This window comes from Microbacterium sp. NPDC055683 (assembly GCF_053617895.1).
Map to the genome: position 1 here is coordinate 1 of NZ_JBSHGQ010000025.1, position 56862 is coordinate 56862.

General features: G+C 72.5%; 50 protein-coding genes (1 of these 50 only partly in view). 19 read left to right on the forward strand and 31 right to left on the reverse strand.

All coding sequences use genetic code 11. From position 1 onward, the window contains the following. Window positions 1–33: 33 nt before the first annotated feature. From ACWGPF_RS10785 to coaE, 11 genes are all read right to left on the reverse strand, one after another. Complete coding sequence (locus ACWGPF_RS10785) at window positions 34–660, reverse strand: superoxide dismutase (protein WP_345435075.1); 627 nt, start codon at window positions 658–660, stop codon at window positions 34–36. Between the two features lie 123 nt (window positions 661–783). Then, window positions 784–1758 carry a DNA-binding protein WhiA gene (gene whiA, locus ACWGPF_RS10790; protein ID WP_452332828.1) on the reverse strand — a complete coding sequence of 325 codons (975 nt, stop codon included), beginning with the start codon at window positions 1756–1758 and terminating at the stop codon, window positions 784–786. Between the two features lie 120 nt (window positions 1759–1878). After that, window positions 1879–2748 carry an RNase adapter RapZ gene (gene rapZ / locus ACWGPF_RS10795; RefSeq protein WP_452332829.1) on the reverse strand — a complete coding sequence of 290 codons (870 nt, stop codon included), beginning with the start codon at window positions 2746–2748 and terminating at the stop codon, window positions 1879–1881. Window positions 2749–2758: 10 nt separating this feature from the next. Then, window positions 2759–4708: an excinuclease ABC subunit UvrC gene (uvrC, locus tag ACWGPF_RS10800; protein WP_452332830.1), complete on the reverse strand. Its 1950-nt coding sequence runs from the start codon at window positions 4706–4708 to the stop codon at window positions 2759–2761. Between the two features lies 1 nt (window position 4709). Then, window positions 4710–7598 carry an excinuclease ABC subunit UvrA gene (gene uvrA, locus ACWGPF_RS10805; RefSeq protein ID WP_452332831.1) on the reverse strand — a complete coding sequence of 963 codons (2889 nt, stop codon included), beginning with the start codon at window positions 7596–7598 and terminating at the stop codon, window positions 4710–4712. A gap of 125 nt (window positions 7599–7723) precedes the next feature. Continuing rightward, window positions 7724–9802 carry an excinuclease ABC subunit UvrB gene (gene uvrB, locus ACWGPF_RS10810; protein WP_452332832.1) on the reverse strand — a complete coding sequence of 693 codons (2079 nt, stop codon included), beginning with the start codon at window positions 9800–9802 and terminating at the stop codon, window positions 7724–7726. 10 nt (window positions 9803–9812) lie between these two features. Further along, window positions 9813–10082 (reverse strand): hypothetical protein, encoded by a 270-nt coding sequence (locus ACWGPF_RS10815; RefSeq protein WP_452332833.1) that lies wholly within the window; start codon window positions 10080–10082, stop codon window positions 9813–9815. A 42-nt stretch (window positions 10083–10124) separates the two neighbouring features. Next, on the reverse strand, window positions 10125–11918 hold the full coding sequence (locus tag ACWGPF_RS10820) for a histidine-type phosphatase (protein WP_452332834.1): 1794 nt from the start codon (window positions 11916–11918) through the stop codon (window positions 10125–10127). Window positions 11919–11976: 58 nt separating this feature from the next. Next, on the reverse strand, window positions 11977–13572 hold the full coding sequence (locus ACWGPF_RS10825) for a 5-oxoprolinase subunit B/C family protein (protein ID WP_452332835.1): 1596 nt from the start codon (window positions 13570–13572) through the stop codon (window positions 11977–11979). Continuing rightward, window positions 13569–14330 (reverse strand): LamB/YcsF family protein, encoded by a 762-nt coding sequence (locus ACWGPF_RS10830; protein WP_452332836.1) that lies wholly within the window; start codon window positions 14328–14330, stop codon window positions 13569–13571. The genes ACWGPF_RS10825 and ACWGPF_RS10830 overlap by 4 nt, the downstream gene beginning before the upstream one ends. After that, entirely contained in the window at window positions 14327–14926 is a 600-nt protein-coding gene (gene coaE / locus ACWGPF_RS10835) for a dephospho-CoA kinase (protein WP_452332837.1), read from the reverse strand. The genes ACWGPF_RS10830 and coaE overlap by 4 nt, the downstream gene beginning before the upstream one ends. Window positions 14927–14980: 54 nt before the next feature. Between coaE and ACWGPF_RS10840 the strand changes: the two genes are divergently transcribed. The 4 genes from ACWGPF_RS10840 (at window position 14981) to ACWGPF_RS10855 (ending at window position 18781) form a co-directional block, all read left to right on the forward strand. After that, window positions 14981–16966, forward strand: coding sequence for an FAD/NAD(P)-binding protein (locus ACWGPF_RS10840; RefSeq protein WP_452332838.1), 1986 nt, complete (start codon window positions 14981–14983; stop codon window positions 16964–16966). Continuing rightward, a complete protein-coding gene (locus ACWGPF_RS10845; protein ID WP_452332839.1) occupies window positions 16963–17658 on the forward strand; it encodes an SDR family oxidoreductase in 696 nt (231 codons plus the stop codon). Before ACWGPF_RS10840 ends, ACWGPF_RS10845 begins: the two co-directional genes overlap by 4 nt. 9 nt (window positions 17659–17667) lie before the next feature. Further along, entirely contained in the window at window positions 17668–18153 is a 486-nt protein-coding gene (locus tag ACWGPF_RS10850; RefSeq protein ID WP_452332840.1) for a tetratricopeptide repeat protein, read from the forward strand. 265 nt (window positions 18154–18418) lie between these two features. After that, window positions 18419–18781 (forward strand): VOC family protein, encoded by a 363-nt coding sequence (locus ACWGPF_RS10855; protein ID WP_452332841.1) that lies wholly within the window; start codon window positions 18419–18421, stop codon window positions 18779–18781. 36 nt (window positions 18782–18817) lie between these two features. Here ACWGPF_RS10855 and ACWGPF_RS10860 read toward each other — a convergent pair whose 3' ends face one another. The 7 genes from ACWGPF_RS10860 to rpsA form a co-directional block, all read right to left on the reverse strand. Next, a complete protein-coding gene (locus ACWGPF_RS10860) occupies window positions 18818–19393 on the reverse strand; it encodes a CoA-binding protein (RefSeq protein ID WP_452332842.1) in 576 nt (191 codons plus the stop codon). Next, entirely contained in the window at window positions 19390–20727 is a 1338-nt protein-coding gene (locus ACWGPF_RS10865) for an O-acetylhomoserine aminocarboxypropyltransferase/cysteine synthase family protein (RefSeq protein ID WP_452332843.1), read from the reverse strand. Before ACWGPF_RS10865 ends, ACWGPF_RS10860 begins: the two co-directional genes overlap by 4 nt. Before the next feature lie 7 nt (window positions 20728–20734). Next, window positions 20735–22753, reverse strand: a complete 2019-nt coding sequence (gene acs / locus ACWGPF_RS10870; protein ID WP_452332844.1) for an acetate--CoA ligase — start codon at window positions 22751–22753, stop codon at window positions 20735–20737. A 1-nt stretch (window position 22754) separates the two neighbouring features. After that, window positions 22755–23597 carry an ABC transporter permease gene (locus tag ACWGPF_RS10875; protein ID WP_452332845.1) on the reverse strand — a complete coding sequence of 281 codons (843 nt, stop codon included), beginning with the start codon at window positions 23595–23597 and terminating at the stop codon, window positions 22755–22757. Continuing rightward, the gene (locus ACWGPF_RS10880) at window positions 23594–24580 is read right to left on the reverse strand and encodes an aliphatic sulfonate ABC transporter substrate-binding protein (protein WP_452332873.1); all 987 of its coding nucleotides are present in this window, start codon (window positions 24578–24580) and stop codon (window positions 23594–23596) included. The genes ACWGPF_RS10875 and ACWGPF_RS10880 overlap by 4 nt, the downstream gene beginning before the upstream one ends. A gap of 47 nt (window positions 24581–24627) precedes the next feature. Further along, window positions 24628–25458, reverse strand: coding sequence for an ABC transporter ATP-binding protein (locus ACWGPF_RS10885; protein ID WP_452332846.1), 831 nt, complete (start codon window positions 25456–25458; stop codon window positions 24628–24630). 212 nt (window positions 25459–25670) lie between these two features. Then, complete coding sequence (rpsA, locus tag ACWGPF_RS10890; protein ID WP_345435030.1) at window positions 25671–27119, reverse strand: 30S ribosomal protein S1; 1449 nt, start codon at window positions 27117–27119, stop codon at window positions 25671–25673. A 255-nt stretch (window positions 27120–27374) separates the two neighbouring features. Here rpsA and rmuC point away from each other — a divergent pair, with 255 nt between their 5' ends. Next, complete coding sequence (gene rmuC, locus ACWGPF_RS10895; protein WP_452332847.1) at window positions 27375–28724, forward strand: DNA recombination protein RmuC; 1350 nt, start codon at window positions 27375–27377, stop codon at window positions 28722–28724. 59 nt (window positions 28725–28783) lie between these two features. Here the strand turns inward: rmuC and ACWGPF_RS10900 are convergent, their stop codons facing one another. Next, window positions 28784–29131 (reverse strand): TraR/DksA family transcriptional regulator, encoded by a 348-nt coding sequence (locus tag ACWGPF_RS10900; RefSeq protein ID WP_452332848.1) that lies wholly within the window; start codon window positions 29129–29131, stop codon window positions 28784–28786. Window positions 29132–29199: 68 nt separating this feature from the next. Here ACWGPF_RS10900 and ACWGPF_RS10905 point away from each other — a divergent pair, with 68 nt between their 5' ends. Then, window positions 29200–30177, forward strand: a complete 978-nt coding sequence (locus tag ACWGPF_RS10905; protein ID WP_452332849.1) for an adenosine deaminase — start codon at window positions 29200–29202, stop codon at window positions 30175–30177. A gap of 75 nt (window positions 30178–30252) precedes the next feature. Then, complete coding sequence (locus ACWGPF_RS10910) at window positions 30253–32052, forward strand: pyruvate kinase (RefSeq protein WP_452332850.1); 1800 nt, start codon at window positions 30253–30255, stop codon at window positions 32050–32052. 16 nt (window positions 32053–32068) lie between these two features. Here ACWGPF_RS10910 and ACWGPF_RS10915 read toward each other — a convergent pair whose 3' ends face one another. Both ACWGPF_RS10915 and ACWGPF_RS10920 read right to left on the reverse strand, forming a co-directional pair. Then, complete coding sequence (locus ACWGPF_RS10915; RefSeq protein ID WP_452332851.1) at window positions 32069–33385, reverse strand: LLM class flavin-dependent oxidoreductase; 1317 nt, start codon at window positions 33383–33385, stop codon at window positions 32069–32071. Then, window positions 33382–34701 carry an O-acetylhomoserine aminocarboxypropyltransferase/cysteine synthase family protein gene (locus ACWGPF_RS10920; RefSeq protein ID WP_452332852.1) on the reverse strand — a complete coding sequence of 440 codons (1320 nt, stop codon included), beginning with the start codon at window positions 34699–34701 and terminating at the stop codon, window positions 33382–33384. Before ACWGPF_RS10920 ends, ACWGPF_RS10915 begins: the two co-directional genes overlap by 4 nt. A gap of 149 nt (window positions 34702–34850) precedes the next feature. Here ACWGPF_RS10920 and ACWGPF_RS10925 point away from each other — a divergent pair, with 149 nt between their 5' ends. Next, complete coding sequence (locus tag ACWGPF_RS10925) at window positions 34851–35822, forward strand: hypothetical protein (RefSeq protein WP_452332853.1); 972 nt, start codon at window positions 34851–34853, stop codon at window positions 35820–35822. A 103-nt stretch (window positions 35823–35925) separates the two neighbouring features. Here ACWGPF_RS10925 and ilvC read toward each other — a convergent pair whose 3' ends face one another. The 6 genes from ilvC to otsA form a co-directional block, all read right to left on the reverse strand. After that, the gene (gene ilvC, locus ACWGPF_RS10930) at window positions 35926–36951 is read right to left on the reverse strand and encodes a ketol-acid reductoisomerase (protein WP_345435013.1); all 1026 of its coding nucleotides are present in this window, start codon (window positions 36949–36951) and stop codon (window positions 35926–35928) included. Between the two features lie 33 nt (window positions 36952–36984). Then, complete coding sequence (ilvN, locus tag ACWGPF_RS10935) at window positions 36985–37494, reverse strand: acetolactate synthase small subunit (RefSeq protein WP_345435011.1); 510 nt, start codon at window positions 37492–37494, stop codon at window positions 36985–36987. Between the two features lies 1 nt (window position 37495). Further along, window positions 37496–39301, reverse strand: a complete 1806-nt coding sequence (locus tag ACWGPF_RS10940; protein ID WP_452332854.1) for an acetolactate synthase large subunit — start codon at window positions 39299–39301, stop codon at window positions 37496–37498. A gap of 67 nt (window positions 39302–39368) precedes the next feature. Further along, window positions 39369–41072, reverse strand: a complete 1704-nt coding sequence (gene ilvD / locus ACWGPF_RS10945; RefSeq protein WP_452332855.1) for a dihydroxy-acid dehydratase — start codon at window positions 41070–41072, stop codon at window positions 39369–39371. A 9-nt stretch (window positions 41073–41081) separates the two neighbouring features. Further along, window positions 41082–41858, reverse strand: a complete 777-nt coding sequence (gene otsB / locus ACWGPF_RS10950; RefSeq protein WP_452332856.1) for a trehalose-phosphatase — start codon at window positions 41856–41858, stop codon at window positions 41082–41084. Continuing rightward, entirely contained in the window at window positions 41855–43282 is a 1428-nt protein-coding gene (gene otsA, locus ACWGPF_RS10955) for an alpha,alpha-trehalose-phosphate synthase (UDP-forming) (protein ID WP_452332857.1), read from the reverse strand. Before otsA ends, otsB begins: the two co-directional genes overlap by 4 nt. A gap of 188 nt (window positions 43283–43470) precedes the next feature. On the opposite strand from otsA, the gene ACWGPF_RS10960 reads away from it, so the two are divergent. The 7 genes from ACWGPF_RS10960 (at window position 43471) to ACWGPF_RS10990 (ending at window position 49660) form a co-directional block, all read left to right on the forward strand. Further along, window positions 43471–43746, forward strand: a complete 276-nt coding sequence (locus ACWGPF_RS10960) for a hypothetical protein (protein ID WP_452332858.1) — start codon at window positions 43471–43473, stop codon at window positions 43744–43746. 79 nt (window positions 43747–43825) lie between these two features. Next, the gene (locus ACWGPF_RS10965; RefSeq protein ID WP_452332859.1) at window positions 43826–44287 is read left to right on the forward strand and encodes a MarR family winged helix-turn-helix transcriptional regulator; all 462 of its coding nucleotides are present in this window, start codon (window positions 43826–43828) and stop codon (window positions 44285–44287) included. Further along, window positions 44284–45519 carry an MFS transporter gene (locus ACWGPF_RS10970; RefSeq protein ID WP_452332860.1) on the forward strand — a complete coding sequence of 412 codons (1236 nt, stop codon included), beginning with the start codon at window positions 44284–44286 and terminating at the stop codon, window positions 45517–45519. The genes ACWGPF_RS10965 and ACWGPF_RS10970 overlap by 4 nt, the downstream gene beginning before the upstream one ends. A gap of 98 nt (window positions 45520–45617) precedes the next feature. After that, on the forward strand, window positions 45618–46214 hold the full coding sequence (locus ACWGPF_RS10975; RefSeq protein WP_345434997.1) for a TetR/AcrR family transcriptional regulator: 597 nt from the start codon (window positions 45618–45620) through the stop codon (window positions 46212–46214). A 35-nt stretch (window positions 46215–46249) separates the two neighbouring features. Further along, window positions 46250–47674, forward strand: coding sequence for an MFS transporter (locus tag ACWGPF_RS10980; RefSeq protein ID WP_452332861.1), 1425 nt, complete (start codon window positions 46250–46252; stop codon window positions 47672–47674). A 27-nt stretch (window positions 47675–47701) separates the two neighbouring features. Then, complete coding sequence (locus ACWGPF_RS10985; RefSeq protein WP_452332862.1) at window positions 47702–48895, forward strand: M20 metallopeptidase family protein; 1194 nt, start codon at window positions 47702–47704, stop codon at window positions 48893–48895. Between the two features lie 111 nt (window positions 48896–49006). Beyond that, entirely contained in the window at window positions 49007–49660 is a 654-nt protein-coding gene (locus ACWGPF_RS10990; RefSeq protein WP_452332863.1) for a GntR family transcriptional regulator, read from the forward strand. Here the strand turns inward: ACWGPF_RS10990 and ACWGPF_RS10995 are convergent. Together ACWGPF_RS10995 and ACWGPF_RS11000 are read right to left on the reverse strand one after the other, a co-directional pair. Continuing rightward, entirely contained in the window at window positions 49642–51051 is a 1410-nt protein-coding gene (locus ACWGPF_RS10995) for an anthranilate synthase component I family protein (protein WP_452332864.1), read from the reverse strand. The genes ACWGPF_RS10990 and ACWGPF_RS10995 overlap by 19 nt on opposite strands. Further along, window positions 51044–51646: an anthranilate synthase component II gene (locus ACWGPF_RS11000; protein ID WP_452332865.1), complete on the reverse strand. Its 603-nt coding sequence runs from the start codon at window positions 51644–51646 to the stop codon at window positions 51044–51046. Before ACWGPF_RS11000 ends, ACWGPF_RS10995 begins: the two co-directional genes overlap by 8 nt. Window positions 51647–51695: 49 nt before the next feature. On the opposite strand from ACWGPF_RS11000, the gene ACWGPF_RS11005 reads away from it, so the two are divergent. Beyond that, window positions 51696–52460, forward strand: coding sequence for an aminotransferase class IV (locus ACWGPF_RS11005; RefSeq protein WP_452332866.1), 765 nt, complete (start codon window positions 51696–51698; stop codon window positions 52458–52460). On the opposite strand, the gene ACWGPF_RS11010 is transcribed toward ACWGPF_RS11005, so the two are convergent. Continuing rightward, a complete protein-coding gene (locus ACWGPF_RS11010) occupies window positions 52448–53500 on the reverse strand; it encodes an isopenicillin N synthase family dioxygenase (RefSeq protein WP_452332867.1) in 1053 nt (350 codons plus the stop codon). The two genes, ACWGPF_RS11005 and ACWGPF_RS11010, sit on opposite strands and share 13 nt — an antisense overlap. Window positions 53501–53554: 54 nt before the next feature. On the opposite strand from ACWGPF_RS11010, the gene ACWGPF_RS11015 reads away from it, so the two are divergent. Both ACWGPF_RS11015 and ACWGPF_RS11020 read left to right on the forward strand, forming a co-directional pair. Then, window positions 53555–54157 carry a helix-turn-helix domain-containing protein gene (locus ACWGPF_RS11015; protein ID WP_452332868.1) on the forward strand — a complete coding sequence of 201 codons (603 nt, stop codon included), beginning with the start codon at window positions 53555–53557 and terminating at the stop codon, window positions 54155–54157. A gap of 10 nt (window positions 54158–54167) precedes the next feature. Beyond that, entirely contained in the window at window positions 54168–54812 is a 645-nt protein-coding gene (locus ACWGPF_RS11020; RefSeq protein ID WP_452332869.1) for an SIMPL domain-containing protein, read from the forward strand. A gap of 6 nt (window positions 54813–54818) precedes the next feature. Here the strand turns inward: ACWGPF_RS11020 and ACWGPF_RS11025 are convergent, their stop codons facing one another. Beyond that, window positions 54819–56195, reverse strand: a complete 1377-nt coding sequence (locus ACWGPF_RS11025) for a glycoside hydrolase family 43 protein (protein WP_452332870.1) — start codon at window positions 56193–56195, stop codon at window positions 54819–54821. A 105-nt stretch (window positions 56196–56300) separates the two neighbouring features. On the opposite strand from ACWGPF_RS11025, the gene ACWGPF_RS11030 reads away from it, so the two are divergent. Further along, on the forward strand, window positions 56301–56862 hold the 5' end (the start) of the coding sequence (locus tag ACWGPF_RS11030) for a cryptochrome/photolyase family protein (RefSeq protein WP_452332871.1). Its footprint extends 782 nt past the window's final position; 562 of the gene's 1344 nt are visible here — the first part of the coding sequence; its start codon is at window positions 56301–56303; its stop codon lies beyond the right edge, outside the window.

The following is a 56862-nucleotide window of genomic DNA, read 5'->3' on the forward strand; positions in this document are numbered from 1 at the left end:
GGGCTCGCACCCCGCCGCGGACGACCGTGTCACTCAGGACGCTACCAGGAGACCGGCGGTCTTCTCGCGTGCCGTCGCGAAACGCGTCTGCACGTTGTCCCAGTTGACGATGTTCCAGAACGCCTTGACGTAGTCGGCCTTGACGTTCTGGTAGTCGAGGTAGAAGGCGTGCTCCCACATGTCGAGCAGCAGGACCGGAACCGTGCCCGCCGCGAACTGCGACTGCTGGTCGAAGAACTGCTGGATGATCAGCTGCTCGCCGATCGAGTCCCAGAAGACGCCGGCCCAGCCGGAGCCCTGGATGCCGAGCGCCGCGGCGGCGAACTGGCCCTGGAAGCCCTCGAAGCCGCCGAAGTACTCCTCGATCGCCGCGGCGATCTCGCCCTCGGGGCGCTCCTGGCCCTCGGGTGTGAGGTTGGTCCAGAAGATCGAGTGGTTGGTGTGCCCACCGAGGTTGAACGCGAGGTCCTTCTCGAGCTTGTTCACGTTCGCGAAGTTGCCGGTGGCACGAGCCTCGGCGAGCTGCTCGAGCGCCGTGTTGGCGCCGGCGACGTACGTCGCGTGGTGCTTCGAGTGGTGGAGCTCCATGATGCGAGCGCTGATGTGCGGCTCGAGTGCCGCGTAGTCGTAGGTGAGCTCGGGGAGCGTGTACTTCGCCATGCGTCGGTTCATCCCATCTCTCGGCGCCGCGCCGCGGCGCTGTCGGTGCCTCCGCGCTGCAGCGGACGGAGGGTTCCCCTCCATCCTAGTGACGGCGCGGCGGACGGGATCCGGTGTGTCGGACTACTCCGCGCCGACGGGCACGGCGGCCGCCGTGCCGGGGACGCCGTCCTGCTCTGCGCGCTTGTCGGCCATCGCGAGGAGGCGGCGGATGCGGCCGGCGACGGCGTCCTTCGTGAGCGGCGGGTCCGCGTGGTGGCCGAGCTCGTCGAGGCTGGCATCGCGGTGCGCGAGGCGCAGGTCGCCGGCCTGCTTGAGGTGGTCGGGCACGTCCTCGCCGAGGATCTCGAGCGCCCGCTCGACCCGCGCGCATGCGGCGACGGCCGCCTGGGCGGAGCGGCGCAGGTTCGCGTCGTCGAAGTTCACGAGCCGGTTGACGCCGGCGCGCACCTCGCGGCGCTGGCGCATCTGGTCCCACTCCGCGGCGACGCCCACGGCGCCGATCGCGTGCAGCATGGCGCGGATGCCCTCGGCCTCGCGGATCACGACGCGGGGGACCCCGCGCACCTCCCGCGACTTCGCCGAGATGCCGATGCGCCCCGCCGCGCCGACGATGGCCATCCCCGCCTCGCCCGTGGGGCAGGCGATCTCGAGCGACGCGGACCGGCCCGGCTCCGACAGGCTCCCCGCGCCGAGGAACGCGCCGCGCCAGATGGCGGCGAGGTCGTCGCGCGTGCCGGTCGTGAGCCGGTTGGGGAGGCCGCGCACCGGCCGACGGCGCTGGTCGAGGAGACCTGTCTGCCGGGCGAGCGTCTCGCCGCCGTCGACGACGCGCACGGCGAAGTGGTCGCCGCCCTGGGAGCCGGAGCCCTGCACGTGGGCGATCTCGGGCCGCACGCCGTAGATCTCGGCGATATCGCGCGCGACGCGACGAGCGAGATGCGGCGAGTCGACCTCGGCCTCGACGGCGACGCGCCCGGCGATCGAGTGCAGACCGCCCGAGAACCGCAGCAGGGCCGTCGTCTCAGCGATCCGAACCGAGGGACGCGGGTCCCGGACGGTGATCAGCTCTGCCTTGACATCGGCGGTCAGTGACACGGATTTCCCCACTCTCGAAGACGGTGATTCGCCTATTTTGGCGCAAGGATCGATCTTACCGACCGAGGTCTGCGGACGACCGGGTGCGAACTCCCAGCCGACGACGTTATGAGGGGATCGTCACTCGCGACCGAGGTCGCGATGCCGCACCCGGACGGCGACGCCGGGGAGGTCGGCGAGGCGCTCCGCGAGGGCTTGCGCCATGGCCACCGACCGGTGCTTCCCGCCCGTGCAGCCGACCGCCACCGTCGAGTGGCTCTTGTTCTCGCGCTGGTAGCCCGCGAGCACGGGAGCGAGCGCGGACGCATAGCCGTCCAGGAACTCCTCCGCACCCTCCTGGCCGCGCACGTACGCGGCGACGGCGGCGTCCTGCCCCGTGAGGTCGCGCAGCTCGTCGACCCAGAACGGGTTCGGCAGGAACCGCATGTCGGCCACGAGGTCGGCGTCGGGAGGAAGACCGTACTTGAAGCCGAAGCTCAGGACCGTGACGCGGTGCCGCGGCGCGCCGTCGTCCTGGAGCAGGTCGGTGACGTGGTTCGCGAGCTGGTGGATGTTGTAGCGCGACGTGTCGATGATCACGTCGGCGTTCTCGCGCACGGCCGCGAGCACCTCCCGCTCGCGTCGGATGCCGTCGAGCAGCGTACCGTCGCCCTGCAGGGGGTGAGGGCGCCGGACCGCCTCGAACCGGCGCACGAGAACCTCGTCGGAGGCGTCGAGGAAGATGACCCGGAGATCGCTGCGCTCGCGAACGGCCTGCGCCGCCGCGGGGAGCTCCGCGAAGAGGTCGCGTCCGCGCACGTCGACCACGGCCGCGACGCGCGGCAGCTGCTCCCCGAGGCGCCCGGACAGGTCCAGGAGAGGACGCAGCATCTGCGGCGGGAGGTTGTCGACGACGTACCAGTCGAGGTCCTCGAGGGCGTTGGCGACCGTCGAGCGGCCGGCGCCGCTCATACCCGTGACGATGAGGAACTCGCCCGCCGTGTCAGCCATCGCGGTCAGCCTACCGATCTTCCGCCTGCGCGGCGGCGCCGTCCTCCGCCCCGTCGTCGCGATGCAGGTGATCGAAGACCGTCGCCGCGAGCTTGGGGCCGATCCCCGGCAGTTCCTCGATCTGCGCGATCGTCCCCTCCCGCAGGGCGGCGACCGACCCGAAATGACGCAGGAGGGCGCGGATGCGAGCGTCGCCGAGGCCCGGCACCTCGCTCAGCACCGTGCGGATGTCGCGCTTGCGGCGCTTGCGCTGGTGGGTGATCGCGAACCGGTGCGCCTCGTCGCGCAGGCGCTGCACGAGATACAGCGCCTCCGACGTCCGCGGGAGGATGACGGGGTAGTCCTCCCCCGGCAGCCACAGCTCCTCGAGGCGCTTGGCGATCCCGCACAGCGCGATCTCGGTGTGCCCGCTCTCCTCGAGCGCCCGCGCGGCGGCGGCCACCTGCGGCTGGCCGCCGTCGACGATGAGGAGCTGCGGCGGGTAGGCGAAGCGCCGTCGCCGTGCAGGACCCGTGACGATCTCGCCCTCGTCGCTCGTGGCGAGCTCCGCGGCGTCGGGCTCCGCGTCCTCCGGGCGGTCGAGGTGGGCGAGCCGACGCGTGAGGACCTGGTGCATCGAGTCGGTGTCGTCGGTCGTCTCCGCGATGGAGAAGGAGCGGTACTGATCCTTGCGCGGCAGGCCGTCCTCGAAGACGACCATCGACGCCACGACGTTCGTGCCCTGGAGGTGCGAGATGTCGAAGCACTCGATCCGCAGCGGAGCCTCGGCCATCCCGAGCGCCTCCTGCAGGTCGGCGAGCGCTTCGGTCCGGGAGGCGTAGTCGCTCGTGCGGCGCGTCTTGTGACGCAGCAGCGCCTGCTGGGCGTTGAGCGTGGCGTTGCGCAGCAGCTCGGCGCGCTGCCCGCGCTGTGCGACGGCGATCTCCACCCGCCGGCCGCGCTTGGCCGCCAGCCACTCCTCGAGCTCCGCGACGTCGGGCGGGAGGACGGGGACGAGCACACGGCGGGGCACGTCGGCGGGCTCCGCATCGCCGTAGACGCGCTGGAGGATCTGGTCGACGAGCTCGGGGCCCGAGATGTCGAGCTCCTTGTCGATCGTCGTGGAGTGCACGCCGCGCACGCGTCCACCGCGGATCACGAAGTGGTGGACGGCGGCGGAGAGCTCGTCCTCGGCGATGCCGAACAGGTCGGCCTCCGCGTCATCCGGGAGGACGAGCGCGCTCTTGTTCAGGACCGCGTCGATCGACGCCAGCTTGTCGCGGTAGACCGCGGCCTGCTCGTAGTCCATCGCCGCCGCCGCCTCCTTCATGCGCGCGGTGAGCTCGCGCGTGAAGCGCTCGTCCCCGCCGTTCATGAAGGCGATGAAGTCGTCGACCACCGCGCGATGCTCCGCGATCGTCACCCTGTGGGAGCAGGGCCCCCCGCACTTGCCGATCTGGCCCGGGAAGCAGGGCCGGCCGGTCTGCATCGCACGCTTGTACGACGCGTCGCTGCAGGTTCGGATGGGGAACACCTTGATCATGAGGTCGATCGTGTCGCGCACGGCCCAGATCTTGGGGTAGGGCCCGAAGTACTTCGCTCCCGCGATGCGCCGGTTGCGCGTCACCATGACCCGCGGCGCCTCGTCGCCGAGCGTGACGGCGAGGAACGGATAGGACTTGTCGTCCTTGTACCGGACGTTGAACGGCGGGTCGAACTCCTTGATCCACTGGTACTCGAGCTGGAGCGAGTCGACGTCGGTGGGCACGACCGTCCACTCCACGGAGGAGGCGGTCGTGACCATCCGACGGGTGCGCTCGTGCAGCGTGTGGAGCGGCGCGAAGTAGTTCGACAGCCGCTGGCGCAGGTTCTTCGCCTTTCCGACGTAGAGGACGCGCCCGCCCGCATCCCGGAACCGGTACACCCCCGGATTCGTCGGGATCTCGCCGGCGCGCGGCTTGTAGGGCAGCTGGTCGGCCACGTCAGCCGGCCTTGCGCTGCCGTTCGGCCATCCCGAGAGCCTCCGCGAGGAACGCGCCGGTGTGGCTGCCGTCCGTCCGCGCCACCTGCTCCGGGGTCCCCGTGGCCACGATCGTGCCCCCGCCGGAGCCGCCCTCGGGTCCGAGGTCGACGATCCAGTCCGCCGACTTCACGACGTCGAGGTTGTGCTCGATGACGATGACGCTGTTGCCCTTGTCGACGAGGCCGTTGAGCACCTCGAGGAGCTTGCGCACGTCCTCGAAGTGGAGGCCGGTGGTCGGCTCGTCGAGCACGTAGATCGATCGGCCGTTGCTGCGCTTCTGCAGCTCGGTCGCGAGCTTGACGCGCTGCGCCTCGCCGCCGGACAGCGTCGTGGCCGCCTGGCCCAGGCGGACGTAGCCGAGGCCGACGTCGACGAGCGTCTTCATGTAGCGGTGGATGGCCTGGATCGGCTCGAAGAAGCGCTCCGCCTCCGCGATCGACATCTCGAGCACCTCGGCGATGTTCTTGCCCTTGTAGTGCACCTGCAGGGTATCGCGGTTGTACCGCTTGCCGTGGCAGACCTCGCAGTCGACGTACACGTCGGGGAGGAAGTTCATCTCGATCTTCAGCGTGCCGTCGCCCGAGCACGCCTCGCAGCGACCGCCCTTGACGTTGAAGCTGAAGCGCCCCGCCTTGTAGCCGCGGACCTTCGCCTCCGGCGTCTCCGCGAACAGGTTGCGGATGCGGTCGAACACGCCCGTGTAGGTGGCGGGGTTCGATCGCGGCGTCCGGCCGATCGGGGCCTGGTCGACGTGCACGACCTTGTCGAGGTGCTCGAGCCCCGTGACGCGGGTGTGCTTGCCCGGAACGGTGCGCGCTCCGTTGAGGCGCTGCGCGAGCACCTCGTACAGGATGTCGTTCACGAGCGTCGACTTGCCCGAGCCGCTCACGCCCGTCACGGCCGTGAGCACGCCGAGCGGGAACTCCGCGGTGACGTTCTTCAGGTTGTTCGCGCGGGCGCCGACGACGCCGAGCGTGCGCTTGCGGTCGATCTTCCTCCGCTTCTTCGGCACGGCGATCTCGCGACGGCCCGAGAGGTAGTCGCCCGTGAGCGAGCGCTCGTCGCCGACGAGCGCCTCGAACGGCCCGGAGTGGATGACCTCCCCGCCCTCGACGCCCGCGCGCGGCCCGATGTCGACGACCCAGTCGGAGGCCTCGATGGTCTCCTCGTCGTGCTCGACGACGACGAGCGTGTTGCCGAGGTCGCGGAGCGTCACGAGGGTCTCGATCAGCCGGCGGTTGTCGCGCTGGTGCAGGCCGATCGACGGCTCGTCGAGCACGTAGAGCACGCCCGTCAGACCCGTTCCGATCTGCGTGGCGAGGCGGATGCGCTGCGCCTCGCCGCCCGAGAGCGAGCCGGCGGCGCGACTGAGCGTGAGGTAGTTGAGCCCGACCTGGATGAGGAACTCGAGCCGTACGCGGATCTCGCGCAGGATCTGCGCCGCGATCTGCTTCTCGCGGTCGGTGAGCACGACGCCGTCCATCATGGCGAGGGCGTCCTCGAGGCTGAGGTCCGCCGTCTCGGCGATCGAGCGGCCGTCGACCTTCACCGCGAGCACCTCGGGCTTGAGGCGCGCGCCGTCGCACACGGGGCACGGCACCTCGCGGAGATACTCCGCCCAGCGGGCGCGCGTCGTGTCGGTCTCGGCCTGCGCGTACTGGCGCTCGATGTACGGCACGACGCCCTCGAACCCGCTCGCATAGCGCACCTCGCGCCCCCAGCGATTCTTGAAGCGCACGTTGACCTTGTAGTCCTGACCGTGCAGCACGGAATCGCGCACGATCTGCGGCAGCGCGCGCCAGGGGGTGTCGAGCGAGAACGCGAGCTCGTCGGAGAGCCCCTCGAGGAGGCGCTCGTAGTACTGGAAAAGCCCCTTGCCCTGGGTCGTCCACGGGACGATCACGCCCTCGCGGATGGAGAGCTCCTCGTCGCCCAGCATCAGCTCGACGTCGACCGACATGCGCGTGCCGAGCCCCGAGCAGGCGGGGCAGGCGCCGAACGGCGCGTTGAACGAGAACGTGCGCGGCTCGATCTCGGTGAGCTGAAGCGGGTGCCCGTTCGGGCAGGCGAGCTTCTCCGAGAACGACTGCCAGGCGTCGTCGCCCTCCTCGTCCACGAAGTTGACCTGCAGCACGCCGCCGGCAAGCCCGAGCGCGGTCTCGACGGAGTCGGTGACACGGCCGAGGATGTCGTCGCGCGCGACGAGACGGTCGACCACCACCGCGATGTCGTGCTTGTAGGACTTCTTGAGCACGGGCGGCTCGGCGAGCTGGACGAGGTCGCCGTCGACGACGGCGCGTGCGTACCCCTTCGCCGCGAGCTCCTTGAAGAGGTCGACGAACTCCCCCTTCTTCTGCGTCACGACGGGGGCGACGACCTGGTACCGCGTGCCCTCCGGCAGCGTCATCAGCTGGTCGGCGATCTGCTGCACCGTCTGCCGCTGGATGCGCTCCCCGCACTGCGGGCAGTGCGGCACGCCGATGCGCGCCCACAGCAGGCGGAGGTAGTCGTAGATCTCGGTGATGGTGCCGACCGTCGAGCGCGGGTTGCGGTTCGTCGACTTCTGGTCGATCGAGACCGCGGGGCTGAGTCCCTCGATGAGATCGACGTCCGGCCGGTCGACCTGTCCCAGGAACTGGCGCGCGTACGCGCTCAGCGATTCGACGTACCGGCGCTGCCCCTCCGCGAAGATCGTGTCGAACGCCAGGCTCGACTTGCCAGAGCCGGACAGCCCCGTGAACACGACGAGGGCGTCGCGCGGGATGTCGAGGTCGACGTTCTTGAGGTTGTGGACGCGGGCGCCGCGGACGCTGATCTTTCCGGACGAGGCGACAGGGGTGATGGGCACCCGACAATCCTACGGAGTCCCACCGACATCTGGACGTTTGTTCGACGTGTCCACTCAGGGGATTCGAAGATCCGCGCACCCCTCGATGCACGCGCGGATCGCACGCATCGACCTCGCGTGCGGTCTCACGCGTGTCCGGCCTTCTCCATCTGCCGCAGCTCCCGCTTCAGGTCCTGCACCTCGTCGCGCAGGCGCGCGGCGAGCTCGAACTTCAGTTCCTCCGCGGCCGTGAGCATCTGCCCCGTGAGGTCGGCGATCGTCTCCTCGAGCTGGTTCGCCCCTTCGGCCGCGATGCCCTCTCGCAGGCGCGGGGTGGGGCTCTTGCCCCTGCCCGACTTCGTCCGCGCGGAGTCGCGCTTCGAGAGCAGGTCGGCCGTGTCGGCCTCCTCGCGCGCGAGCGAGTCGGTGATGTCGGCGATGCGCTTGCGGAGCGGCTGCGGGTCGATACCGTGCTCGCGGTTGTACGCCGTCTGGATCTCGCGGCGCCGCTCGGTCTCCTCGATGGCCTTCCGCATGGAGTCGGTCATGTTGTCGGCGTACATGTGCACCTGGCCCGACACGTTGCGGGCGGCTCGGCCGATCGTCTGGATGAGCGACGTCCCGGAGCGCAGGAACCCCTCCTTGTCGGCGTCGAGGATGGACACGAGCGACACCTCGGGGAGGTCGAGTCCCTCGCGCAGGAGGTTGATGCCGACGAGCACGTCGTAGACGCCCTGTCGCAGCTCGGTGAGCAGCTCGACGCGGCGCAGCGTGTCGACGTCGGAGTGCAGGTAGCGCACGCGCACGCCGTGCTCGCCGAGGAAGTCGGTGAGCTCCTCCGCCATCTTCTTCGTGAGCGTCGTGACGAGCACGCGCTCGTCCTTCTCCACGCGCACGCGGATCTCCTCGAGCAGGTCGTCGATCTGCCCCTTCGAGGGCTTGACGACGATCTCGGGGTCGACCAGCCCCGTCGGTCGGATGATCTGCTCCACGACGCCGTCGGCGATGCCCATCTCGTAGCGCCCCGGCGTCGCGGAGAGGTACACCGTCTGGCCGATGCGGTTCTTGAACTCGTCCCACCGCAGGGGCCTGTTGTCCATGGCGCTGGGGAGCCGGAAGCCGTGCTCGACGAGCGTGCGCTTGCGCGAGGCGTCGCCCTCGTACATCGCGCCGATCTGCGGCACGGTGACGTGGGACTCGTCGATGACGAGGAGGAAGTCGTCGGGGAAGAAGTCGAGCAGAGTGTGAGGGGGCTCGCCCGCCTCCCTGCCGTCGAGATGGCGCGAGTAGTTCTCGATGCCCGAGCAGAAGCCGAGCTGCTGCAGCATCTCGAGGTCGAAGGTCGTGCGCATCCGCAGCCGCTGCGCCTCGAGGAGCTTGCCCTGCCGTTCGAGCTCCTGCAGCCGCTCGGCGAGCTCCTCCTCGATCGTCTTGATGGCGCGCTGAACCGTGTCGGTGCCCGCGGCGTAGTGCGTGGCGGGGAAGATCGCGACGGCGTCCAGCCTCTCCAGCACATCGCCCGTGAGCGGATGGAGCCGGTAGAGCCCCTCGATCTCGTCGCCGAAGAGCTCGATCCGGATGGCGTACTCCTCGTACACGGGGATGATCTCGATCGTGTCGCCGCGCACCCGGAAGTTGCCGCGCGAGAAGTCGACGTCGTTGCGGTTGTACTGCATCGCGACGAACTGGCGGATGATGGCGTCGCGGTCGTACCGTTCGCCCACCTGCAGCGCCACGAGCGCACGCAGGTACTCCTCGGGCGACCCGAGACCGTAGATGCACGACACCGTGCTCACCACGACCACGTCGCGTCGGCTGAGGAGGGCGTTCGTCGTGGAGTGGCGCAGCCGCTCCACCTCGGCGTTGATCGACGAGTCCTTCTCGATGAAGGTGTCGGTCTGCGGGACGTACGCCTCCGGCTGGTAGTAGTCGTAGTACGACACGAAGTACTCGACGGCGTTGTTCGGCAGCAGGTCGCGGAACTCGTTGGCGAGCTGTGCCGCGAGCGTCTTGTTGTGGGCGAGCACGAGGGTCGGCCGCTGCACCTGCTCGACGAGCCACGCGGTCGTGGCCGACTTGCCCGTCCCCGTGGCGCCGAGGAGGACGACGTCGGTCTCGCCCGCGTTGATGCGCGCCGCGAGCTCGGCGATGGCCTTCGGCTGGTCGCCGCTCGGCTCGTACTCGCTGATGACCTCGAACGGCCGCACGCTCCGTGTCGTCTGCATGCCCTCCAGCCTAGGAGGGCGCGCCGACATCGGGCCCGGCCGGATCGCCATCCGGCCCCGGTGCGCCGGCGGCGACGTCCGCTGCCGCGGGAGGCGGCGGCGTCACGGGGAAGACGATCGAGTACGACGCCGTGCCGGACCCGGCGGCGTCCACCGCCGCCGGGTCGGGCGACGGCAGAGCGTCGAGTCGTCGCGAAGGAGGCTCCGGCTCGACCGGCTCGGACGGCAGTGCCGCCCACGCGTGCTGCTCCTCGTCATCGCGCTCCGCGAACACTCCCATGACGACATCATCCCCCTCCGCGCACGGCGGAGGAGGCCCGCGTCACGGACGCGGCGATCGCACGCGCGCGGCGCGACGGCGGATGAGAGCGGGCACGAGCAGCGCGCCGCCCAGCGCCGCGCCGCCCAGCGCTGCCGTCGCACCTGCCCCTCCCCACGAGTCGACGGCCGCGCCGGTCGCGGCGAGCGGCGCACCGGCAGCGGGCGTCGCCGTCGGCGGGGTCGTCGCCGTCGCCGTCGGCTCGGCCGTCGGCTCCGGCTCGGGCGCTGCGACCGCGATGAGCGGGCTCTCCGCCGTCTCGACCCCCGTCAGACAGCGTTTCACCTCGGTCGTCTTGTACCAGTGCGATCCCTCGGCGACGGGGGTGCAGCCGTCCGCGAACGGGATCTCCCGCTCGTTGGAGAGCATGCGGACGAGCGGCGTGTAGGCGGCTCCGGTCGCGGGATCGACGCCGTCGCGCGCGACGACGTCCCACTGCACGTTCGCGGCCATGGGGGTCACCTCTGCGCCGCGCCACGGGTTGTCCGCGACGTTGTACACGTCGGCGATCGACTCGGGCGTGGCATCGTCCGGCGCCGCGACCGCGGAGCCGGGGAGCTTCAGCAGCGCCGCGAACGGGACGATCGTCTCGGCGTGCGCGAAGCGGAACGTCGCCGCGACGTCGCCGCCCGCCGCTCGGGCGTCGATGGTCGCGAAGAAGTCGTCGAGGAGCGCCTCCGCCACCCGGTACGTCTCGTCGTGGCCGGCCAGGCTCGGCCCCTTCTCGTAGAAGTCCTCCGCGTCGAGCAGATACGCGAACCACTCCGCGTCCTCCTCACGGCCGGCGAAGTACTGCGCGAAGTCGAACGCGTGCGGCGCGACGTTCTCCTCCTCCATGTCGGCGGCGATGATGTACAGGTTGTACAGGGTCATCGCGGCGTCGACCGAGCTCTCGATCGACTTCTCCGGATCGCCGCAGGCATCCGGATCGGCGGCCGGATCCGCGCCTTCGGCGCAGGCGATCGCACCCGTCTGCGTGCCGTCGGCCGTGTTGAACCAGGTGTGCTCCTCGTCGGAGCCGATCGCCGCGATGAACTCGGCGGTGAAGATGCCGGACAGGAGGTCGTCGGCGACCTCCACGGAGCGCGGCAGCTCCTCGATGAGGTCCATGGCGGCGGCGATCGTGCCGCCGTCGTCCGTCTGCTCCTCGATGTACGCCTGGTACGCCTCCGCGCGCTCGCGCTCAGGCGATCCGGCCGCCTTCTCGGAGCCGTCGGGGTTCTCGACCTCGTGGAAGTAGAGCAGGTCGGGGCGCGCGTCGAGCTCGACGCCCTCCACGCCGAGCCCGAGCAGGAAGCTCTCCCCCGACTCCGTCGCGCGCGCCTCGCCCGACGTCTCGGCGACGATCCGACCGCCCTGCGAGAGCAGGTCGGCATTGCGCTCGGCCGCGCGCTGCCCGATGCCCTGATGCTGCGTCTCGCCCTGCCCGGTGAGCATCCCGTATCCGTTCTCGACGTTCGCCGCGGTCATCGCGTCGAGGTTCGCGACGAACGCCGCTCCGATCTCGGGCGAGACGAACCCGCCCTCGGCGAGCGCGGTCTGCGCGACGAGGTGGAGCAGGGCGTCGTACTTGTAGCTCGACAGACCGCGGGAGCCGTGGCGCGCGACCGACTCGGTCGCGAGCGGCCGGTACCCGTCGGGCGCCGGCTGGTAGGCGGCGATGTCGGCCTCGGTCGGAGCGACATACGGCTGCTTGCTGCTGTAGGAGCCGTCCTCGTCCGGCGCTGGCGATGCCGCGAGGGGAGCCGCGGCGAGCGCGCCGACGAGGAGGGAGGGCATGAGCGCGGGGAGGATCACCCTCTACCGCTACCGGCGCAGGGTGAACCGGCGGTGTCCTGCGGGTGGCCGGCCGCGGTCAGACGGGGCGGAAGCGCACGAGCGCGCCGGGAGGCAGCTGGCCGGCCAGGTCGAGGTCGTCGTCGATGACCGCCGCGACGACGGGGTAGCCGCCCGTGACCGGGTGGTCGGCGAGGAAGAGCACGGGCTGCCCGTCGGACGGCACCTGCACGGCTCCGGCCGCGACGCCCTCGCTCGGGAGCTCCGACTCGACCGTGCGCACGAGCGGGTGCGCCCCGTGGAGGCGCACGCCCGTCCGGTCCGACCTCGGGGTGACGGTCCAGGCGTCGGCGAAGAGACGTCGCAGCGAACCGCGCGCGAACCGGTCGGCACGCGGGCCGAGGACGACGCGCAGCTCGGCGACCTCGCCCGGCGCCCGCAGCGCACGGGCGGGGGCGGCCCACGGCTCGACGAGGCGTCGCGCGGCGGACGGTCCGCGGAGCGGAAGGACGTCTCCCGCCCGCAGCGCGCGCCCGCCGAGCTCTCGCGGGCCGATCCCGCCGAGCAGGTCCGTCGCGAGGCTGCCGAGCACGGGCACGAGCGCCAGACCACCTCGGATCGCGATGTACGCCCGCAGCCCGCGCTCGGCGTGCCCGATGCGCAGCTCGTCGCCGTCCGCCACGGCGAAGGGGCGGCCGGCATCGAGCGGATGCGCGTCGTCGCCGCGCACCAGCAGCGCGTCGACCGGGGCGCCGGCGATCGCCGCGACGCCGGCCGCGCGGAAGCGCAGCACCGCGCCGCCGAGGAGCAGCTCGAGCGCCGCCTCGCCCGGGTCGTTGCCGACCGCCACGTTCGCGTCGTGCAGCGCCGTCCGGTCGGCCGCCCCCGACGGCGACACGCCCATGGCCGCCCGCCCCGCCCGACCGGCGTCCTCGACGAGCAGCTGGAGGCCCGGCTCGACCACGACGACGGCGGGCGCGACGCGGCGGTCCCCCGGCATGTCGACCACGCGCGAGGATCCGTGTCGGAGCGCCCTGTCCGGGTCTCGGGCGGATGCGGCCACGACGTCGCGGGCCGGCAGGAACCGCACGGACGCACCCGGGGCGAGCAGCGCGGCCGGCTCGCGGTCCGGATCCCACAGCACGGCGTCCGTGCGGCCGATGAGCTGCCATCCGCCGGGGCTCGCGCGCGGGTACACGCCCGAGTAGGGCCCGGCGAGCGCGACCGACCCCGCCGGCACGCGGGTGCGGGGCGATGCCCGCCGCGGCACGTCGAACAGGGGGTCGTCGGCCACGAGGTAGGCGAATCCCGGCGCGAACCCGGCGAACGCGACGCGCCATTCCGCGGCGGCGTGCCGCGTCGCGACGGCATCCGGCGATGCGCCCAGGAGGTCGGCGACGGCCTCGAGGTCGTCCCCGTCGTACACGACCGGGAGCGCGACGACCGACCCGGCTGCCGCTCCCGGGTCGCGCCCGGGGATGGTCGCCAGGAGCTCGCGGAGCCCTCGCCCCGTGCCCTTCCGGAACCGCACCAGCACGGTGCGTGCGCCCGCGACGACCTCCACGACGCCGGCCGGCGTCTCCGCCGCGAGGGCGGCGTGGAGCCGCCAGGCGCCCTCAGCGTCGTCCTCCTCGACGAGGTACGCGGTGTCGGAGGCGACGAGCACCCGCCTCATGTCGCGCCCGCGAACGACGCGAGCGGGATGCCGTCGGCCTCGAGCCGCGCCCGCACGGCGCGGGCCATCCCGACCGCCCCCGGGCTGTCTCCGTGCACGCAGATCGACTCGGCGCTGACCCGCACGGATGTGCCGTCGACCGCCTCGACCACCCCCTCGGACACGAGCCGTGCCATCCGCGCGGCCACGGCGCCCGGATCGTGGAGCACGGCGTCCGTCCGTGAGCGGGGGACGAGGCCGCCGTCGGGGAGGTAGGCGCGGTCGGCGAACGCCTCGGCGACGGCTCGGAGGCCGCCGCGCTCGGCGAGCCGCAGGACGGCGCTGCCGGGGAGCGCGAGCACGGCGAGGCGGTCGTCGACGGCGCGCACGGCGTCGACGAGGGCGGCGGCGCGCTCCTCATCGCGCGCGACGTCGTGGTAGAGCGCGCCGTGGGGCTTCACGTAGGCGATCCGCCCGCCTGCGGCGCGAGCGAGCGCGGCGAGCGCGCCCACCTGCTCCTCGACCTCGGCACGCAGCGCGGCGGGCGCGCCCTCGACGCGGCGCCGTCCGAATCCCGCGCGGTCGGGATAGCCCGGGTGTGCTCCGATCGTCACGCCGGCCGCGACGGCGGCCGCCAGCGTCGCGCGGATGCCCTCGGTCGTCCCGGCATGCCGCCCGCACGAGACGTTGGCGCTCGTGACGACGTCGAGCATCGCCGCGTCGTCGGAGACGACGCGATCGGGCTCGTTCTCGCCCAGATCGCTGTTGAGGTCGATCACGCCCGGGCCAGATCCCTCCACAGCGCGTCGGCCCGCTCGAGCGTCTCGTCGAGCGTGCCGGAGGTGTCCACGACGATGTCGGCGAACGCCAGCCGCTCCTCGTCTGACGCCTGCCGGGCGATGCGGACGTCGGCCTCCTCCTCCGTGAGGCCGCGCTCGGTGACGAGCCTCCGCGCGCGCAGCGCGGCAGGGGCGTGCGCCACGACGACGACGTCCCACTCCCCCGCACCCCGCGCCTCGGCGAGGAGCGGCACGTCGTAGACGACGACGGCCCCGGGATCGGCCTCGAAGGCGGCGCGGAAGCGGCGCTGCGACTCGTCCTTGACAGCGGGGTGGACGATCGCGTTGAGGCGCGCGAGTCGCTCGGGGTCGCCGAACACGACGCCGCCGAGCGCTGCGCGATCGAGCGATCCGTCTGCGCGCACCACCCCCTCGCCGAACTCGCGCTCGATCGCCGCGAGCACGGGCGTCCCCGGCTGCTGCAGCTCGCGGACGAGGGCGTCGGCGTCGACGACGACGGCGCCGTGCTCGGCCAGGCGGCGTGCGATGGTGGACTTGCCCGACGCGATCCCGCCGGTGAGGGCAACGAGTGGCATGCCGCCAGTCTAGGCAGGCGCCCGGCACCTCCTCCTCGGGGGAGAATGGACACGATGTCCTCCTCTCCCCGCCCCGCCATCGCGATCATCGGAGGCGGCCCGCGCGGCGTCTCGCTCGTCGAGCGGATCGGCGCGAACCTCGCGGACGACGCCGTGCTCGACATCGACATCGTCGACGACACCGAGATCGGGGCCGGCCGCATCTGGCGCACAGATCAGACGCGCGAGCTGTGCATGAACACGCTCGCCGACGCCGTGACCCTCTTCACCGACGACGCGGCGACGATCGCGGGTCCCGTCCGCGTGGGGCCGACGCTGCACGAGTGGTGCCGGCTCGTGCGCCACGACGCGGGCGACGGCGGCGATGTCTCCGACATCCCCGCGGCGCACGCGGCGGTCTTCCGACGCATCCCCGTGCGGGCCGGGCTCGCGGCCGACTACGCCGCCGAGCTGCGCGCGCAGCGACCCGAGTCGCACCCGTCGCGGTCGCTCTACGGCGAGTACATCGGATGGTGCTGGAGCCACGCGAAGGCGGCCCTCCCCCCTGGCGTGCGCGTCCGCGAGCGAGTGGGGCGGGTCGTCGCGGCATCCGAGCGCGACGGTCGGCAGGTGCTCTCGCTCGCCGACGGGTCCGCGCTGCGCGCCGATGCCGTCATCGCGGCCGCCGGGTGGCTCGAGCGCGGCGCGACGCCCGGCGAGCGGGCCGTGCGCGCCGCCGTCGACGCCGACTCCGACCTCGTGTGGGTGCGGCCGGAGTCACCCGTCGACCAGCGGCTCGACGCCGTGCCCGACGGAGCGCACGCGATCGTCCGAGGTCTCGGGATGGGGTTCTTCGACGCCATGGCCCTGCTCACGCTGGGCAGGGGCGGCCGGTTCGCCGAGACCCCTGACGGCCTCCGCTACGAGCCGTCGGGGCGCGAGCCGGTGCTGCACGTCACCTCCCACCGCGGCGTGCCGTTCCGCGCGAAGACGCAGTACGGCTCCCTCCCTCCGCGCGCGGCGCTCTCGCATCTGCGCGGCGTCGACTGGACGTCCGTGCCGCGCCCGATCGACTTCGACGCGCTCGTGTGGCCGCTCATCCTGCGCGACGCCTTCGCGGACTATCACCGCACGCTCGCGCGCGTGCGCCCCGGCGCCGTCGACCTCGAGGCGGCGCTCGCGGCGATCGCCGCGGCCGACCTCGACGCACCGCGCGCCGGCGTCCCCGGGGCGGCGACGCGCGAGCGCGTCGCCGTGCTCGCCGACGCGGTCGCCGCCGCCGTTCCCGATCCGCGCGACCGGCTCGACCTCGTCGCCGCGATGTTCCCCGGAGACGGCCTCGCCTGGGCGTCGCCCTCCGGGTTCGACGCGTGGGTGGCCGCGTTCGTCGCCGACGATCTCGCCGCGTCGGCGCTCGGTGCGGACAGCCCGCTGAAGGCGGCCCTGTGGGCGATCGCCTCGGCGCGCGGACCGGTCGGACGCATCGGAGCGTTCGGCGGGTTCGACGCCGAGTCGCGCGCGTCCGGCTTCCGTGAGCTGGGATCCGTCGGAGGGATGGTCGGCTCCGGTCCGCCCGCGTTCCGCAACGCGCAGCTCCTCGCGCTCCACCGCGCGGGCCTCGTGCTCTTCATCGGGCCGGCGGCGTCCGTCGCGCCCGGCCCAGGGGGGTTCCACGCCGTCTCGGCGGCCGTCCGCGGCTCGGAGGTACGGGCGCGCGTCCTCGTCGACGCCTGGATGCACGTCCACGACGTCGACGCGACCGCCGACCCGCTCGTCCGCTCCCTCGCCGACGCAGGGCGCGTGCGCGCGTTCGAGGCGCCCACGCGGACGGGCGGCGGCCTCGCCACGGGCGGTGTCGACATCGAACCCGAGACGGGCCGCCTCGTCCACCCGGACGGCTCCCTCGATCGCGCGTTCCACATGGCCGGCATCCCCGTCGACCAGACGATGCACGACGCCATCATCAGCCCCATGCCGCGCACGGATCCCACGATGCTGCGCGAGACCGACCGCGTCGCCCGCTCGGCGATCGACGCCGCCCTCACGAGGAGAACGCCATGACCGCACCGCTGCCCGTCGCCGTCGTCACGGGGGCATCCGGAGGGATGGGATCGGAGATCGTGCGCGATCTCGTCCGCACGCACCGCGTCTACGCGCTCGGCCGTCGGGCCGACGTGCTCACCGCGCTCGCGGAGGAGACGGGCGCGGCCCCCCGCCGTGTCGACGTCACGGATCGCGACGCGCTCACGGCGTTCGCGGACGAGCTCGACCGCGTCGACGTGCTCGTCCACGTCGCCGCCGTGGGCGGCGCCGTCTCCGTGGAGGACGCGACCGAGGCCGATTGGCTCGCGTCACTCACGACGAACGTCGTGGGGCCCGCGCTCCTCACCCGCGCCCTCCTCCCGCTCCTGCGCGCCGCCGAGGCGACGGTGGTGTTCATCGGCTCGGGAGCCGGAACGCGCCCCGTTCCGGGGAGCGCGGTGTACACCGCGTCCAAGCACGCGCTGCGCGCCGTGGCCGACGTCCTCCGCATCGACGAGGAGAAGCACCGCGTCCGCGTCGTGACCATCGCCCCGGGCCAGACCGACACCGCGATGCTGCGCGCCGGCATCCCCGAGGCGGCGTACACGGCCGAGCGGTACATCCGGCCGACGTCGGTCGCGGAGGCCGTCCGCTACGTCGTCGACCTGCCCGCCGACGCGCAGGTCACCGACATCGCCCTGCGGCCGCGGCAGGAGATCGCCCGCCTCTAGGCTGGCGGGATGGACGCGGAGGACTGGGAGCGGCGGGTCGCCGCCGTCTGGGACGACCCCGACGAGACGACGCTCGTCGAGCGGATGGCCGCTGTCGCCGCCGACGCGCCCCACCCCGCCATCGCAGCGTTCGAGCGCGGCGGCGCGTTCGACAGCACGGGTCGCGAGCCGGAGGCGCTCGCGGAGTACGAGGCGGCCGTGCGCGCCGGCATCGCCGATGTCGATCCGGACCGCGCGGCGCAGCTCGCCGTGCAGCTGGCCTCGACGCTGCGCAATCTGGGCCGTGTGAACGAGGCGATCGCCCTGCTCGAGCGCACGCCGGCGCATCCGGCCGTCGGAGCGGCGCGCGAGGTGTTCCTCGCGCTCGCGCTGCACAGCGCGGGCCGCCACGCCGACGCGGTCCGCACGCTCGTCGAGCCGATCCTGCCGACGCTGCCGCGCTACCGCGTCTCGGCGGCGGCCTACGCAGCCGAGCTCGCGGACGGAGACGGATGAGCGCCCCGGCCGGTGGGGGTGCCCGGCCGGGGCGCTCTCTCTCCCACGGATTCCTCTCCCGAGAATCCGCTCACGGACCCCTCTCCCAAAGGGCCCGAGCCGATGGGCCGCGGTCTTCTGCGGCGACGAGACGACGGTAGCCCCCGAGTCTCCGTGCGCGCCGTCCCCCGACTATGCGTCCGCTGTGGGCGACGCCCTTGCCGACGTCGGGGGCCGGGGATACGGTGGCGGCGACACGTCGACCATCCGCCGGAAGGGGTGCGCCATGCCGCACGGAGACATCACCCACATCGACATCCCCGTCACCGACCTCGAGAAGGCCGCGGCGTTCTACCGCGGCCTGTTCGGGTGGGAGATCTCGGCGCCGCCCGGGTTCGAGGACTACCCCATGTGGCAGGCCCCGAACCGCATCTCCGGCGGCGGGCTGGCGCCGCGTGCGGAAGGGTTCACGCAGCCGAGGTCGTACGTCGAGGTCGACTCCATCGACGACGTGCTCGCGAAGGCCGAGGCGGCGGGCGCGACCGTGGTGATGGCGAAGTCGCCCATCACGGAGACGAGCTGGTGGGCGGTCCTCCGCGACCCCGACGGCAACGACATCGGCCTCTTCGAGGGCATCGTCGGGATGTGACGCCAGGGATGTGACGCCAGGGTTGTGACGCCGGCGTCAGCGGCTGAGCAGCTGGCGCTTCGCGCTGATCACGCCGGTGTCGAAGCCCGCGAGGTGCAGGCCGCCGTGGAAGCGCGCGTGCTCGATCTTCACGCACCGGTCCATGACGACAGCCAGACCGGCGCGCTCGGCGATCTCGGCCGCTCCCTCGTGCCACGACCCGAGCTGCAGCCACAGGGTGTTCGCGCCGATGTCGACGGCCTCCCTGGCGACGCCCGGCAGGTCGTCGTGGCGCCGGAACACGTCGACGATGTCGGGGACGACGGGAAGGTCGGCGAGCGAGGCGTACACGGGTCGTCCCAGGATCTCCTCCGCCCGCGGGTTCACGAAGTAGACGTCGTAGGGCGAGCTCGACAGCAGGTAGGTCGCGACGAAGTAGCTCGCACGGGCGGGGTTGCCCGATGCGCCCACGATCGCGATCGAGCGCGCCCGCCGCAGGATGCCGTAGCGCTCCTGCTGGCCGGGTCCCGTCCACGTGCGGCCGTCCGCCGGGGTGTCGGACGGCACCTGCGGAGCCGCCGACGGTACGGCGCAGGCGTCGGCGGGCGGCGTGAAGGAGCAGGAGTCTGTCATCGGGTCTCCCCCGTCGCGGCGGTGAGGGCCTGGTCGAGGTCCCACAGGATGTCCTCGGCGTCCTCGAGCCCCACCGAGATGCGGATGAGGTCGGCGGGGACGCCCGCCGCCTCGAGCTGAGCGGGCGTGAGCTGCTGGTGCGTCGTCGAGGCGGGGTGGATGACGAGCGTGCGGGCGTCGCCGATGTTCGCGAGGTGCGAGGCGAGCTGCAGCGCGTCGATGACCCGCTCCCCCGTCGCCCGGGCCGCGGCCATCCGCGCGCCGTCGTCGGCGAACTCGCCCGATGGGCGGACGCCGAAGGCGAACACGGACCCGGGGCCGAGCGGCAGGTAGTGCGCGGCGCGTTCGTGGTGCGGATGGCCGGGGAGCCCCGCCCAGGTGACGAACGAGACGCGGGGGTCGGAGTCGAGCCATTCCGCCACGACGCGCGCGTTCGCGAGGTGCGCGTCGATGCGCTGCGGGAGCGTCTCGATGCCCTGCAGCAGGTTGAACGCCGCCTGCGGGCTGAGGGCGGGGCCGATGTCGCGCAGCTGCTCCGAGCGGAGCTTCGTGAGGAAGCCGTACTCGCCGAAGTTGTCCCACCAGCGGATGCCTCCGTAGGACGGGACCGGCTCGGTCATCTGCGGGAACCGGCCGTTGCCCCAGTCGAACGCGCCCTTCTCGACGACGATGCCGCCGAGGGTCGTCCCGTGGCCGCCGAGGAACTTCGTCACGGAGTGGATGACGATGTCGGCGCCGTGCTCGAGGGGGCGCGCGAGGTACGGCGTGGCGAGAGTCGCATCGACGACGAGCGGCACGCCCGCGGCGTGCGCGACCTCGGCGAGGCCCTCGATGTCGGCGATCTCGCCGGACGGGTTGCCGATCATCTCGACGTAGACGACCTTCGTCTCCGGGCGGATGGCCGCGGCGTAGTCGGCGGGGTCGGTGGACGGCACGAAGGTCGTGTCGACGCCGAACCGCCGCAGCGTCACGTCGAGCTGCGTCACGGTGCCGCCGTAGAGCTGCGCGGACGCGACGACGTGGTCGCCCGCGCCCACGAGCGCGGCGAACGTGATGAACTCCGCGCTCATGCCCGATGCCGTGGCGACGGCCCCGATCCCGCCCTCGAGCGAGGCCAGGCGCTCCTCGAGCGCGGCGACCGTGGGGTTGCCGATGCGCGAGTAGATGTTGCCGTACTTCTGCAGCGCGAACAGGTTCGCGGCGTCCGCGGCATCGTCGAAGACGAACGACGACGTCTGGTAGATCGGCACGGCGCGAGCGCCCGTCGCTGCGTCGGGCGTCCCGCCCGCGTGCAGCGCGCGCGTGCGGAATCCGAAGCGGTGTTCTTCCGTCATGGGGTCCTCATCGGGTGGCGGGCGCGGCGGCGAGCACCTGCGCGATGTCGTCGACCGCCCACGGGTTCTGGAGGGAGGTGGTGTCGCCGAGGGGCTGCGGCGCGCGGCCGGCGCGGCGATCCTGTTCAGCCTCCCACAGCTGGGCCAGGAGGCGGCGCAGGATCTTCCCGGACCGGGTCTTGGGGAGCTCCGGCACGACGTGCACGTGCCGCGGCTTCGCGACGGGGCCGATCTCCGCGGCGACCTGCGCGCGCAGCTCGTCGACGGAGACGGCGGACGCCCCCGACGGCACGACGAAGGCCGCGACGGCCTGGCCCGTGAGAGGGTCGGACACCCCCGTCGACCCCGCCTCGCCGACCGAGGGGTGCGCGACGAGCGCCGATTCGATCTCGATCGTCGAGAGGCGGTGGCCGGAGACGTTCACGACGTCGTCGAGACGTCCGAGGATCCACACGTACCCGTCGGCGTCGCGCGTGGCGCCGTCGCCGGCGACGTAGTACCCGCCGTGCGCGCCCTTCCCCGCGTAGGCCGACCAGTACGCGTCGCGGTACCGGACCGGATCTCCCCACACCGTCCGCGCCATCCCCGGCCACGGGCGCCGGACGACGAGCGTGCCCGAGCGCCCCGGAGCGACCTCCTCGCCCTCGGCGTCGACGACGGCCGCGTCGATGCCGGGCAGCGCCACGGTCGCCGAGCCCGGCTTGAGCGGCGTCGCCCCCGGGAGCGGCGCGATCATCGCGGCGCCCGTCTCCGACTGCCACCAGGTGTCGACGACGGGCGTCTCGTCGCGGCCGTAGTTGCGTCGGAACCAGACCCACGCCTCGGGGTTGATCGCCTCGCCGACGGTGCCGAGCAGGCGGATGGTCGAGAGGTCGTGCCCCGCGGGCACGTCGTCGCCGAACCAGGTCATGAACGTGCGGATGAGCGTCGGCGCCGTGTAGTACACCGTCACGCCGTAGCGCTCGATGATCTCCAGGTGGCGCTCGCGGTGCGGCGTGTCGGGCGTGCCCTCGTAGATCACCTGCGTCAGCCCGTTCGAGAGCGGGCCGTAGATCTCGTACGTGTGCGCCGTCACCCAGGCGAGGTCGGCCGTGCACCAGTGCACGTCGTCGGGCTTGGCGTCGAAGTGGGCCCAGTGCGCCCAGCTCGCATGCGTCAGATACCCGCCCGACGTGTGCACGAGCCCCTTGGGCTTCCCCGTCGTGCCGGAGGTGTAGATGATGAAGAGGGGGTGCTCGGCATCGAACGCCTGCGCCTCATGCGCCTCGGGCGCCGTGTCGACGACATCGTGCCACCACACGTCGCGCCCTTCCGTCCAGGGCACGTCCTGTCCCGTCCGCCGCAGGACGAGCACGTGCTCGAGGGCCGGGAGGCCTTCTGCTGCCCGGTCGGCGGCCGACTTCACCTCGACGGCCGCGCCGCGGCGGAACTGGCCGTCGGTCGTGACGAGGAGCTTCGCGCCGGTGTCCTCGAGCCGGAAGCGGACGGCCTCGGCGGAGAACCCGCCGAAGACGAGCGAGTGCACGGCGCCGATGCGTGCGCAGGCGAGTGCGATGACGACGGTCTCGACGAGGACGGGGAGGTACACCACGACCCGGTCGCCCTGCGCGATGCCGAGCGCCGTGAGCGCGTGCGCTGCCTGCGCGACGCGCCGCTGCAGATCGGCGTAGGTGACGGTCGTGCGGTCGCCCGGCTCTCCTTCGAAGTGCAGCGCGACCTTGCTGCCGCGCCCCTCGTCGACGTGGCGGTCGACGCAGTTGTAGGCGACGTTGAGCCGGCCGCCCTCGAACCAGCGCGCGGCGGGCACGGAGAGCTCGCCGTCCGCTCCCCGCACGGGGGGCTCCCACGTGTGCGCGGTGTGCCATGGCTCCGCCCACACGAGACGCCGCGCTGCGGTCTCCCAGAAGGCGACCGGGTCGGCGTCTGCCTCCGCGTAGAGCTCGGCTGTCGCATTCGCCTGCGCCGCGAAGCCGTCGGGGACGGGGAACAGGCGGTGCTCGACGAGACGGGCCTCGGCGTCGGTCATGTCAGGTCCACTTCTGCAGGAGGCGACGCTCGACGAGGCCGAGCACAGCGTTCGTGACGGTGCCGAGGACGGCGAGGAGCACGATGGCGAGCAGGATGCGGTCGACGCGCCCTGTCTGCTGGGAGTCGTTGAGGAGGAACCCGAGGCCCATGGACGACGCGATGAGCTCGGCCGCCACGAGGAACAGCCACGACTGGGCCAGGGCGAGGCGCAGGCCCGCCGCGACCGACGGGACGACGGCGGGCAGCTGCACGGTGCGAAAGAGCGACCATCCGCGCAGGCTGAAGGAGCGGCCGGCCTCGACGAGCTGCGGGTCGACATGGCGGAGCGCCGCGGCGACCGTCGTGAAGACGGGGAAGAAGGCTCCGATGGCGATGAGGGTGATCTTCGACTCCTCGCCGATCTTCATCCAGAGGATGAGGAGGGGCACCCAGGCGAGCGACGGCACGGCGCGCAGGGCCGCGAGCATCGGGCTCAGCAGCACGTCTCCCGCCCGCGACAGCCCGACGATCGCCGCGGCGGCGAGCCCGACCGCCGAGCCGATCGCGAACCCGATGAGCACGCGCTGCACGGAGATCGCGATGTGCGTCCACAACTGGCCCGATGCCGCGAGCTCCCCCGCCGCGGTCAGGACGGAGCCGGGCGTCGGCAGCTGGTAGGCCGGCACGGCACCCGTCGTCGTGACGAGCTGCCAGACGACGAGCAGCGCGACGGGGAGCGCGAATCCGCCGGCGACGCGCACGAACGGGCGATCCCAGAAGGCGCGGGCGGGGGCGTCCGATCGCCCGACGGCGACGCGTCCGGCGGCGACGTCCACCCGCTGGTCAGGGATGCCGGCGCTCATTCGCCGCCCGCCGCCTGCTCCGCGAAGTCGGCGTGGACGATGGTCTCGAGGGCGGCGTCCACGGCCTCCTGACCTCCGGAGACGTCCCCCGACTCCGCGAGGACGGGCGCGATGCGCTCGAGCACGGCGATCTGGTCGGCACCGGGGACCCCGCTGACATCGAGGTTCGACCGCTCCTCGATGACCGTCGTCGCGACGGCGAGGTCGATCCCCGCGACGTCGGCGAGCAGCTGGGCGGTCTCCTCGGGGTGGGCGAGCGCCCACGCGCGGGCCTCCTCGTAGGCGTCCACGACGACCTGGGCGAGGTCGGCGTGGTTCGCGACGAAGTCCTCCGTGGCGTTGAGGAAGCCGTAGGTGTTGAAGTCGACGTTCCGGTAGACGAGCTCGTCGCCCGACTCCACCTCGGCCGCGGCCATGATGGGGTCGAGACCCGCCCAGGCGTCGACCGAGCCGTTGTCGAGCGCCGCGCGCCCGTCGGCGTGCTGGAGGTTCTGCACCTCGACGTCGTCGACGGAGAGCCCGGCCTCCTCGAGCGCCTGCAGGAGGAAGAAGTACGGGTCGGTGCCCTTCGTGGCGGCGATCGACGCGCCGGCGAGGTCGTCGACCGACGCGATGTCGCTGTCGGGGCCGACGACGATGGCCGACCATTCCGGCTGGGAGTAGATGTCGATCACCTGGATGGGCGACCCGTTGGCGCGTGCGAGGAGCGCAGCGGAGCCCGCGGTCGACCCCACGTCGATCGAGCCGGAGCGCAGCAGCTCGTTGGCCTTGTTCGACCCGGCCGACTGCACCCACTCGACGTCGACGTCGTCGCCCAGCGCCTCCTCGATGAGGCCCTGGTCGCGCACGACGAGGCTCAGCGGGTTGTACGTGGCGAAGTCGAGCGAGAGCGTCGTGTCCGACCACTCCCCGCTCGAGGCCGCGGCGTCCGCGGCCGGTGCGTCGTTCTCTCCGGCGACGCAGCCCGTCGCGAGGAGCGCCATGGCGCCCGTCAGGGCGAGCGCGGGAACGGTGCGGCGGATGGCGGCGGTCAACGGGACTCCTGGGGTGCATGGTGGTGGATGTCGACGCCGAGCCCGTCGAGGAGCTCGGCACGGAGGTCGGCGATGGCACGGTCCGCGCGGTCGCGCGGTCGCGCCCCGGGGACGTCGATGACGCGGGCGATCGACGTCGCCGCGTCGGCGTCGTCGGCGAGCGAGCGCAGGAGGAGGACCCGGTCGGCGAGGTAGAGCGCCTCCTCGACGTCGTGCGTGACGAGCAGCACGGTCGTCGGCTGGGCGGCGTGGATGTCGAGGAGGAGGTCCTGCATCCGCAGGCGGGTGAGCGCGTCGAGCGCGCCGAACGGCTCGTCGAGGAGCAGGACGCCCGGGTCGCGGGCGAGGGCGCGCGCGAGCGACGCGCGCTGGGCCATCCCGCCGGACACCTCTCGCGGACGCTGGCCGGCGGCGTGGGCGAGCCCGACGAGACGGAGCAGCTCGTCGACGCGCGCCCGACCCGCGCGCCGGTCGCCGCCGCGCGGGAGGCCGATCTCGACGTTCTGCGCGAGGGTCCGCCACGGCAGCAGCCGCGGCTCCTGGAACGCGACGGCGGTGCGCTCGTCCGTGTCGCGGATGCGCGTGCCGTCGAGGGCGATGGCGCCGTGCGTGGGGGCGTCGAGGCCGCCGAGGAGACGGAGGAGGGTCGACTTGCCGCATCCCGACGGGCCGACGATGGCGACGATCTCCCCCGCCGCGACCGCCAGGTCGACGCCGCGCAGGACGACGCGGTCGCCGCCCGGCAGGGGGAAGGCGCGCCCGACGCCGTCGAATCGGATGGCGCCGGCCGCGCGGGCGGCACGGGGCGCGACGGACGGGGCGGGCATGTCGTCCATGCTCGCGGACGGCGTCGTCCGGATCGAATCGTCCGTAACGGACCGTCATCCGGCGCCGACGCTGCGCAGTTTGTGCTTAACAGGAAGGTTGCCCGCGCATGCTGCGCGACGCGGACCCCCGGGTACGACGAAGGGCCGGCTCCGAGGAGCCGGCCCTTCGCCGTCGTCTCAGCGGATCGGATCCGCCGGGACGTCAGCGCGTCTCAACGACCGGAGAGCTTCTCGCGCAGCGCGGCGAGAGCCTCGTCGTCCGCGAGCGTGCCGGCACCGGCCGACTCGGTCGAGAACGTCTGGGCGCCGAAGTCGTCGCCCTGCTCCGCCTCGGCCTCGAGGGCCTTGGCGACCTGCGACTTGTGCGACTCCCAGCGAGCCTGGGCGGCAGCGTACTCCTGCTCCCACTTCTCGCGGGCGTCGTCGAAGCCTTCGAGCCACTGGCCCGACTCGGCGTCGAAGCCCTCGGGGTACTTGTACTCGCCGTTCTCGTCGTACTCGGTCGCCATGCCGTACAGCGCCGGGTCGAACTCGGTGCCGTTGGGGTCGACGAGGTCGTTCGCCTGCTTGAGCGAGAGCGAGATACGGCGACGGTCGAGGTCGATGTCGATGACGCGGACGAAGACCTCCTCGCCGACCGACACGACCTGCTCGGCGAGCTCGACGTGCTTGTTCGAGAGCTCCGAGATGTGCACGAGGCCCTCGATGCCGTCCGCGACGCGCACGAACGCGCCGAACGGGACGAGCTTGGTGACCTTGCCGGGCGTGATCTGGCCGATCGCGTGCGTGCGCGCGAAGACCTGCCACGGGTCCTCCTGGGTCGCCTTCAGCGACAGCGAGACGCGCTCGCGGTCGAGGTCGACCTCGAGGATCTCGACGGTGACCTCCTGGCCGACCTCGACGACCTCGGAGGCGTGCTCGATGTGCTTCCACGACAGCTCGGACACGTGCACGAGGCCGTCCACGCCGCCGAGGTCGACGAACGCGCCGAAGTTGACGATCGAGGACACGACGCCCTTGCGGACCTGGCCCTTGTGCAGGTTGTTGAGGAACTGCGTGCGCGTGGCCGACTGCGTCTCCTCGAGGAGGGCGCGGCGCGACAGCACGACGTTGTTGCGGTTCTTGTCGAGCTCGAGGATCTTCGCCTCGATCTCCTGGCCGAGGTACGGGGTCAGGTCGCGCACGCGGCGGAGCTCGATGAGCGACGCGGGGAGGAAGCCGCGCAGGCCGATGTCGACGATGAGACCGCCCTTGACGACCTCGATGACAGTGCCGGTGACGACGCCGTCGTTCTCCTTGATCTTCTCCACGTCGCCCCACGCGCGCTCGTACTGCGCACGCTTCTTCGACAGGATCAGACGGCCTTCCTTGTCCTCCTTCTGGAGGACGAGGGCCTCGACGTGGTCGCCGACCGTGACGACCTCGTTGGGGTCGACGTCGTGCTTGATGGAGAGCTCGCGCGAGGGGATGACGCCCTCGGTCTTGTATCCGACATCGAGGAGGACCTCGTCGCGGTCGATCTTGACGATCGTGCCGTCGATGATGTCGCCGTCGTTGAAGAACTTCAGCGTCTTCTCGACCGCGGCCAGGAAGTCCTCAGCAGAGCCGATGTCGTTGATCGCGACCTGCTTGGTGGCCGGGGCGGTCGTTGCGTTAGTCATGTAGTGGGTTGTCCTTGTTGGGGATGGTCGGGCCCCTGGCTCGGGTGCCGCCTCGCCGGACGGGCCGACGGGCGCCACCGCGGATGAACCGGGGCAGTTGATGGGATTGCCGTGCTGCCACGCGGTGGTGATCTCGACGGGCACGCCGAGCCCGCGCACGCGCGTGACAGTCCATGCTAGCAGAGGATCGCCGCGGGGCGAGGGGGCCGTCGCATCGCCGCGGGGATGTCCGACCCCTGCGCCACAATCGGGCTCATGGACACCGCCCTCCCCCTCCTCCTCGTCGCGCTCGTCGTCGCCGCGCTCGCCGGCGCCGTCGGCTTCCTCCTCGGACGGCAGCGCGGGGCGGCCTCCGCCGCCTCCGACCAGGAGGAGAGGATCGCGCAGGAGCGCCACCGCGGCGAGCAGGCCGTCCTGGCGGCGAGGCGCGAGGCGCAGGAGCGGCTGGCCGAGCTGCGCGACGACCGCCGGCGGCTCGCCGACGAGTTCGACGCCCTCAGCCGCCGGGCGCTCCAGGCCAACGCCGAGACGTTCCTCACGCAGGCCGAGGAGCGGCTGAGGCGCAGCCAGGGCGAGGGCGCCGCCGAGCTCCGTCGTCGGCAGGAGGCGGTGGAGAGGCTGGTCGAGCCGATCCGGCAGTCGCTCGACACGGTCCACACGTCGGTCGCGACGGCGGAGCGGGCGCGCGCCGAGGCGGCCGTCGCGCTCGCCGAGCAGCTGAAGGTCATGCGGCAGGCATCCGACTCGCTCGGCGCGGAGACCCGCCGGCTCGTGAACGCGCTGCGGGCGCCGCAGGTGCGCGGTCGATGGGGCGAGCTGCAGCTGCGGCGGGTCGTGGAGGCCGCCGGCATGCTCAACCACGTCGACTTCGCCGAGCAGGAGCACCACGCCGGCGACGACGGCGCGCTGCGCCCCGACCTCGTCGTGCACCTCGCCGGGGACAAGACGGTCGTCGTCGACGCCAAGGTCGCCTTCTCCGGATACCTGGAGGCGATGGAGGCGGCCGACGACGCCGTGCGCACGGAGCGGCTGCAGGCGCATGCCAGGCACCTCCGCCGGCACATCGACGATCTCGGCGGGAAGCAGTACTGGGACGCCGTCCCCGGCTCTCCCGAGTTCGTCGTGATGTTCGTGCCCGCCGAGCCGTTCCTCGCGGCAGCGCTCGACCAGGACGCCTCCCTGTACGAGCACGCGTTCGCGCGCAACGTCGTCATCGCCACGCCCGCGACGCTCGTCGCCCTGCTGCGCACGGTCGGGCACGCATGGCGGCAGGACCAGCTCGCTCGGGAGGCGCAGCAGATCTTCGCGGTCGGGAAGGAGCTGCACAAGCGCCTGGGCACCCTCGGCGGGCATCTCGCCGCGCTCGGCAAGCGGCTCAATGCGACCGTCGAGGCGTACAACCGCGTCGCGGGCTCGCTCGACAGGAACGTCGTGACGCAGGCGCGGCGCTTCAGCGCCCTGCAGGGGCTCGACGACGTCCTCACCGAGACCGAGCCCGTCGAGGCGCTCGCGATCGCGCCGCAGAAGCCCGACCTCTACGGCGAGCCGGCCGGTGCGTCGGCGCTGCCCGACGAGATCGAGCGTATCCGCGCCGAACGCACCTGAGAGCGTCGCACGGCCGACCGATCCCGACCCGTGCAGGATGACCGTCAGCGGGCGAGCGGTCAGCGGCGGCGCGCGGCGCACGCGACGCAGCGCACCGCCGTCGGCACCGCGTCCATCCGCTCCTCGGGGATCGTCCTGCCGCAGCCTTCGCAGCGTCCGTACGTGCCGGCGGCGACGCGCGCGACCGCGGCCTCCAGCCGCGTCCGATCGCGCAGCGCCGCGGCGCGCAGGCCCGTGAGCCGCGACCATTCGTCGGCGAGCGTCGCCCCCTCCGGGTCGTGCTCGTCGTCGCCGTCGGCCGTTCCCCTCGCCTCCGCGAGCTCGGCGAGCTCCCGGTCGCGCGCGATGATCCGCGCGTCGATCTCCGCGCCGAGACGGCGCAGACGCGGCGGCAGCTCCTGGGTCACGACGGCTCCCTCCGACTCCCCCAGCCTGCCACGCGCGTCGCACCCGGAGGCCTCGGTAGGCTCGCGGGATGCCCTCTCCGCTCCCGTTCTGCGAACTGCACCTCCACATCGAGGGCACCCTCGAGCCGGCGACGATCTTCGAGCTCGCGGCGCGCCACGGCGCCGCGCTCCGCGACGCGACACCCGACGAGCTCGCCGGGCGGTACGACTTCGCGAACCTGCAGGGCTTCCTCGACCTGTACTACGAGAACATGGGCGTGCTGCGCACGGACGACGACTTCGCGCTCCTCGCCGAGGCGTACTTCCTCCGCGCCCATCGCGCGGGCGTCGCGCACGTCGAGCTCTTCGTCGACCCGCAGGCGCACACGGCGCGGGGCGTGCCGGCGGCGACCGTGCTGCGCGGCCTCGACCGCGCGGCGCGCGCCGCAGAGGAGCGGCTCGGGATCACGTCCGGGATCATCGCGTGCGTCCTGCGCGACGAGCCCGTCGCGTCCGCCCAGCTGATGCTCGACGAGGTGCTCGACGCCGGCGTCCCGCTCCTCGGCATCGGACTCGACTCCGCCGAGGTCGGCCATCCTCCGCGGCTCTTCCGCGACGTGTTCGCGCGCGCGGCCGACGCGGGTCTGCGACGCGTCGCGCATGCCGGCGAGGAGGGGCCGGCCGACTACATCCGCGAGGCGCTCGACGAGCTCGGAGCCGAGCGCATCGACCACGGCGTGCGCGCGCTCGACGACGCCGCCCTCGTGGAGCGTCTCGCACGCGAGCGCATCCCGCTCACGCTCTGCCCGCTGTCGAACGTGCGCCTGCGCGTCGTCGACGATGTCGCGCGGCTCCCGTTCCGCACGCTGCTCGAGGCCGGCCTCGTCGTCACGGTCAACTCCGACGACCCCGCCTACTTCGGCGGCTACCTGGACGACAACGTGGCCGCCCTGCGCGACGCGTTCGCGCTCACCGACGACGAGGTCCGGCTCCTCGCCCGCAACTCGGTCGAGGCGTCATTCGCCTCGGACGCCCGTCGCGCCGAGCTGCTCCGGCAGCTGGACTGAGGGACCCTCCTACCGCGTCCGGGACCTCGTGTAAAGCCTTCGAGGCGGTTGTCGCGACCTGCATAACGTGGGGCGATGCCCCCGCTGCGAGACGAGCTCCTGCACATCCGAGACGAGGTCGCCGCCCTCCGGTCCGACGCGCTCCAGGCGGAGAGGCGCGCGGCCGGGGAGATCGCCGCCGTGCATCCGACCCACCGAGCGGGTGCGCGCAACCTCGTGCACTACCTCGCCCTGCGCACTCGGGATCTGCGACCGCTGCAGGCGCGCCTGAGCGACGTCGGCCTGTCGTCGCTCGGCCGGATGGAGGCGGACGTGCTCCGCAACCTCGACGCCGTGACGGCGCTCATCGACGCCGCCCTCGGCGACGCCGGGACCGGGGAGACGGCCGACGAGGAGGACGACCGCGGAGCGCTCCGCACCCACGCCGACGATCTGCTCGGCCGCGCGACGCACGCGCGGACGACCCGCATCATGGTCACCCTGCCCTCCGAGGCCGCCGACGACGGCGACCTCGTCGCCGAGTTCGCCGCCTCGGGCATGGACCTCGCTCGCATCAACTGCGCGCACGACGACGAACAGGCCTGGCGTCGGATGGCCGACCACGTCCGCGCCGCCGACGACCGCATCCGCATCGCGATGGACCTCGGCGGGCCGAAGCTCCGCACCGGCCCCCTCCCCGAGGGCCCGCACGTCCGCAAGGCCAAGCCCGTGCGCGACGCCGCCGGCCGCGTCGAGGTGCCCGCGCGCATCCGCTTCTCCCCCACCGACGCCGCCCCCGCCGACGCCGCGGCCGACGAGCCGGATGGCGTCACGGTGCCCGTGCGCGATGACGACTGGCTCGCGCGGCGCGAGGCGGGCGACGTCATCCGGTTCCGCGACGCGCGGGGACGCGCACGCCGGGTGACGGTCGTCGAGACCGGGCGCGCGGGCGTCGTCGCGGAGGGCGACCGCACCTCCTACCTCGAAGAGGGGGCGGATCTCCGCTGCGACGACGACGCGACGGCCGTCGCCGCGCTCCCGCCCGTACCGGGCGCGCTGCGCGTGCACGTGGCAGACACCATCGTGCTCGCCGCCGACGGCGCCCCGGCGCGCAGCGCCGACGGCGTGCACCGCATCGCCTGCACGCTTCCCGAGGCGGTCGCCGCCGCGCGCGTCGGCGACCGCGTGTCGTTCGACGACGGCCGCATCGACGGGGTCGTGCGCGACGTGCGCGACGGCGAGCTCGAGATCGAGGTGACGGCGGCCAGGGAGGGGGGCGCGAAGCTGCGCGCGGAGAAGGGCGTGAACCTGCCGGACACGGACATCCCCGTCGGTGCCGTCGCCGACGACGATCTCGCGGCGCTCGACGTCGTCGTCGACATCGCCGACATCGTGCAGCTCTCCTTCGCGCGCTCCGGCGACGACGTCGACCTGCTCCTCGCCGAGCTCGACGCGCGCGGAGCGCACGACATCGGGGTCGTCGTGAAGCTCGAGACCGTCGACGGATTCCTCGCCCTCCCCGAGATCCTCCTCTCCCTCATGACGCGACGGAGGGCGGGCGTCATGATCGCGCGCGGCGATCTCGCCGTGGAGGCAGGATTCGAGCGGCTCGCCGAGGTGCAGGAGGAGATGCTGTGGCTCTGCGAGGCGGCGCACCTCCCCGTCGTCTGGGCGACGCAGGTGCTCGAGGACCTCGCCAAGCGCGGGGTGCCGACGCGGGCGGAGATCACCGACGCCGCGTCCGCGAACCGCGCGGAGTGCGTCATGCTCAACAAGGGCCCGCGGATCACGGACGCCATCCGCACGCTCGACGGCATCCTCGGCCGGATGGCGGGTCATGTCGACAAGAAGAGACCACTGCTGCGCCGCCTGCGCTCGTGGAGCGCCGAGCGCTGACGCCCGGCGCTCGGCCTCAGAATGCGAACAGGTTGCGGCGCAGGGGCCCGGGCTCCAGCCCGTCGCGGAGGATCCCGCGCCTGCGGAGGATCGGCACGAGCTCGTCGAGCGTGCGGTGCACCGTCACGGGATGCACGTCGCCCCAGAGCAGGACGCCGTCGTTCCCCCATTCGCCGAGCTCCTCGATCCGATCGGCGAACTCGTCCGCCGTCCCCACGAATCCCGAACCGTCCGACAGCCGGCCCAGTCGCGCGTGCGCGCCGAGGATGGTCCGCAGGGGCGTCGTGGCGATGTCGTGGCCGCCGACGAGGCGGCGGATGCTCCCCTGCGAGACGTGATCGCCGAAGACGCCGGGGGCGAGCGGAGCATCCGGATCGAGCGCCGTGAGGTCCGTCTCGAGATCGCTCGACTGACGCTGCGCGATGCGGAGGATCTCCTCGTCCCCCGGATGCGCCGAGGCGGCCACGATGCGCTCGGCCTCCTCGCGCGACGGGACGATGACCGCGGGGATGGCGAAGAGGATCTTGATGTCCTCGGCCGCGCGGCCCGCTGCCCGCGCCGCGTCGTGGATGCGCGCCCGACAGGAGCGGATGCTCTCCTCGTCGAGCGACGACAGGGCCAGCTGGATGTCGGAGTTCGCGCCGGCGAAGCCGAGGCCGCGCCCAGATCCGCCCGGAGACGCGATGACCGGCTCGCCGTCGGTGAAGGGGATGGCGTTCAGCGGTCCGTCGAACGCGAAGTACTCCCCGCGGTGGCGGGTCGCCGCGAGCAGGGTCCCATCGGCGTACCGGCCGCTCGCGGGATCGGCGACGAGCGCGCCGTCCGGCCAGCTCCGCCACAGGTCGCGGACGCCCGAGAGCCATTCCTCCGCGCGGTCGTACGCCGCGTCGTGACCGAGCTGCGGGGCGTCCCCGAAGTGCCGCGCGCTGCCCGTGTCGGTGACGACGTTGAGCCCCAGTCGGTGACCGCTCAGGTGCTGCAGCGTCGCGAATTGCCGTGCGGCCGTGTAGGGGAGGACCGCCGCCGGGTTCACGGTCGGCAGCACGCCGAGCGCCTCCGTCGCGGAGAAGAGGTAGGGCGCGAGCAGGAGGGGATCGTGCTTGGGGCCGCCGAACGCATGGCGCACCCGCAGGTCGATCGTCTCCGGGCTGCCGAGCGAGGGCGCATCCTCGATGATGAGGACGTCGAAGCCCGCCTGTTCGAGCGTCCTCGCCGCCTCCTGGTAGAGCCGGGGCTCGGTCCACCGGTAGTTCCACTCGAGAGAGGGAAGCCCCCACCCGTGCGGCCCGAAACCGCGCCCGAGGAACCAGCCGAAGTGCTGCAGGCGGGTCACGCCGCGCTCCGCTCCAGGACGGCCGCCCCCGCCGCGACGGCGACGAGCGCCTGCTCGAGGTCGGCGACGAGATCGGAGGCGTCCTCGATCCCCACGGACAGGCGCAGGGTCCCGGGGTGGACGCCGTGGCTGCGGCGCTCCTCCTCCGTGCGGCCAGCGTGACTCGTCGTCGCGGGGTGGAGGACGAGCGTCCGGACGTCGCCGAGGTGCGTCATGTGGGTGATGATACGGAGCGACTCGACAAAGACGCGAGCGGCGTCGATGCCGCCGCGCAGGGTGAAGGTGAAGACCGATCCCGATCCGCCGCGGAGGTAGCGGGCGCCGAGGGCGTGATCGGGGTGCGAGGCGAGCCCGACGTAGTCGACCGACTCCACCTCGGGGCGTCCCTCCAGCCACCGCGCGATCGCGAGCGCGTTCGCCGACTGGCGCTCGACGCGCAGGCTGAGCGTCTCCGCGCCCTGGCCGATGAGGAAGGCGTTCAGCGGCGAGGGCGTGGGGCCCATGCGCGGCGCGACCGTCTCGCGCAGGTAGGCGATCCGCGCCCGGCCGCCGTGCCGCTGCCACGGCGAGGCGCCGCCCGTGCGGGTGGGCTCGGTCAGCTGAGGGAAGCGGCCTCCCGCCCGGCCGGCGTCGAACCGGCCGCTGTCGACGACGACGCCGCCGAGTGCCGCGCCCTGGCCGGCGAGGAACTTGCTCGCGGAGTGGATCACGACGTCCGCCCCGTGCTCGAGCGGACGCACGAGATACGGCGTCGCGAAGGTGTTGTCGATCACGAGCGGGATGCCGTGCTCGGCGGCGACGGCCGCCACGGCGGCGATGTCGAGGACGTCGTTGCGCGCGTTCGCGATGGACTCCGCGAACAGCACGCGCGTGTTCGGCCGGACGAGCGCGCGCCACGCATCGGGATCGTGGCTGTCCTCGACGAAGTCGGCCGTCACCCCGGCGCGCGACAGGTTGTCGAGGAGGAGCCCCCGCGTCCCCTCGTAGATGTGCGTCGAGCTCACGACGTGCTCGCCCGCGGACACGAGTCCGAGGAGCGCCACCGCGAGCGCCGCCTGCCCGCTCGCCAGCAGCAGCGCCTCCGCGCCTCCCTCGAGGGAGGCGAGCTTGCGCTCGACGGCGTCGACGGTCGGGTTGCCCGTGCGCGTGTAGCCGAAGCCGTCTCCGCTGCCGAAATGCGCGGCCGCGTCGTCGAAGGCGTCGAAGGTGAATCCGGCCGTGAGGTGGATGGGCACCGTCCGCGGGGTCGCGTCGGCGGCCGCCGACCCGATGTGCACCTGCCGCGTCGCGAAGCCCGCGTCGATCGATTCCGACATCCGCATCCGTCCCTTCCCGGAGTCCGTCCGTACAGGGAAGCACGGATGAGGCGACCGTCCCTGCGAATGCGACGCCGGATGACGGCGGGTGCGGGAGGATGGCTCTGCCGGCTCGCGACAGGATCGGGCGGCGGCGGGAGGAGACGGCCATGTCCGACGTCAGCACGGGCGGCGCTGCGCCCGCGTACGCGCCGGTGCTCCCACCGCGGCCTCCGCGCCCCGGCCGTGCGCTCGCCGTGACCGCGCTCGCGCTCGCGATCGGCGGGGTGGTCGCGGCGTTCACCCCGCTCGCGATCGCGGGAGCGGCGCTCCTGGTCGCCCCCGCGCTCGTGCTCGCCGTCGTCGCACTCGCCCGCCGTGGGCGCGGTACCGGCACGAGCATCGCCGCGCTCGTGCTCGCCCTCGTCGGCGGGGCCGTCACGGCCGTGGGTGTGGTGGGCTACTTCTCCGCCCCGCAGCCGACCGTGTACGGATCGCCGTACACGATCGACGAGCCGGCGGCGCCGACAGGCGCATCCGACGACGATGCCGACCCGAGCGCGGCGCTCGAGCCCCTCGCTCTCGCGGTCGGCGAGACCGCGTCGGGCCGGGTGGGGCAGTCGTCGACCTGGTGGTTCGTCGCGATCGTCGACGCGGCCGACCGGGGCGCGGCAGCGGGCGTCGCGGCGGTGGAGGTCGATGCGATCTCCCCCGACGGCGAGGTTCTCCAGACGTTCTCGACGTACCGCGCCTTCCTCCCCGGCAGGACGGCCGTCGCGGGGTTCTTCTCCGATCTCGCCGGGGCTGAGGTGGCCGAGATCGCCGTGTCCGACCCGCTCGTCGACCCGCGCTATGACGAGCCCGTCGACGCCTGCGGCGGCGTCGAGGTGTCGGATGCCGCGGCGTCGTCCGACCCAGGTCTCCCGACGACGGTGGCCGGCGAGCTCTCCGTGGACCGGGACGGCGAGTGCCTCTCCCCCGGTGTCGTGGTCGTCGCACGCGACGCCGAGGGCGCGATCCTCGAAGCCGCGACCGGCTGGGCGACGCAGACGCCCGCAGACGGCGACACGGTGACGTTCGAGGCGTCGTTCCTCCAGGCGCTCCCCGCCGACGCGGTGTTCGAGACCTACCCGCTGCCCTGATCGGCCGCCGCGGTCACGACGCGCCCGCCGTTCCCGGCCCACGGGGAAGAAGATCGGCCGCCGCCCTTCGTGGGGGCGGCGGCCGGGTCTCGGGCGTCGGGGGTCAGCGCGCGGCGGAGCCCTCGACGTAGTCGGCGTCCTGCTGCTTCCAGGCGAACAGCGAGCGGAGCTCCTTGCCGGTCACCTCGATGGGGTGCTGCTGCTCCTTCTCGCGCAGGCCGAGGAACTCGGGGGCTCCCGCGTCCTGGTCGTCGATGAAGCGCTTCGCGAAGGCGCCGGACTGGATGTCGGCGAGGACCGCCTTCATGTTCTCCTTGACCTGCGCGTCGACGACGCGCGGGCCGGAGACGTAGTCGCCGAACTCGGCCGTGTCGGAGATCGACCAGCGCTGCTTGGCGATGCCGCCCTCCCACATGAGGTCGACGATGAGCTTGAGCTCGTGGAGCACCTCGAAGTAGGCGATCTGGGGCTGGTAGCCCGCCTCGGTGAGCACCTCGAAGCCCGCCTGCACGAGATGGCTCATCCCGCCGCACAGCACGGCCTGCTCGCCGAACAGGTCGGTCTCGGTCTCCTCGGTGAACGTCGTCTTGATGACGCCGGCGCGCGTGCCACCGATCGCCTTCGCGTACGAGAGGGCGACGTCCCACGCCTGGCCGGACGCGTCGCGCTCGACGGCGATGATGTCGGGGATGCCGCGCCCCGCGACGAACTCGCGGCGCACCGTGTGGCCGGGGGCCTTCGGCGCGATGAGGATGACGTCGACGCCCTCGGGGGCGTCGATGTAGCCGAAGCGGATGTTGAAGCCGTGCGCGAAGGCGAGCGTCTTGCCGGCGGCCAGGTTCGGCGCGATCGAGTCCGCGTAGATCGAGCGCTGGTGCTGGTCGGGCGCGAGGATCATGATGAGGTCGGCCCAGGCGGTCGCGTCGGCGACGTTCTTGACCTCGAAGCCCTCCTCCTGGGCCTTCTGGGTCGACTTCGACCCCTCCTTCAGCGCGATGACGACCTCGACACCCGAGTCGCGGAGGTTCTGCGCGTGGGCGTGGCCCTGCGAGCCGTAGCCGACGATCGCGACCTTCTTGTTCTGGATGATCGACAGATCGGCGTCTGCGTCGTAGAGGATCTCGGTCACTTTGTGTCTCTCTCTTTCGGATTCGGTTCTGAGTCAGCCGCGCAGGACGCGCTCGGTGATGGACTTGCCGCCGCGGCCGAGGGCGAGCAGGCCCGACTGGGCGAGCTCCTTGATCCCGAACGGCTCGATGGCCTTGAGGAACGCGTCGACCTTGCCCTGATCGCCCGTGACCTCGATCACGAGCGCGTCGGGCGCGTAGTCGACGACGTTCGCGCGGAACAGGTTGACGATCTCGAGCACGTTGGAGCGCGACGCGTTGTCGGCGCGCACCTTGACGAGCATGTGCTCGCGCTGCACGGACGCTGCGGGCTCGAGCTCGACGATCTTCACGACGTTGATGAGCTTGTTGAGCTGCTTCGTGACCTGCTCGAGCGGGAGGTCCTCGACGTCCACGACGACCGTGATGCGGGAGAGCCCGGGGATCTCGGTGACGCCGACGGCGAGCGAGTGGATGTTGAAGCCGCGTCGGGCGAACAGACCCGCCACGCGCGTGAGCAGGCCGGGGCGGTCCTCCACGAGGAGGCTCAGCACGTGAGACGACATGTCAGTCCTCCTCGGAGAAGGCGGGCGAGTGATCGCGCGCGTACTGGACGTAGCTGTTGCTGACGCCCTGCGGCACCATGGGCCACACCATGGCGTCGGCGCTCACGACGAAGTCGATCACGACGGGCCGGTCGTTCGTCTCGAGGGCGAGGCGGATCGCGTCGTCGATCTCCTCCTCCTTCTCGACGCGGATGGCGAGGCAGCCGTACGCCTCCGCGAGCTTGACGAAGTCGGGGATGCGCACGGTGTCGTGCCCCGTCTGCAGGTCGGTGTTGGAGTAGCGGCCGTCGTAGAACAGCGTCTGCCACTGGCGCACCATGCCGAGCGACGAGTTGTTGATGATCGCGACCTTGATCGGGATGTCGTTGAGCGCGCACGTGGCGAGCTCCTGGTTCGTCATCTGGAAGCAGCCGTCGCCGTCGATCGCCCACACCACGCGGTCGGGCTGAGCGACCTTCGCGCCCATGGCCGCGGGGACGGAGTAGCCCATGGTGCCGGCGCCGCCCGAGTTGAGCCACGAGTTCGGCCGCTCGTAGCGGATGAACTGCGCGGCCCACATCTGGTGCTGGCCGACGCCCGCGGCGTACACGCCCTCGGGTCCGGTGAGCTCGCCGATCCGCTGGATGATGTGCTGCGGAGCGAGCAGGCCGTCGGTGGTGGGGGTGTAGCCGAGGGGGTACTGGTCCTGCAGCCCTCGGAGGTACGCCCACCACTCGTCGTAGTCGGCGCCGTCCGACGCCGTCGCCGAGCGGAAGGCGGTGTCGAGGTCGACGAGCACCTCCTTGAGGTCGCCCACGATCGGGACGTCGGCGGTGCGGATCTTCGAGATCTCGGCGGGATCGATGTCGACGTGCACGACCTTGGCGTGCGGGGCGAACAGCGCCGCCTTGCCCGTGACACGGTCGTCGAAGCGCGCTCCGAGCGCCACGATGAGGTCGCTCTCCTGCAGCGCGAGCACGGCGGGCACCGACCCGTGCATGCCGGGCATGCCGAGGTGCTGGTCGTGCGAGTCGGGGAACGCTCCGCGCGCCATCAGCGTCGTCACGACGGGAGCGCCGGTCGCCTCGGCGAAGGTCTTGAGCTCCTCCGACGCCCGGGCGCGGATGACGCCGCCGCCCACGTACAGCACGGGCTTGCGCGCCTCGGCGAGGAGGGCGACGGCCGCCTGGATCTGCTTGCCGTGCGCCTTCGTGACGGGGCGGTAGCCGGGCAGGTCGTAGCGCGGCGGCCACACGAACGGCGCCTCCGCCTGCTGCGCGTCCTTCGTGATGTCGACGAGCACGGGGCCGGGGCGGCCCGTGGAGGCGACCTCGAAGGCGGCGGCGATCGCGCCGGGGATCTCGGCGGCGTCCTTCACGAGGAACGAGTGCTTCGTGATCGGCATCGTGATGCCGACGATGTCCGCCTCCTGGAACGCGTCGGTTCCCATGAGGGTGGAGAACACCTGCCCCGTGATGGCGACCATGGGCACGGAGTCCATGTACGCGTCGGCGATGGCGGTGACGAGGTTGGTGGCACCGGGACCGCTCGTCGCGATCGCGACCCCCACCTTGCCGCTCGCAGCGGCGTAGCCCTCGGCGGCGTGACCGGCGCCCTGCTCGTGGCGCACGAGGATGTGCCGCAGCTGGGTGGCGGACAGGAGCGGGTCGTAGACGGGGAGGATGGCGCCGCCCGGGAGCCCGAAGACGTCGGTCACACCGAGCAGCTCGAGCGAGCGGACGACGGCCTCGGCACCCGTGAGCACGGGCGCTTGCGCGGAGGTGCGGGCGGGCGGCCGTGGCACGGCCGGGGCGGATTCGGCAGGCATGATGATGCTTCCTCGCTTGATGATCGGGAGGGGCTGCGCGCGTCTCGCGCCGGAATGCGCGACCGGCTCAGCCGGTCGTCGCGCCTTCGGCGGCGGAGCGCACGAGCTTGGAGTACTTGGCCAGGACGCCTCGGGTGTAGCGCGGGGGCAGGGGCTCCCAGTCGGAACGGCGGGAGCTCAGCTCTGCCTCGTCGACGAGTAGGTCGAGAGTACGAGCCGCGATATCGACCCTGATCAGATCACCATCGCGCACGAGGGCGATCGGACCTCCGTCCGCCGCCTCTGGTGCGATATGGCCGATGCACAGTCCGGTTGTGCCGCCTGAGAATCGACCGTCCGTCAAGAGTAGTACATCCTTGCCGAGCCCTGCGCCCTTGATGGCCGCGGTGATGGCGAGCATCTCGCGCATGCCCGGCCCGCCCTTGGGGCCCTCGTAGCGGATGACGACGACGTCGCCTGCGCGGATGTCGCCCTCCGCGAGCGCGTCCATGGCCCCGCGTTCGCGCTCGAACACGCGGGCCGGCCCCTCGAAGACGGAGGCGTCGAACCCGGCGGTCTTCACCACCGCGCCCTCCGGCGCGAGCGTTCCGTGCAGGATCGTGATGCCGCCGGTGGCGTGGATGGGGTCGTCGAAGCGGTGCACGACGGTGCCGTCGATCGGATCGGGGTCGAGGTCGCGCAGGTTCTCGGCGACCGTCTTCCCCGTGACGGTGAGGGCGTCTCCGTGCAGGAGACCTTCGTCGAGCATCGCCTTCATGATGACGGGGATGCCGCCGTGACGGTCGACGTCGTTCATGACGTACTTCCCGAACGGCTTCATGTCCGCGACGTGCGGGACTCGGTCGCCGATGCGGTTGAAGTCGTGCAGCGAGAGCTCGACCTCCGCTTCGCGGGCGATCGCGAGCAGATGCAGCACGACGTTGGTGGAGCCGCCGAGCGCCATCGCGAGCGCGATGGCGTTCTCGAACGACTCCTTCGTGAGGATGTCCTTCGTCGTGATCCCCTGGCGGAGGAGGTTCACGACGGCCTCGCCGGACCGATGGGCGAACTGGTCGCGGCGGCGATCGGCCGACGGCGGCGCGGCGGAGCCCGGCAGGCTCAGGCCCAGGGCCTCGGCGACCGACGCCATCGTGTTGGCCGTGTACATCCCGCCGCACGCGCCCTCGCCCGGCGCGAAGGCGCACTCGATGCGCTTCAGGTCCTCCTCCGACATGAGGCCGGCCCGGCAGGCGCCGACCGCCTCGAAGGAGTCGATGATGGTGATGTCCTTCTCCGTGCCGTCGGAGAGCTTGACCCAGCCCGGCGCGATCGATCCCGCGTAGAGGAAGACGCTCGAGAGCGCCAGGCGCGCGCTCGCCATGAGCATGCCGGGGATCGACTTGTCGCAGCCGGCCAGCAGGACGGTGCCGTCGAGGCGCTCGGCCATGATGACGGTCTCGACGCTGTCCGCGATGACCTCGCGGCTCACGAGCGAGAAGTGCATGCCCTCGTGGCCCATCGAGATGCCGTCGGAGACCGAGACCGTGCCGAACTGCAGCGGGTACCCGCCGCCCGAGTGGACGCCCTCCTTGGCCCCCTGGGCGAGCCGGTCGAGCGAGAGGTTGCAGGGCGTGATCTCGTTCCAGCTCGAGGCGATGCCGATCTGGGGCTTGTCCCAGTCGGCGTCTCCCATCCCGACGGCGCGGAGCATTCCGCGCGACGTCGTGGCCTCGATGCCGTCGGTCACGACACGGCTGCGGGGTTTCAGGTCGATCGAGGACGCGTCGGTCACGGTGGCAGTCTATGCCTCTCGCGCGTCGACCTCGGCCTCTCGGGCGTCGGCGATCTCGTCGAGGAGCAGGGCGAGCGCTCCGGGGTCGGCGACGCGCACCTGCGCCGCGGTCTCGCCGTCGCCCACGCGCACCCCGAGATCACCCTCGCCGAGCGACCGCAGCGCGTCCTCGTCGGTCACGTCGTCGCCCGCGAACACGACGCCCGTCGCGCCCGTCTCCGCGCGAAGCGCCGCGATCGCGGTGTCCTTGCCCTCGTGCCGCCAGGCGAACTCGACGACGTCGCGGCCCGTGCGCCGACGCCATCCGGGCGCGCGCTCGGCCACCAGCGCGTCCACGGCCGTCGCGGCCTCCGCGGCGGCGGCGTCGTCCGCGAGGCGCGTGTGCAGGCCGAACCCGAACGCCTTCCGCTCGATCCACGCGCCCGCGACGTCGGCCACGGCCGCCTCCGCGTCCGCGATCAGGTCGGCGGCGCCATCCGGAGCGGCCGGAGCGGATGCGCCCCCGGAGCCGGGCCGCCAGTGCTCTGCTCCGTGCGAGCCGGACAGCCAGACGGGCGATGCGTCGTCGTGCTCGGCGATGACGCGGAGGTCGGCGAGCGAGCGGCCCGACACGAAGGCCACGACGGTGTCGGGGAGCGCTGCGAGCCGCGCCACGGCGGTGCGCGCCTCGGGGAGCGCACGCGCCGTCATCGGCTCGTCGACGAGCGGAGCGAGGGTGCCGTCGAAGTCGAGTGCGACGAGCAGGCGCCGCGTCCGGGCGACCCCCGCGATCGCGTGGGCCGTCACGAGGCGGCCGCCGTCCGCTGGGTGCGGATGTGCTCCAGGTCGGCGAGGAAGCGCCTGCCCCAGCGCTCGACGTCGTTCTCGAGCACGCGGCGGCGCATGCTGCGCATCCGGCGGGACTGCTCGGCCGGCGACATCTCGATGGCGCGCATGACGGCGTCCTTCATGCCGTCGATGTCGTGGGGGTTCACCAGCAGCGCGCTGGAGAGCTCGTCCGCCGCTCCCGCGAACTCGCTCAGCATGAGCACGCCGCGGTTGTCGGCGTGCACGGCGACGTACTCCTTGGCGACGAGGTTCATCCCGTCCCGCAGGGCCGTGACGAGCATGACGTCGGCAGCGAGATACAGCGCCACCATCTCCTCGCGGGGGAACCCCTGGTGGAGGTAGCGGATGGCGGTGTGGTGGATCGTGTCGTAGTCGCCGTTGATGCGCCCCACCGTGAGCTCGATCTCGTCGCGGAGGTCCTGGTAGGCCTCGACGCCGGGACGGCTGGGGCTCGCGACCTGCACGAGCGTCACGTCGCCCACCTCGACGCGGCCGTCCTCGAGGAGCTCGCCGAACGCCTTGAGGCGGTGGCGGATGCCCTTCGTGTAGTCGAGCCGGTCGACGCCGAGCAGCACCTTCGACGGGTTGCCGAGCTGCTCGCGGATCTCGACCGCCCTCGCGCGGATCGACGGGTCCTGCGCGAGCTCGATGAACGACTGCGCGTCGATCGAGATCGGGTACGCCTTCGCGATGGCGGTCCGCGTCGTCCCGTCCGGCTGCGGCACCGAGATGGTGTCGCTCTTCGTCTGGTGGCGCAGCACACGGCGGATCGAACGCTGGAAGTTCCCGGCGTCGGAGACGCGCTGGAAGCCGATGACGTCGGCCCCGAGCAGCCCCTCGAGCACCTGGCGCCGCCACGGGAGCTGCGCGTACAGCCCGTATGCGGGGAACGGGATGTGGTGGAAGTACCCGATGACGATGTCGGGACGCAGTTCGCGCAGCATCTGCGGGACGAGCTGGAGCTGGTAGTCCTGCACCCAGACGAATCCCCCGGGGGCGACGACCTCGGACGCGGCCTCGGCGAAGCGGCGGTTGACCCTCACGTACGCGTCCCACCACGAGCGCTTGTAGACCGGCGTCGCGATGACGTCGTGGTAGAGCGGCCAGATCGTGCCGTTCGAGAAGCCCTCGTAGTAGTCCTCGAGCTCCTCCTCGCTGAGCGACACGGGCACGAGACGCGTGCCGTCGAAGTCGAACGGCTCGACGTCGAGATCGGCCTTGCCGGCCCAGCCCACCCACGCGCCGTCGACCTTCTGCATCACCTGCTCGAGGGCGGTGACGAGACCGCCCGGTGACCGCCGCCACGCCGGCTCGCCGTCGTCGCCGGCGATCCGGTCGACGGGGAGGCGGTTGGCGATGACGACGAGTTCTGCTTCGGGCATGACGCTCCTCTGTTCGGCTCGTTCAGTGTATCCAGCGGGCCGTCGCCGCTCCCGACGGGCCGCCGCCCTTGACGCGCGCGCGGACTGCGGCTACCGCGCGGGCGCGTGCACCCCGCGACGATCGCGGCGACCGGAGGCGGCCGCCCCGCGCCGATGCGCTCCCGCAACCAGGGCGCTAGCGTTGACCCATGCGCAAGTACCTCCTCGGAACCGGTCTCTTCGGCGCGATCACGAGCGGCTATTCGCTCCTCAAGGGCTCCGACGACCGTCGGTTCACGTGGCGCGTCGCGCTCGCCTGGCTGAGCTGGGGCATCACCCTCGCCCTCGCGATCGGAGAGGCGCGCGACATCCGCACCGCGTCACGGGGCGGCACGGTGGCCGACGACTCCCCCATCTCCGGCAAGGAGTACAAGTACTCGGGAGCCGCGAAGCCGCGCGACGCGGGCCGACGCTCGCGGAAGTAGCCACACGGGGCGCCCGACGGGCGCCCTCTTCCGTCCCACATATATAACTTGCATATATATGTGGGTTATACTCATCGGCGTGGATCACGCAGCCGACCTCGAGCGCCTCATCATCGCGGCGCATGCGCTCACGCGCATCGCCGCCCTGGAGACGCGCAGCGAGGCGCCGGCCGCGCAGTGGCGCACGCTCGCTCTCCTGCGCGACAACGGGCCGCTCCGCATCGGCGAGCTCGCCCGGCTGAGCCGCGTCACGCAGCCGGGGATGACGAAGCTCGCCGGCGCCATGGAGCAGGCGGGCCTCGTCATCCGCGAGCCCGATCCCGACGACTCCCGCGCCGTGCGCGTGATCGCCACCCCCGAGGGCGAGGCAGCGTACGCCGCATGGCGCACGCAGTTCGTCGCCGCCCTCCTCCCCCGCTTCTCCGACCTCGGGGCCGCCGACTGGGATGCCCTGAGCACCGCGGCCGACCTGCTCTCGCGCCGGACGACGGGGGAGACGCCCATCCGCCCCGCACCAGGAGAGGAGCCATCCGAGCGATGAGCTCAGGACACCACAACGGATCCATCTGGAAGCAGCCGACCGCCGTCTGGGCGGTCGCGTTCGCGAGCGTCGTCGCCTTCATGGGGATCGGCCTCGTCGACCCCATCCTTCCCGCGATCGCCGAGCAGCTGCATGCGACACCGGCCGAGAGCGAGCTGCTCTTCACGAGCTATCTCGTCATCACGGGGCTCGTCATGCTCTTCACGAGCGTCGTCTCGAGCCGCATCGGAGCCAAGCGGACCCTCCTCACCGGCCTCGGCTTCATCCTCGTGTTCGCCTTCCTCTGCGCGATCAGCGGCTCGGTCGACCTCGTCATCGGGTTCCGCGCCGGATGGGGCCTCGGCAACGCGCTCTTCATCTCCACGGCGCTCGCCACCATCGTGGGCGCCGCGGCGGGCGGCAGCGCGGGCGCCATCATGCTCTACGAGGCCGCGCTCGGCGTCGGCCTCGCCATCGGGCCGCTCCTGGGCGGCCTCCTCGGCTCCCTCACGTGGCGCGCCCCGTTCTTCGGCGTGGCGGTGCTCATGGCGATCGCCGTCATCGCGATCTCGGTCCTGCTGAAGACGCCCCCCGCCGCCGAGCGCCCCCAGCCCGTCCGCCTGACAGCGGCCTTCCGCGCGCTCGGCACGCCCGCGCTCGGCCTCCTCGCGGTCGCCGCGGTCTTCTACAACGTCGCCTTCTTCGTGCTCCTCGCGTACTCCCCGTTCCCTCTCGGGTTCGACGCCACGGGCATCGGGCTGACGTTCTTCGGATGGGGTCTCGCGCTCGCGATCTCCTCGGTGTGGGGCGCCCCTCTCCTCCTGCGGGTCGTGAAGCGCACGACCGCCATCGTCATCGTGCTGCCGCTCATCGCCGTCGACCTCGTCGTCGCCGGGATCCTCGTCGAGAGCAAGGTCGCGCTCGTCGCCTGCATCATCGCGGGCGGGTTCCTCTTCGGGTTCATGAACACGATCCTCACGGAGACCGTCATGGACGCCACCGACATCCCGCGGCCGATCGCATCGTCCGCCTACTCCGGCGTGCGCTTCCTGGGCGGCGCCGCCGCGCCCCCCGTCGCCGCGCTCCTCGCCGAGCTCGGCGGCCACACCGCCCCGTACCTCTTCGGCGCCGCCGCGGCGGTCGTCGCCGCGATCGTCGTCCTCTCGGGACGCCGTCTGCTGGCCCGTGCGGACGCCGCGCAGGAGACGCCGGCGCGGCAGGCGGAGGCCGTGGCGGTCGGCGACGCCGGCTGAGACGCATCGGATGCGCAGGAGGCGCCGCCCGGTCGGCGGCGCCTCCTGCGCATCCGCACGAAACATTTCCGAAACGCAACGTACCGTAATCTGACGGCATGTCCTCCCACGACGGCCCCGGCCGCCCCGCCGACGCCGAGCTGACGGCTCGCATCCTCGACGCCGTCGTCGCCGAGCTCGAAGACGGCGGCTACGCCGGTCTGCGGATCGAGCGCGTCGCCGCACGAGCGGGATGCGGCAAGACCGCGATCTACCGGCGCTACGCCGACCGCGGCGTGCTGGCCGCCGCTGCCATCCGTCGCCACCTCGTGCTCGGCGAGATGCCCGACACGGGCTCGGTCGTCGACGACCTGCTCGCCCACGTCGAGCAGAACCAGGCGAATCAGGCCCAGAACGCGGCGCGCATCGGCTTCTCGTCGGTCGCGCGCAGCGCCTTCGCGAGCGACGTCTTCCCGCACCTGTGGGAGAGCTTCTTCGCCGCGCGCCGCGACCAGGGCGTCGCCATCCTCCGCCGCGGCGCCGCCCGCGGCGAGCTGTCCGCCGACGCGGACCCCGATCTCATCCTCGACGCGCTCGCCGGGCTCACCCTCTACCGGCAGGGCGTGAAGGGCGTCACCATCGCCCGCGAGGAGTACCGCGACGTGATCGCGGCCCTGCTCCGCCTGCCGCCTCGGCGGCACCCCCTCGCCCCCTGACCGCGGCACGGCCGCGACCCGAGAAAAAGGCCATCATGACCGACTCCCCCGCCGTGCGCACCTCCGTGCGCGCGATCGTCGGATTCCTCCTCTTCTGCGAGCTCGCGAGCGGATTCGTGCAGGGCTACTACGCCCCGCTGCTCGCCGACATCGCCCGTCATCTCGGCGTCAACGACGCCGACATCACCTGGTTCCTCACCGTGCAGACGCTCGCGGCCGCGGTGTGCGTCCCGCTCCTGTCGAAGCTCGGCGACATCTTCGGCCACCGGCGCATGCTCCGGATCGCCGTCGTGTCGGTGCTCGTCGGCGTGCTCGTGACGGCGCTCGTGCCGCACTACGGCGTCGTGCTCGCCGCCCGCGTGCTCGTCGGCCCTCTCGCCGTCTGGCTCCCGCTCGAGATCGCGCTCGTGCACAACCGCATCACGGGCGACGGCGCCCGCAAGGCGATCGGCATGCTCGTCTCCGTGCTCACCTTCGGCGCGATCCTCGGCACCGTGGCCTCGGGGATCGTGAGCGCCGTATCGCCCTCGCTCACCATCACGCTGCTCGTGCCGGGTATCCTCGTCGTCGTGAGCGCGTACGCCGTGTTCGCGAAGGTGCCGGAGTCGACCAGCCGCACGCACCCGCACGTCGACGTGCTCGGCTTCGTCGGAATCGGCGTCGCGATGGTCTCCCTCCTGCTCGGGCTCCACCTCGCCTCCGAGCACGGTCTCGCCTCCCCGCTCACGCTCGGCGTGCTGGCCTTCGCGCTCGTCGTCTTCGCGGCGTGGGTCGTGTGGGAGCGCCGTGCGAAGGCGCCCGCCGTCGACGTCGGGCTCGTGACCTCGCGCCGGCTCGGGCCGATCTACCTCACCGCCTTCGGGTTCGGCGCCGTCATGTTCGGCGGCCAGGCGCCGTCGTCGACCTTCCTCGCGGCCGATCGCGCGGTGGCCGGCTACGGCTTCGACGCCGACGCGAGCCTCATCTCGGCCATGACCGCTCTCGTGACGATCCTCGCGACGATCGGCGCGGCGACGTTCTCGACGCTCGCCCGGCGCATCGGGATGCGCGCCGTGCTCATCCTCGGCGCATCGCTCGCCGCGTTCGGCAACGCGCTCGTCATCCCCTTCCACGACGAGCTCTGGCAGCTGTGGATGACGAACGGATTCAAGGGGGTCGGCATGGGCCTGCTGCTGGGGGCGCTGCCCGCGACCCTCGCCGAGCTCGCCCCGAGCGATCAGACCGGCATCGCCGCAGGCGTGTACAACTCGCTGCGCACCCTCGGCGGCGCGGCGGCCGGCGCCGTGTTCGCCCTCGTCCTCTCGACGGCGCTCGCCCCCGGCGCCGACTTCCCCGGCATCGAGGGCTACATCACGGTCTGGGCCGTGGAGGCCTGCGCGTTCGCCGTCGGTGTCGTCGCCCTCGCCTTGCTGCGTCTGCCTGCCGGCACGCGCACCGCCCAGCCCGTCGCCGCGCACTGACCATCCCCCGATCGGAGAGCACCGCCCATGACCGCACCCGACTTCCGCGCTGCAGGCGCCGAGATCCTTCCCGACCTCGTCGCCCTCCGTCGCGCGCTCCACGCCGAGCCCGAGCTGGGCCTCGATCTGCCCCTGACGCAGCGCAAGGTCCTCGACGCCCTCTCCGGACTCGATCTCGAGATCTCCCTCGGCACGGGCCTCACCTCCGTCGTCGCCGTCCTGCGCGGCGGACGCCCCGGCCCCACCGTGCTGCTGCGCGGCGACATGGACGCCCTGCCGATCGTCGAGCTCGCGCCGGTCGACTTCGCGTCGGCCAACGGCTCCATGCACGCGTGCGGCCACGACCTGCACACCGCGGGGCTCGTGGGCGCCGCCCGGCTGCTGCACGCGCACCGCGCCGATCTCGCGGGCGACGTCGTCTTCATGTTCCAGCCGGGCGAGGAGGGGCAGGGTGGCGCCCGCATCATGATCGAGGAGGGCCTGCTCGATGCCTCGGGATCGACGCCCGTCGCGGCCTACGCCGTGCACGTCGCCCCCGGCCCGCGCGGTGTGTTCGCGACCCGCGCGGGCGCGGCGTGCGCGGGCTCCAACCAGCTCGCGGTGACCGTCAAGGGCCGCGGCGGGCACGGCTCGCAGCCGCACCAGACGATCGATCCCGTGCCCGTGGCCGCGGAGATCGTGCTGGCGCTGCAGACGTTCGCCAACCGGCGCTTCGACGCCTTCGACCCGGTCATCCTCTCCGTCACGAAGCTCGACGCCGGTGACGCCGTCAACGTCATCCCGGAGAGCGCCCGCCTCGCGGCGACGATCCGGACGCTCTCCCCCGCCTCGCTCGCGATCCTCCGGGACGAGATGCCGCGTCTGGTCAGGGGGATCGCCGAGGCGCACGGCTGCACGGCCGATGTCGAGTTCGACGTGATGTACCCCGTCACCGTCAACGACGCCGACACGACCGCCGCCGCCGTGGCGGCCCTGCGAGACGCCTTCGGCACCGGACGGGTGCTCGAGATGCCGACTCCCATGATGGGCTCGGAGGACTTCTCGTTCGTCCTCGACGAGGTCCCCGGCACGTTCGTGGCGCTGATGACCTCGCCTCCCGACCTCGATCCCGCCACGATCGAGTGGAACCACTCGCCCCGCGTGCAGTTCGACGACGCGGTGCTCGGCGATCAGGCCGCCGCGCTCGCCACGCTCGCGTGGCGACGCCTCGCCGCCGGGTGACGACCATCCGGGTACCCCGCTGAGGCCCTCTCGCGGTCCTCTCGCGGGGCACCCGGACTGCACAGGCACCCCGTCCTACAATTCGAGGATGCCCGATATCGCTGAGACCGCATGAGCGGCTTCGCCCCCCTCAACGCACCGACGCCGACCCGCCTGAGCGACGTCGTGTTCGAGAAGATCGCCGCGTCGATCATCTCCGGCGAGTTCGCGCCCGGCACGCAGCTCAAGGACGACGAGCTCGCTACCTCGCTCGGCGTCTCGCGCATGCCCGTGCGCGAGGCGTTCCTGCGCCTCGAGCGCACCGGCATGATCGAGATGGTCGCGAGCCGCTACACGCGCGTCGCCGATCTCACCCCCGAGCTCGTCCGCGACGCCTTCGAGTTCGCGGGCAACCAGGCCGGATGGGCGGCTCTGCTCGCCGTGCAGCGCATGACCGACGACGAGCTCGACGCGGCGATCGGGCTCCTCGACGCCGTCATCGCCGGCGACAGCTCCACCTCCGAGCAGAGGCTGCGCGCCGACGCGTTCTACATGCAGCTCGTCGCCCACTCACGCAGCCCCCACCTCGTGCTCGTCACGCGCGACATCACGCTCGCGCTCGCACGCGCCGTCCACAGCGTCGACTTCGATGTCATCCCCGAGGATATGCGGGCCCGGATGGACGACGGCTACCGTCGGCTGCGTGACGCTCTCGAGGCACGGGACGCCGTCGCGGCCGAACGCACCGTGCGCGAGATCCACGCGGTCTACGCATCCGCCGTCTGACTCGCCGAGGCCGTCCGACTCGGGAAAGGGTGCCGCGCGCCGAAGACGCGGAGCAGCGCGGCGCTCTTCGCGACCGTCTCGTCGGCCTCCGACGCGACCACGCTGTCGAACGTGATGGCGCCGCCGGTGCCGATGACGGCCTCGCCGTCGCGGATGACCGCGGTGCGGATGACGACGGACAGATCCACCGCACCGCACCGTGAGAAGAATCCCAGCACCCCCGAGTACACGCCGCGCGGCGCGGCCTCGAGCCGGTCCAGCAGCTCGACGGTGCGCCGCTTCGGTGCTCCCGTCATCGACCCGGGCGGGAACAGCGCCTGCGCCGCACGCACGCCGGCGGCCGGACCGGGGAGCAGCCTCGAGCGGACGACCGTCACGAGCTGGTGCACCGTCGCGTAGCTCTCGACGGCCATCAGATCGGGGACCTCGACGCTGCCGGGCGCGCTCACCCGGCCGAGGTCGTTGCGCAGGAGGTCGACGATCATGAGGTTCTCGGCGCGCGTCTTGGGATCCGCCGCGAGCGCCCGCGCCGCCGCCGCGTCGCCGACCGGGTCGTCGACGCGGCGCGCGGTGCCCTTGATGGGCTTCGTCTCCGCGCGGCCGTCGGGGGCGACCGCGAGGTACCGCTCTGGCGAGCACGACAGCACGGACCGACCAGGGAGGCGGAGGAAGGCGGCGTAGGGGGCGGGGTTCGCCCTGCGGAGCCGGCGGTACGCGCCGAGGGGCTCCTCCGCGACGGGCACGCGGAGCGCGTAGGTGTAGCACGCCTCGTAGGAGTCGCCGGCCTCGAGCCACGTGCGCACCTCGTCGAGATCGGCGCCGTAGCGCGTGCGGTCGACGGATGACGTCGCCGCGACCGGCGACGGCGAGGGCGGCACGGCCGGGGCCGGCGGGCACGCCGCGATGCGCGCGAGCGTGCGGTCGAGCCAGGCACGGCCATCCGCCGCGTCGGCCTCGGGGCCGACGGCCACGGCGTGGACGACGTGCTCGCGGTGGTCGACGACGACGAATCTGCTGAGCCGCACGAGCTGCGCGATCGGCTCTCCCGCAGGGGCGGGCGCGCCGATGTCCTTGGCGCCGTACCCGATCCATCCGACCCATCCGCCGGCGAACGGCAGGCCGGGGATGGGCGCCACGGGCCGTGCGGCGATGTCGTGGGCGACCGCCGTCCAGGGGTCGTCCCCTGAGGCGAAGTCGCGGACGTCTGCCCGTCCGCCGTCCGGCGCGCCGAGGATCGACCAGCGGCCCATGCCGTACGCCGTCTGCGCGCTGTCGAGCCAGACGGCGATCTCATCGTCGGCGTAGAGGTGGGTGAAGAGCGCCTCCGCGTCGACGCGCAGCGGCCGCCTCTCCGTCCACGCGCGCCAGCCTCCGTCCACCGTGTCACTCATCCCCCGCTCCCTCCTGGTGCAGGAAGCGGGAGAGGATGGCCGCGCCGTGCGGCGTCCCGATCGACTCGGGATGGAACTGCACTCCGAACCATCCCCGTTCCGGGTCCTCCCCCGCCATCGCGACGCCGTCGGCCGTGCGGGCGGTGATGCGCAGCGGCGCCGGATCCGCGACGGCGAGCGAGTGGTAGCGCGTCGCCTCGAACGTCCGAGGGATGTCGGCCAGCAGCACCGACGATCCGTCGTGCGCGACGACGTCGACGCGTCCGTGGGCGGGACGAGGCGCGGGGACGACGCTCCCGCCGAGCGCGACCGCCATGGTCTGGAAGCCGAGGCACACCCCGAGGACGGGGACGCGCGCGACGGCGAGGAGGTCGAGCGCACGGCCGACGTCGTCCGCGCGGTGGGGCGTGCCGGGCCCCGGCCCCAGCACGATGTGGGAGTACGCGTCGACGGAGGCGAGGTCGATCCGGTCGCTCTCCACGAGGTCGGGCCGCGCTCCCGTCTCGCACCAGAGCAGCTGCAGGAGGTTGCCGGTGTACGAGTCGTAGTTGTCGACGAGGAGCACGCGCCGACGCGGATGGGGGCCCTTCGTCATCGCCTCCATTGTGCGGCATGCGCGGCGTCGAGGATGCCAGACTGTCTGCATGCAGCAGCTCGACGGCGCCCCCGTCCCGCCCTCGGAGCTGCAGGCGCTCGCGCTCGTGAACTTCGGGCACTTCACGACCATGCGGGTGACGCGCGCGGCGGTGCGCGGGCGGGATCTCCATCTCGCGCGCCTCGCGCGCGACGCGCGGACCCTGTTCGGCATCGCGCTCGACCCCGCCCTCGTGCGCACGCGGGTGCGCGGGGCGCTCGCCGACGAGCCGGATGACGTCGTCGCCCGCGTGACGGTGTACGACCCGGCTCTCCCGCTCGAGCGCACGGGCGCGCCGGCGAGCCCCCGCATCCTCGTCACGCCGAGGCCGGCACCCCGCGGGCCGGCCTCGGCTCTGCGCCTGCGCTCGACCGCGTATCGGAGGGACGCGCCGCGCATCAAGCACACGGGGCTCTTCGGCGCGCTCGCCGAACGACGCGCCGCACAGCGGGCGGGGTTCGACGACGCGGTGTTCGCCGATGCGGAGGGGCGGCTGTCGGAGGGCCCGACGTGGAGCCTCGGGTTCTGGGACGGCGACGACATCGTGTGGCCGGAGGCCGACGTGCTCGAGGGCGTCACCCGCTCCCTCCTCGGGGGCGTCGCGCGGGAGATCCGGCTCAGCGACCTCTCCCGCATGCACGCCGCCTTCGCCGCGAACGCGGGCACCGGCATCCGCCCCGTCGCGTCGATCGACGACGTGGCGTGGGCTGCCGGGCATCCCGCGCTCGCACGGATCGCCGCCGCCTACGAGGCGATCGCGCCTCAGCCGCTGTAGGCCGACAGCACCCTCTCGGCCTCGCGAGCCGTGTCCCCCGTGTTGTTGACGAGCTGACGCGATCCACGCAGCTTCGCCGCGATGTGCTCGCCGACCGTGACGGGCGCGTAGAGGGGCTGCTCGCCCGGTGCGACGGTCCCGGGGATCGACTCGATGACGGCATCGACGTTGCCGTCGAAGAAGAACGCGGCCGATCGACGGCGCCGGATGGTGCCGTCGATGACGGGCGGCTTCACGCGGTGCAGCGTCGAGCGCCAGCGCTCGTTGGTCATGCGCGCCGTGACGTCGCCGAGGTTGACGAGCAGCGCTCCGGGCAGCGGCGAGACGTCGTGCCATGCTCCGTCTGCGTCGAGCACCTGGAGCCCCTTGACGTCGTCGGCCCAGAGCAGGGTGACGATGCCGAAGTCGGTGTGCTCGCCCATCCCGATGAGGTCGCCGTCGAGATCGACGCGCGTGCCGTCGGGGAGGGCGTAGTTGTTCATCCGCAGCACGTTGAGGGAGTGGTCCGTCATGAGGTCGAAGTGACCGGGGGCGAGGCCGAGCGCATCGGCGAAGATGCGCATCATGACGCGCGCCACGTCGTCGGCCTCGGCGAGCCATCCTTCGACGTCCTCGCGGAAGGACTCCGCCTCGGCCGGCCAGATGTTGTCGGCGTACTCCGCGCCGTCGAGGTCGGCATGCGGGTAGTGGGCGGCCGTGAAGCCGACGTTGAACGCCTCGAAGAAGTCGTTCATGCGCTCCGCCTTCTCGACGCCGAGGCTCAGGCTCAGCCGCTCCGACTTCGGGGGCGTGTAGCCGCGGTTGATCCCCTTCGGCGCGCGGTAGCCCGCCTTGACCTCGGCGGGCAGGGCGAAGAACCGGTCGATCGCGCGGCCGAGGCGCGCCCATGCCTCCAGGCCGATGCCGTGACCCGTGATCTGCATGAAGCCGACGGTGCGCGCGGCCTCGTCGAACGCCGCCGCGACCGCGGCGCGCGCCGCCTCGTCGCCGTCGGCGATGTACGGGGTGATGTCGATCGCCGGTACCGTGAACTCGGACATCGAGAACCTCCTTCTGCGGCGCTCCCGGCGCCGAACTGATAAGTATTGGTAATCATGACGGATGACCAAGAGCCGCGGGTTTCCGCGACGTTACAGATCGACGACGACGTCACGGCCGCCGTGGGGCGCGCCCTCGCCGCCGCGCGCGCCGACGCGGGCATGTCGATGCGCGAGCTCGCTCGCCGCGCCGAGGTGAGCCAGCCGTTCCTCAGCCAGGTCGAGAGGGGGCGCGCCATCCCGTCGATCCTCACGCTCTACCGGATCGCCGAGGCGCTCGGCCTGTCTCCGCGTGCGCTCATGCCCCGCACGGGCGACGTGCGCGCGGGCGCGCGCATCGTGCGCAGCGCCGAGGGTGTGCGGATGGCCGTGTCGGAGAGCCCCGACGCCGCCCGCGCACGGCTCCTCACGGCCGGCGGCGATCACCGGCTCGAGGTCGTCGAGTACGACGTCGCACCGGGCCAGGATCTCGGCGACGCGTTCCGCAGCGCGGGCGAGATGACGGTCTACGTCCTCTCCGGCGAGTTGATCGTCGACGTCGAGGGCGAGGCGACCGCGACCCTCGCGGCGGGCGACGCCGTCTCGCACGACGCGGCGCTGCCGCATCGCTGGCGCGCCCCACGGGGCGCGCGCGTGCTCCTCGCCGTCAGCCACGCGTAGGGTCGGGGGCATGAGCGACGTCGTGATCACCGTCCGCGGCGAGGACGAGGAGCGGATCGCCCCCGAGCTCGGCACCGCGCATGTCGCCGTGCGGGCCGAAGGCGCCGTGCGCACGGAGGTGGTCTCCGCTCTCGCGGCTCTCGCCGCACCCGTGCGCGCGTCGCTCGAAGCTCGGGAGACGTCGGGAGCCGTCGGCGAGTGGTCGATCGATCGGATGGCGCTGCACGCCGAACGGCCGTGGACGCCGTCGGGCGAGCCCGCCGAGCCCGTGCACCACGCGTCGCTCGACGTCTCGGCGTCGTTCGCAGACGCGGGCGACCTGTCCGAGTGGCTCGCGGAGATCTCCCCCTGGGACGGCGTCGAGATCAGCCGCGTCGAGTGGCGCCTGACCGCCGCGACGCGGGCCGCGGTCGAGCGTGCCGTGGCGGCCCGCGCGATCCGGTCCGCGGTCGCGCGTGCGACGGCGTACGCGGCGGCGATCGGACGCGACGAGGTCGTCCCCCTCGAGATCGCCGACGCCGGCCTGCTCGGGCGATCGGACGACGTCGCCGCGTTCGCCAAGGCCGTGAGCGCCGATAGGGTCGGGGCGACCTCGCTGCGCCCGGAGGACCTCGTCATCGGCGCGGTCGTCGAGGCGCGCTTCGCCGCGCGCTGAGGTCCCTCAGCTCCGGCCGGGCGCGCCGACCGTGAGCGCAGCCGGCTCGCTGCGGACGAGGCCGTGCGCGTTCTCGACGACGGCGCGCACGAGCAGGTCGCCGCGCACCCTGTCGATGCGGTAGGCCGCCGTCCCCTCGACTGCCCGCTCCGCGCGCGATCCCGCGGCGGCCGTCCACGTCGCACCGCCGTCCGACGACGTCTCCCACGTGACGACAGGGGCCGGGGAGCCCGTCACCTCGACCGTGAACTCCGCCGACCGGTTCTTCCGCGCCGACGCATCCCGCGGCGCCGTCACGATCGCGGCCGGATCCGCCGTCTCGTCGGCGACGGGCCATCCGTCCACCCACTCGAGGCGCTGCAGGCCGAGTCGCGGGAAGTACGGGATCTCGGCGTTCGCCGCGTCGTAGTAGTGGAACGCGAGCACGCCGTCCGCGACCGACTGCCCGCCCGGGCCGACGACCGCGCCATGCGTGTCGAGCAGCGTCGTGCCCCCGCCGCCGAGCATGTCCCTGCCGTCCTGGTCGAGGTACGGGCCCGTGACCGACGTCGAGCGCCCGACGGCGACGTGGTAGGTGCTGTCCGCTCCCTGGCAGCACGCGTCGAACGACACGAACAGGTAGTACCAGCCGTCATGCTCCTCGATGAAGGGGGCCTCCACGCGGTTTCCGGGCGCGAAGCGGTCGACGAGGTGCACGGCGTCCTCGAGCGCCCCCGCGACGGGCTTTCCGCTGGGCCACTCCAGCTCGACGAGGAAGATGCCGTGCCAGTGCGACCCGATCGCCATGTAGGGCGTTCCGTCGGCGTCCTCGACGATACCGGCGTCGATCGCGTTGAATTCCTTGCCGTCGGCGATGGTCTGCGGCGACGAGATGACGGGCCCCCGGTCGACCCACTCGTAGGCGGGATCGTCGGGATCGAGCGTCGTGTTGGTCGCGAGGGCCGTGACCGACGCGTTCGTTCCGAAGCGGGACGCCGAGTAGTAGAGGTAGTACGTGCCGTCGTGCTCGTGGATCTCTGGCGCCCACAGGTTGTCGGGCAGCGCCCCGTCGGAGAACTCGGCGTCGATCCATGCCGGGATCTCGTCCCAGACGTTGTCGCCGCGCTCCCACGTCACGCCGCCGTCGTTCGACGACCAGGTGAGGATGGTGCCTCCTCCGGCGCGTCCGACCTCGCCCGTGGAGTACACGTGCCACGTGCCCGTCTCCTCGTCGATGAACAGGGAGGGGTCATGGACGGGAGCGGTCTCCCCCGTGATCGACAGGCCCCCCGATGGCTCGGCCGCGGCGGGCCCCGCGAGAGTCGGCGCGGCGATGACGACGGTCGTGAGGACCGCCGCCCCCGCGACCGCGAGGGATCGGATGACTGTTCTGCGTGACGGCATGTCCACCCTTTACAACGTTGTATACAGGTCGACGCCGACTCTAGGGCCCCTCCTCTCCTGCGTCAAGCATCCGAGGCGCACCCGCGCGCGTCCTACCGTGGAACGGTGACCGCCCTCGTCTGGTTCCGCGATGACCTCCGGCTCGCCGACCATCCCGCTCTCCGCGCCGCGCTCGACACCGGGGAGCCAGTGCTCGGCGTCTACGTGCTCGACGAGGAGTCGCCGGGCGTCCGCCCGCTCGGCGGCGCCGCCCGGTGGTGGCTGCATCACTCGCTCGCCTCGCTGGCGGGCCGTCTCGCGGAGAAGGGATCAGCCCTCGTGCTCCGTCGCGGCTCCGCCGCGCGCGAGATCCCCCGTCTCGTCGACGACGCCGACGCGCGGGGCGTGTTCTGGAACCGCCGCTACGGCGGCGCGGAGCGCGAGGTCGACGCGGCGCTCAAGACGGCCCTGCGCGAGCGCGGCGTCGACGCGCGCTCCTCCGCCGCGTCCCTCCTCTTCGAGCCGTGGACCGTGACGACGGGGGCGGGCGCACCCTACTCCGTCTTCACGCCCTTCTGGCGTGCGTGTCTCGCGATGCCGGCGCCGCGCCATCCGCTGCCCGAGCCGCGCGACATCACGGGGCCTGCGCGCACGCCCCACTCGGACGCGCTGGACGACTGGGGGCTGC

Bases quoted from the DNA above. Each gene is read 5' to 3' on its own strand.
- ACWGPF_RS10985 (WP_452332862.1), top strand. From the start codon at position 47,702: ATGACCGCACCCGACTTCCGCGCTGCAGGCGCCGAGATCCTTCCCGAC.
- ACWGPF_RS10980 (WP_452332861.1), top strand. From the start codon at position 46,250: ATGACCGACTCCCCCGCCGTGCGCACCTCCGTGCGCGCGATCGTCGGA.
- ACWGPF_RS10905 (WP_452332849.1), top strand. From the start codon at position 29,200: ATGCCCTCTCCGCTCCCGTTCTGCGAACTGCACCTCCACATCGAGGGC.
- ACWGPF_RS10815 (WP_452332833.1), bottom strand. From the start codon at position 10,082: ATGGGAGTGTTCGCGGAGCGCGATGACGAGGAGCAGCACGCGTGGGCG.
- otsA (WP_452332857.1), bottom strand. From the start codon at position 43,282: ATGCCCGAAGCAGAACTCGTCGTCATCGCCAACCGCCTCCCCGTCGAC.
- ACWGPF_RS10880 (WP_452332873.1), bottom strand. From the start codon at position 24,580: ATGGCGCTCCTCGCGACGGGCTGCGTCGCCGGAGAGAACGACGCACCG.
- ACWGPF_RS10885 (WP_452332846.1), bottom strand. From the start codon at position 25,458: ATGCCCGCCCCGTCCGTCGCGCCCCGTGCCGCCCGCGCGGCCGGCGCC.
- ACWGPF_RS10925 (WP_452332853.1), top strand. From the start codon at position 34,851: ATGTCCGACGTCAGCACGGGCGGCGCTGCGCCCGCGTACGCGCCGGTG.
- ACWGPF_RS10995 (WP_452332864.1), bottom strand. From the start codon at position 51,051: ATGAGTGACACGGTGGACGGAGGCTGGCGCGCGTGGACGGAGAGGCGG.
- ACWGPF_RS10840 (WP_452332838.1), top strand. From the start codon at position 14,981: ATGTCCTCCTCTCCCCGCCCCGCCATCGCGATCATCGGAGGCGGCCCG.
- ACWGPF_RS11020 (WP_452332869.1), top strand. From the start codon at position 54,168: ATGAGCGACGTCGTGATCACCGTCCGCGGCGAGGACGAGGAGCGGATC.
- ACWGPF_RS10975 (WP_345434997.1), top strand. From the start codon at position 45,618: ATGTCCTCCCACGACGGCCCCGGCCGCCCCGCCGACGCCGAGCTGACG.
- ACWGPF_RS10855 (WP_452332841.1), top strand. From the start codon at position 18,419: ATGCCGCACGGAGACATCACCCACATCGACATCCCCGTCACCGACCTC.
- ACWGPF_RS11025 (WP_452332870.1), bottom strand. From the start codon at position 56,195: ATGCCGTCACGCAGAACAGTCATCCGATCCCTCGCGGTCGCGGGGGCG.
- acs (WP_452332844.1), bottom strand. From the start codon at position 22,753: ATGACCGACGCCGAGGCCCGTCTCGTCGAGCACCGCCTGTTCCCCGTC.
- ACWGPF_RS10990 (WP_452332863.1), top strand. From the start codon at position 49,007: ATGAGCGGCTTCGCCCCCCTCAACGCACCGACGCCGACCCGCCTGAGC.
- rpsA (WP_345435030.1), bottom strand. From the start codon at position 27,119: ATGACTAACGCAACGACCGCCCCGGCCACCAAGCAGGTCGCGATCAAC.
- ACWGPF_RS10845 (WP_452332839.1), top strand. From the start codon at position 16,963: ATGACCGCACCGCTGCCCGTCGCCGTCGTCACGGGGGCATCCGGAGGG.
- ACWGPF_RS10940 (WP_452332854.1), bottom strand. From the start codon at position 39,301: ATGCCTGCCGAATCCGCCCCGGCCGTGCCACGGCCGCCCGCCCGCACC.
- ACWGPF_RS11015 (WP_452332868.1), top strand. From the start codon at position 53,555: ATGACGGATGACCAAGAGCCGCGGGTTTCCGCGACGTTACAGATCGAC.
- rapZ (WP_452332829.1), bottom strand. From the start codon at position 2,748: ATGGCTGACACGGCGGGCGAGTTCCTCATCGTCACGGGTATGAGCGGC.
- ACWGPF_RS10910 (WP_452332850.1), top strand. From the start codon at position 30,253: ATGCCCCCGCTGCGAGACGAGCTCCTGCACATCCGAGACGAGGTCGCC.
- ACWGPF_RS10865 (WP_452332843.1), bottom strand. From the start codon at position 20,727: ATGACGGAAGAACACCGCTTCGGATTCCGCACGCGCGCGCTGCACGCG.
- ACWGPF_RS10875 (WP_452332845.1), bottom strand. From the start codon at position 23,597: ATGAGCGCCGGCATCCCTGACCAGCGGGTGGACGTCGCCGCCGGACGC.
- ACWGPF_RS11005 (WP_452332866.1), top strand. From the start codon at position 51,696: ATGCAGCAGCTCGACGGCGCCCCCGTCCCGCCCTCGGAGCTGCAGGCG.
- ilvN (WP_345435011.1), bottom strand. From the start codon at position 37,494: ATGTCGTCTCACGTGCTGAGCCTCCTCGTGGAGGACCGCCCCGGCCTG.
- ACWGPF_RS10960 (WP_452332858.1), top strand. From the start codon at position 43,471: ATGCGCAAGTACCTCCTCGGAACCGGTCTCTTCGGCGCGATCACGAGC.
- uvrB (WP_452332832.1), bottom strand. From the start codon at position 9,802: ATGCAGACGACACGGAGCGTGCGGCCGTTCGAGGTCATCAGCGAGTAC.
- ACWGPF_RS10850 (WP_452332840.1), top strand. From the start codon at position 17,668: ATGGACGCGGAGGACTGGGAGCGGCGGGTCGCCGCCGTCTGGGACGAC.
- ACWGPF_RS10785 (WP_345435075.1), bottom strand. From the start codon at position 660: ATGGCGAAGTACACGCTCCCCGAGCTCACCTACGACTACGCGGCACTC.
- ACWGPF_RS10970 (WP_452332860.1), top strand. From the start codon at position 44,284: ATGAGCTCAGGACACCACAACGGATCCATCTGGAAGCAGCCGACCGCC.
- ACWGPF_RS11010 (WP_452332867.1), bottom strand. From the start codon at position 53,500: ATGTCCGAGTTCACGGTACCGGCGATCGACATCACCCCGTACATCGCC.
- ACWGPF_RS10920 (WP_452332852.1), bottom strand. From the start codon at position 34,701: ATGTCGGAATCGATCGACGCGGGCTTCGCGACGCGGCAGGTGCACATC.
- ACWGPF_RS10860 (WP_452332842.1), bottom strand. From the start codon at position 19,393: ATGACAGACTCCTGCTCCTTCACGCCGCCCGCCGACGCCTGCGCCGTA.
- coaE (WP_452332837.1), bottom strand. From the start codon at position 14,926: ATGCCACTCGTTGCCCTCACCGGCGGGATCGCGTCGGGCAAGTCCACC.
- ACWGPF_RS11000 (WP_452332865.1), bottom strand. From the start codon at position 51,646: ATGACGAAGGGCCCCCATCCGCGTCGGCGCGTGCTCCTCGTCGACAAC.
- rmuC (WP_452332847.1), top strand. From the start codon at position 27,375: ATGGACACCGCCCTCCCCCTCCTCCTCGTCGCGCTCGTCGTCGCCGCG.
- ACWGPF_RS10825 (WP_452332835.1), bottom strand. From the start codon at position 13,572: ATGAGGCGGGTGCTCGTCGCCTCCGACACCGCGTACCTCGTCGAGGAG.